Annotated in this window: 52 protein-coding genes and 2 pseudogenes (1 of these 54 running past the window's edge); 16 read left to right on the forward strand and 38 right to left on the reverse strand. The window is 34.9% G+C overall.

The features are described from left to right. From PLX19_RS20045 to PLX19_RS20105, 13 genes are all read right to left on the reverse strand, one after another. On the reverse strand, nt 1–884 hold the 5' portion of the coding sequence (locus PLX19_RS20045) for a NupC/NupG family nucleoside CNT transporter (RefSeq protein WP_272190554.1). The gene continues 298 nt to the left of window position 1, outside the view; the window shows 884 of its 1,182 coding nt (coding positions 1–884); it begins with the start codon at nt 882–884; its stop codon lies beyond the left edge, outside the window. Nucleotides 885–995: 111 nt separating this feature from the next. Beyond that, complete coding sequence (deoC, locus tag PLX19_RS20050) at nt 996–1,667, reverse strand: deoxyribose-phosphate aldolase (RefSeq protein ID WP_272190556.1); 672 nt, start codon at nt 1,665–1,667, stop codon at nt 996–998. A gap of 132 nt (nt 1,668–1,799) precedes the next feature. Continuing rightward, nucleotides 1,800–2,747, reverse strand: a complete 948-nt coding sequence (locus PLX19_RS20055) for a sugar-binding transcriptional regulator (RefSeq protein WP_272190558.1) — start codon at nt 2,745–2,747, stop codon at nt 1,800–1,802. Between the two features lie 212 nt (nt 2,748–2,959). Next, a complete protein-coding gene (locus tag PLX19_RS20060) occupies nt 2,960–3,868 on the reverse strand; it encodes a branched-chain amino acid ABC transporter permease (RefSeq protein WP_272190560.1) in 909 nt (302 codons plus the stop codon). 100 nt (nt 3,869–3,968) lie between these two features. After that, entirely contained in the window at nt 3,969–4,829 is an 861-nt protein-coding gene (locus tag PLX19_RS20065; protein ID WP_272190562.1) for a branched-chain amino acid ABC transporter permease, read from the reverse strand. A 25-nt stretch (nt 4,830–4,854) separates the two neighbouring features. Then, a complete protein-coding gene (locus tag PLX19_RS20070) occupies nt 4,855–5,559 on the reverse strand; it encodes a branched-chain amino acid ABC transporter ATP-binding protein (RefSeq protein ID WP_272190564.1) in 705 nt (234 codons plus the stop codon). After that, entirely contained in the window at nt 5,537–6,310 is a 774-nt protein-coding gene (locus PLX19_RS20075) for an ABC transporter ATP-binding protein (protein ID WP_272190567.1), read from the reverse strand. The genes PLX19_RS20070 and PLX19_RS20075 overlap by 23 nt, the downstream gene beginning before the upstream one ends. 245 nt (nt 6,311–6,555) lie before the next feature. Next, the gene (locus tag PLX19_RS20080; RefSeq protein ID WP_272190568.1) at nt 6,556–7,782 is read right to left on the reverse strand and encodes a substrate-binding domain-containing protein; all 1,227 of its coding nucleotides are present in this window, start codon (nt 7,780–7,782) and stop codon (nt 6,556–6,558) included. Between the two features lie 267 nt (nt 7,783–8,049). After that, complete coding sequence (locus PLX19_RS20085) at nt 8,050–8,973, reverse strand: CobW family GTP-binding protein (protein WP_272190570.1); 924 nt, start codon at nt 8,971–8,973, stop codon at nt 8,050–8,052. 192 nt (nt 8,974–9,165) lie between these two features. Next, a complete protein-coding gene (gene copZ, locus PLX19_RS20090) occupies nt 9,166–9,369 on the reverse strand; it encodes a copper chaperone CopZ (protein WP_272190571.1) in 204 nt (67 codons plus the stop codon). A gap of 17 nt (nt 9,370–9,386) precedes the next feature. Continuing rightward, nucleotides 9,387–11,783: a heavy metal translocating P-type ATPase gene (locus tag PLX19_RS20095; RefSeq protein WP_272190573.1), complete on the reverse strand. Its 2,397-nt coding sequence runs from the start codon at nt 11,781–11,783 to the stop codon at nt 9,387–9,389. Nucleotides 11,784–11,794: 11 nt separating this feature from the next. Then, nucleotides 11,795–12,106, reverse strand: a complete 312-nt coding sequence (locus PLX19_RS20100; protein WP_272190575.1) for a metal-sensing transcriptional repressor — start codon at nt 12,104–12,106, stop codon at nt 11,795–11,797. A 219-nt stretch (nt 12,107–12,325) separates the two neighbouring features. Further along, the gene (locus tag PLX19_RS20105; RefSeq protein ID WP_272190577.1) at nt 12,326–13,954 is read right to left on the reverse strand and encodes a multicopper oxidase family protein; all 1,629 of its coding nucleotides are present in this window, start codon (nt 13,952–13,954) and stop codon (nt 12,326–12,328) included. Nucleotides 13,955–14,410: 456 nt separating this feature from the next. On the opposite strand from PLX19_RS20105, the gene PLX19_RS20110 reads away from it, so the two are divergent. The 5 genes from PLX19_RS20110 (at nt 14,411) to PLX19_RS20130 (ending at nt 19,681) form a co-directional block, all read left to right on the forward strand. Further along, a complete protein-coding gene (locus PLX19_RS20110) occupies nt 14,411–15,094 on the forward strand; it encodes a response regulator transcription factor (RefSeq protein WP_272190579.1) in 684 nt (227 codons plus the stop codon). 27 nt (nt 15,095–15,121) lie between these two features. After that, nucleotides 15,122–16,489 (forward strand): sensor histidine kinase, encoded by a 1,368-nt coding sequence (locus PLX19_RS20115; protein ID WP_272190581.1) that lies wholly within the window; start codon nt 15,122–15,124, stop codon nt 16,487–16,489. Between the two features lie 250 nt (nt 16,490–16,739). Beyond that, nucleotides 16,740–17,303 (forward strand): hypothetical protein, encoded by a 564-nt coding sequence (locus PLX19_RS20120; protein ID WP_272190583.1) that lies wholly within the window; start codon nt 16,740–16,742, stop codon nt 17,301–17,303. A 3-nt stretch (nt 17,304–17,306) separates the two neighbouring features. Then, on the forward strand, nt 17,307–17,966 hold the full coding sequence (locus tag PLX19_RS20125; protein WP_272190585.1) for a PspA/IM30 family protein: 660 nt from the start codon (nt 17,307–17,309) through the stop codon (nt 17,964–17,966). A 419-nt stretch (nt 17,967–18,385) separates the two neighbouring features. After that, nucleotides 18,386–19,681, forward strand: a complete 1,296-nt coding sequence (locus tag PLX19_RS20130) for an Nramp family divalent metal transporter (protein ID WP_272190587.1) — start codon at nt 18,386–18,388, stop codon at nt 19,679–19,681. Nucleotides 19,682–19,770: 89 nt separating this feature from the next. On the opposite strand, the gene PLX19_RS20135 is transcribed toward PLX19_RS20130, so the two are convergent. From PLX19_RS20135 to PLX19_RS20175, 9 genes are all read right to left on the reverse strand, one after another. Continuing rightward, nucleotides 19,771–20,667 (reverse strand): M23 family metallopeptidase, encoded by an 897-nt coding sequence (locus PLX19_RS20135; protein ID WP_272190588.1) that lies wholly within the window; start codon nt 20,665–20,667, stop codon nt 19,771–19,773. An 84-nt stretch (nt 20,668–20,751) separates the two neighbouring features. Then, entirely contained in the window at nt 20,752–21,792 is a 1,041-nt protein-coding gene (locus PLX19_RS20140; RefSeq protein WP_272190629.1) for a sensor histidine kinase, read from the reverse strand. Between the two features lie 19 nt (nt 21,793–21,811). Then, on the reverse strand, nt 21,812–22,510 hold the full coding sequence (locus PLX19_RS20145; RefSeq protein ID WP_272190590.1) for a response regulator transcription factor: 699 nt from the start codon (nt 22,508–22,510) through the stop codon (nt 21,812–21,814). Nucleotides 22,511–22,746: 236 nt separating this feature from the next. Continuing rightward, nucleotides 22,747–24,381 carry a peptide ABC transporter substrate-binding protein gene (locus tag PLX19_RS20150; RefSeq protein WP_272190591.1) on the reverse strand — a complete coding sequence of 545 codons (1,635 nt, stop codon included), beginning with the start codon at nt 24,379–24,381 and terminating at the stop codon, nt 22,747–22,749. Between the two features lie 152 nt (nt 24,382–24,533). After that, complete coding sequence (locus tag PLX19_RS20155) at nt 24,534–25,841, reverse strand: bifunctional S-methyl-5'-thioadenosine deaminase/S-adenosylhomocysteine deaminase (protein WP_272190592.1); 1,308 nt, start codon at nt 25,839–25,841, stop codon at nt 24,534–24,536. Between the two features lie 99 nt (nt 25,842–25,940). Continuing rightward, complete coding sequence (locus PLX19_RS20160; protein ID WP_272190593.1) at nt 25,941–26,300, reverse strand: YunG family protein; 360 nt, start codon at nt 26,298–26,300, stop codon at nt 25,941–25,943. A gap of 46 nt (nt 26,301–26,346) precedes the next feature. Beyond that, a complete protein-coding gene (locus PLX19_RS20165; protein WP_272190594.1) occupies nt 26,347–26,793 on the reverse strand; it encodes a GNAT family N-acetyltransferase in 447 nt (148 codons plus the stop codon). Between the two features lie 291 nt (nt 26,794–27,084). After that, nucleotides 27,085–27,651 carry an AAA family ATPase gene (locus PLX19_RS20170; RefSeq protein ID WP_272190595.1) on the reverse strand — a complete coding sequence of 189 codons (567 nt, stop codon included), beginning with the start codon at nt 27,649–27,651 and terminating at the stop codon, nt 27,085–27,087. Between the two features lie 73 nt (nt 27,652–27,724). Further along, entirely contained in the window at nt 27,725–28,648 is a 924-nt protein-coding gene (locus tag PLX19_RS20175; protein ID WP_272190597.1) for an alpha/beta hydrolase, read from the reverse strand. A gap of 216 nt (nt 28,649–28,864) precedes the next feature. Here PLX19_RS20175 and PLX19_RS20180 point away from each other — a divergent pair, with 216 nt between their 5' ends. Together PLX19_RS20180 and PLX19_RS20185 are read left to right on the forward strand one after the other, a co-directional pair. Next, nucleotides 28,865–29,626 (forward strand): DODA-type extradiol aromatic ring-opening family dioxygenase, encoded by a 762-nt coding sequence (locus PLX19_RS20180; RefSeq protein ID WP_272190599.1) that lies wholly within the window; start codon nt 28,865–28,867, stop codon nt 29,624–29,626. Between the two features lie 159 nt (nt 29,627–29,785). Continuing rightward, nucleotides 29,786–30,055, forward strand: a complete 270-nt coding sequence (locus tag PLX19_RS20185; protein WP_272190600.1) for a hypothetical protein — start codon at nt 29,786–29,788, stop codon at nt 30,053–30,055. A 243-nt stretch (nt 30,056–30,298) separates the two neighbouring features. On the opposite strand, the gene PLX19_RS20190 is transcribed toward PLX19_RS20185, so the two are convergent. The 3 genes and pseudogenes from PLX19_RS20190 to PLX19_RS20200 all read right to left on the reverse strand — a co-directional run bounded on the left by PLX19_RS20190 (nt 30,299) and on the right by PLX19_RS20200 (nt 32,172). Continuing rightward, a complete protein-coding gene (locus tag PLX19_RS20190; RefSeq protein WP_272190601.1) occupies nt 30,299–30,805 on the reverse strand; it encodes a GNAT family N-acetyltransferase in 507 nt (168 codons plus the stop codon). Nucleotides 30,806–31,015: 210 nt separating this feature from the next. Next, a pseudogene (locus PLX19_RS20195) lies at nt 31,016–31,936 on the reverse strand (GNAT family N-acetyltransferase); the annotation flags it as partial. Nucleotides 31,937–32,028: 92 nt separating this feature from the next. After that, nucleotides 32,029–32,172 carry a hypothetical protein gene (locus tag PLX19_RS20200; protein ID WP_272190602.1) on the reverse strand — a complete coding sequence of 48 codons (144 nt, stop codon included), beginning with the start codon at nt 32,170–32,172 and terminating at the stop codon, nt 32,029–32,031. 400 nt (nt 32,173–32,572) lie between these two features. Between PLX19_RS20200 and PLX19_RS20205 the strand changes: the two genes are divergently transcribed. After that, nucleotides 32,573–33,700: a CapA family protein gene (locus PLX19_RS20205; RefSeq protein WP_272190604.1), complete on the forward strand. Its 1,128-nt coding sequence runs from the start codon at nt 32,573–32,575 to the stop codon at nt 33,698–33,700. Between the two features lie 93 nt (nt 33,701–33,793). Beyond that, nucleotides 33,794–34,336, forward strand: a complete 543-nt coding sequence (gene msrA / locus PLX19_RS20210) for a peptide-methionine (S)-S-oxide reductase MsrA (RefSeq protein ID WP_272190605.1) — start codon at nt 33,794–33,796, stop codon at nt 34,334–34,336. Nucleotides 34,337–34,444: 108 nt separating this feature from the next. On the opposite strand, the gene PLX19_RS20215 is transcribed toward msrA, so the two are convergent. Together PLX19_RS20215 and PLX19_RS20220 are read right to left on the reverse strand one after the other, a co-directional pair. Then, nucleotides 34,445–35,083 carry a FusB/FusC family EF-G-binding protein gene (locus PLX19_RS20215; RefSeq protein WP_272190606.1) on the reverse strand — a complete coding sequence of 213 codons (639 nt, stop codon included), beginning with the start codon at nt 35,081–35,083 and terminating at the stop codon, nt 34,445–34,447. A gap of 368 nt (nt 35,084–35,451) precedes the next feature. Then, the gene (locus PLX19_RS20220; protein ID WP_272190608.1) at nt 35,452–35,715 is read right to left on the reverse strand and encodes a CD3324 family protein; all 264 of its coding nucleotides are present in this window, start codon (nt 35,713–35,715) and stop codon (nt 35,452–35,454) included. 461 nt (nt 35,716–36,176) lie between these two features. On the opposite strand from PLX19_RS20220, the gene PLX19_RS20225 reads away from it, so the two are divergent. Beyond that, on the forward strand, nt 36,177–37,811 hold the full coding sequence (locus PLX19_RS20225) for a putative polysaccharide biosynthesis protein (protein ID WP_272190610.1): 1,635 nt from the start codon (nt 36,177–36,179) through the stop codon (nt 37,809–37,811). A gap of 71 nt (nt 37,812–37,882) precedes the next feature. Here PLX19_RS20225 and PLX19_RS20230 read toward each other — a convergent pair whose 3' ends face one another. Continuing rightward, nucleotides 37,883–39,091 carry an MFS transporter gene (locus PLX19_RS20230; protein ID WP_272190611.1) on the reverse strand — a complete coding sequence of 403 codons (1,209 nt, stop codon included), beginning with the start codon at nt 39,089–39,091 and terminating at the stop codon, nt 37,883–37,885. A 259-nt stretch (nt 39,092–39,350) separates the two neighbouring features. On the opposite strand from PLX19_RS20230, the gene PLX19_RS20235 reads away from it, so the two are divergent. After that, nucleotides 39,351–39,914, forward strand: a complete 564-nt coding sequence (locus PLX19_RS20235; RefSeq protein ID WP_272190612.1) for a GNAT family N-acetyltransferase — start codon at nt 39,351–39,353, stop codon at nt 39,912–39,914. A 52-nt stretch (nt 39,915–39,966) separates the two neighbouring features. Here PLX19_RS20235 and hflX read toward each other — a convergent pair whose 3' ends face one another. Further along, nucleotides 39,967–41,229 carry a GTPase HflX gene (hflX, locus tag PLX19_RS20240; RefSeq protein ID WP_272190613.1) on the reverse strand — a complete coding sequence of 421 codons (1,263 nt, stop codon included), beginning with the start codon at nt 41,227–41,229 and terminating at the stop codon, nt 39,967–39,969. An 858-nt stretch (nt 41,230–42,087) separates the two neighbouring features. On the opposite strand from hflX, the gene PLX19_RS20245 reads away from it, so the two are divergent. After that, the gene (locus tag PLX19_RS20245) at nt 42,088–42,243 is read left to right on the forward strand and encodes a hypothetical protein (protein ID WP_272190614.1); all 156 of its coding nucleotides are present in this window, start codon (nt 42,088–42,090) and stop codon (nt 42,241–42,243) included. 291 nt (nt 42,244–42,534) lie between these two features. Here the strand turns inward: PLX19_RS20245 and PLX19_RS20250 are convergent, their stop codons facing one another. The 3 genes from PLX19_RS20250 to PLX19_RS20260 all read right to left on the reverse strand — a co-directional run bounded on the left by PLX19_RS20250 (nt 42,535) and on the right by PLX19_RS20260 (nt 44,532). Next, nucleotides 42,535–43,335, reverse strand: a complete 801-nt coding sequence (locus tag PLX19_RS20250) for a polyphosphate kinase 2 family protein (protein ID WP_272190616.1) — start codon at nt 43,333–43,335, stop codon at nt 42,535–42,537. Between the two features lie 249 nt (nt 43,336–43,584). Continuing rightward, nucleotides 43,585–43,902 (reverse strand): DUF5643 domain-containing protein, encoded by a 318-nt coding sequence (locus PLX19_RS20255; RefSeq protein WP_272190617.1) that lies wholly within the window; start codon nt 43,900–43,902, stop codon nt 43,585–43,587. Between the two features lie 15 nt (nt 43,903–43,917). Continuing rightward, the gene (locus PLX19_RS20260) at nt 43,918–44,532 is read right to left on the reverse strand and encodes a DUF4179 domain-containing protein (protein WP_272190619.1); all 615 of its coding nucleotides are present in this window, start codon (nt 44,530–44,532) and stop codon (nt 43,918–43,920) included. On the opposite strand from PLX19_RS20260, the gene PLX19_RS20265 reads away from it, so the two are divergent. Together PLX19_RS20265 and PLX19_RS20270 are read left to right on the forward strand one after the other, a co-directional pair. Next, a complete protein-coding gene (locus PLX19_RS20265; protein WP_272190620.1) occupies nt 44,492–44,782 on the forward strand; it encodes a hypothetical protein in 291 nt (96 codons plus the stop codon). The genes PLX19_RS20260 and PLX19_RS20265 overlap by 41 nt on opposite strands. Nucleotides 44,783–45,117: 335 nt before the next feature. Then, a complete protein-coding gene (locus PLX19_RS20270) occupies nt 45,118–46,941 on the forward strand; it encodes an APC family permease (protein ID WP_272190630.1) in 1,824 nt (607 codons plus the stop codon). Between the two features lie 264 nt (nt 46,942–47,205). On the opposite strand, the gene PLX19_RS20275 is transcribed toward PLX19_RS20270, so the two are convergent. Then, nucleotides 47,206–47,718 carry a protein kinase gene (locus tag PLX19_RS20275; protein ID WP_272190621.1) on the reverse strand — a complete coding sequence of 171 codons (513 nt, stop codon included), beginning with the start codon at nt 47,716–47,718 and terminating at the stop codon, nt 47,206–47,208. A 320-nt stretch (nt 47,719–48,038) separates the two neighbouring features. On the opposite strand from PLX19_RS20275, the gene PLX19_RS20280 reads away from it, so the two are divergent. Next, on the forward strand, nt 48,039–48,440 hold the full coding sequence (locus PLX19_RS20280) for an SMI1/KNR4 family protein (protein ID WP_272190622.1): 402 nt from the start codon (nt 48,039–48,041) through the stop codon (nt 48,438–48,440). A 410-nt stretch (nt 48,441–48,850) separates the two neighbouring features. On the opposite strand, the gene PLX19_RS20285 is transcribed toward PLX19_RS20280, so the two are convergent. Together PLX19_RS20285 and PLX19_RS20290 are read right to left on the reverse strand one after the other, a co-directional pair. Next, nucleotides 48,851–50,125 carry an MFS transporter gene (locus PLX19_RS20285; protein WP_272190623.1) on the reverse strand — a complete coding sequence of 425 codons (1,275 nt, stop codon included), beginning with the start codon at nt 50,123–50,125 and terminating at the stop codon, nt 48,851–48,853. A 429-nt stretch (nt 50,126–50,554) separates the two neighbouring features. Next, the gene (locus PLX19_RS20290; protein WP_272190624.1) at nt 50,555–51,133 is read right to left on the reverse strand and encodes a GNAT family N-acetyltransferase; all 579 of its coding nucleotides are present in this window, start codon (nt 51,131–51,133) and stop codon (nt 50,555–50,557) included. Between the two features lie 498 nt (nt 51,134–51,631). Here PLX19_RS20290 and PLX19_RS20295 point away from each other — a divergent pair, with 498 nt between their 5' ends. Beyond that, nucleotides 51,632–52,105 (forward strand): hypothetical protein, encoded by a 474-nt coding sequence (locus tag PLX19_RS20295; RefSeq protein WP_272190625.1) that lies wholly within the window; start codon nt 51,632–51,634, stop codon nt 52,103–52,105. Between the two features lie 264 nt (nt 52,106–52,369). Here PLX19_RS20295 and PLX19_RS20300 read toward each other — a convergent pair whose 3' ends face one another. From PLX19_RS20300 to tnpB, 3 genes and pseudogenes are all read right to left on the reverse strand, one after another. Next, a complete protein-coding gene (locus PLX19_RS20300) occupies nt 52,370–52,882 on the reverse strand; it encodes a GNAT family N-acetyltransferase (RefSeq protein ID WP_334313771.1) in 513 nt (170 codons plus the stop codon). A gap of 334 nt (nt 52,883–53,216) precedes the next feature. After that, nucleotides 53,217–53,984, reverse strand: a pseudogene (locus PLX19_RS20305) (NAD-dependent epimerase/dehydratase family protein); the annotation flags it as partial. A gap of 77 nt (nt 53,985–54,061) precedes the next feature. Further along, nucleotides 54,062–54,856: IS200/IS605 family element RNA-guided endonuclease TnpB (gene tnpB / locus PLX19_RS20310; RefSeq protein ID WP_272190627.1), on the reverse strand; the 795-nt coding region annotated here is incomplete at its 5' end.

The following is a 54,856-nucleotide window of genomic DNA, read 5'->3' on the forward strand; positions in this document are numbered from 1 at the left end:
GGAATCCCTACAATAAAGGCAAATGGAGCAAATACATATCCAAGAATTTCTTGGAACGAGATTCCAATTACGCCTTTAAATATTGCGTTAACAAAAGCGATTAAAGCAACGAATCCAATCAGCATAGCAGCTACAGTCATCGCAACTTTAAAACCATCTATAATATATTCCCCTAGCACTTCAAAAAAGGTTTTCTTCTCTTCTTCTTGTACTTCTAAAATGTCTTCTTCTTCAGTAACCTCATACGGATTAACAATAGAGGCAATAATAAATCCACCGAACAGGTTTAAAACTAAAGCGGTTACAACATACTCTGGTTTTAAAAGAACCATATAGGATCCCACTATAGACATCGACACCGTTGACATTGCAGACGCGCATAATGTATATAATCTTCTTTCACTCAATAACCCTAACTGTTTCTTAACAGAGATGAATACTTCTGACTGCCCTAAAATCGCTGAAGCTACAGCGTTATAGGATTCAAGTTTCCCCATTCCATTCACTTTACTTAAAACGAGACCAATGTATTTCACAATGAATGGCAATACTTTAATATGTTGTAAAATACCTATTAAAGCTGAGATAAATACAATTGGCATTAATACCCCTAAAAAGAACGAAAACTCATTTTTATTTACCAAACCGCCGAATACAAAATTAACACCATCAGCAGCGTACTTTAATAATTGTCCAAATCCATCTGCGATCCCACTTATTAAGATGTTCCCTGCACCTGTATTTAAAAGCAAAAAACCTAAAATAAACTGCAGGATAATCATCGTTACAATAGGACGGTATTTTATCTTTCTTCTATTATTACTGGCAAGCCATGCGATACATAAAATAATAACGAGGCCTAAAATACCTATTAAGTACTTCATTACATTCTCCCTCCCTTTCGTATCCGCTTACATATTTTTTAAGTGTTAAAGTAATAGATACACTATGTCTTTCAACAATTTGTGTATCTATTACTTACACCTTTTTATAGATTAATAAGTACTTGAACCGCCAGTTGTGTCATTTAACACAATTGCAACACTAGCACTTGCTCCAATTCTAGAAGCGCCAGCTTTCACCATTTTCTCTGCATCTTCTCTTGTACGAACTCCACCAGATGCTTTCACGCCAACGTTTTCTCCAACTGTTTTACGCATTAATGCGATATCTTCAGCAGTCGCTCCACCAGTTGAGAATCCAGTTGAAGTTTTTACAAAATCAGCACCAGCTTTTACTGACAATTCACAAGCACGTACCTTTTCTTCATCTGTTAATAAGCATGTTTCAATAATAACTTTTACAAGTGCTTTTCCTTTTGCAGCTTGTACAACTTCGTAAATATCTTTTTCAACGAATTCATTATCGCCATCTTTTAAAGCGCCAACGTTGATTACCATATCAACTTCAGTTGCACCTTTTGCAATTACATCTTTTGTTTCAAATACTTTTGTTTCAGTTGTATTCGCACCTAAAGGGAAACCAATTACTGTGCAAACATCTACATCATGCCCTGCTAATTCTTCAGCAGCTAATTTTACCCACGTAGGATTAATACAAACCGAAGCGAAATTATATTTCTTTGCTTCTTCTAAAACTTTCATAACGTCTTCTTTTTTAGTATCTGGTTTCAAAACTGTATGATCAATTAATTTTGCAATGTTCATTTTCTTCACTCCTCATGTCTTTTAACAACTTCATTCTAACTCTATTTTGAACAAATGTAAACACAGTTTTGAAATTTTGTTCACAACGGTAGAAAAAAGATCTCTCAAATGAACTTTGAGAGATCTCCTGCTCTATCCTTTTTGATAATTTAGCAACTCTTTTGCGGTATGCTGATCGATAATCAATACATTCGCATACCCTCCGCTTAACGCACCATCAATTGCCTTTACTTTTCTAAAACCTCCAGCAACAAGAACAGAACGTTTCTTTAGACGTAGTTCATCTAAATCAATTCCAATTGTACGCTTATTAATTTCCTCGCTGCAAATTTTACCATCTGCATCAAAGAAACGTGAACAAATGTCCCCAACAGCTTGCTCTTTTAATAGGCTCATTTCTTGTTTATCTAAATAACCTAACCGAAACAATAAAGCTTCATCTCGAACAGTTCCAACAGTAAAAATCGCAATATTCGCTTGTTTTCCCATTTCAATAATATGGTGGATATGTCGATCCTGTTCTACTAATTCCTTTGTCACTGCATTATCAAATATAACTGGGAGTGGTAAATTTCGCGGTGTCGTTTGAAAAGCATCTGCAAATAAGGCGATTGTCTCATTTGCATATGTATTTACACTTGAATGACTGATGCCCCCTTTTAATTGGACAACCTCCACTCCTTTTACATGCTGTGGTATAATTTTTCTGGCGATTTCATACATTGTCGTTCCCCAACTCACACCGACAATATCACCATTACCAACATTATTTTCCATATATTCAGCAGCATACTTACTAATATACTCCGTAATGGCCGTGTACTCTGGTACAGGGGAAAATACGACATGCGCTTCTAATAAATTATATTTTTCTTTAAGTAGGTTACCCACATTATCTAAATCAGCAAATGGATCGGCTATATGAATTTGAACAAACCCTTTTTCTTTTGCATATTTTAACAACCTTGAAATAGTCGGCCTTGAAATATTCAATTTATTTGCAATTTCTTGTTGACTATAATCGGATTGGTAATATAACCTTGCAACTTCAACGCTCAATTGTTGTTTTTCTTTATCCATATTCGTTATTTCTAGACCCCTTCCAAACTTATTCTATCTTAATGGCATCATAACATTTCATGTTGTAAAATTCGACTATCTAAATTGGAGATAAAAGTATTTCATTTAATAAATTAATTTTTAGTTATTTAATTTTCAAAATAAAAAACATACAATTGTACCATTTTATACAAAAACGGACTCTCCAATCAAAGAGTCCGTTTTCTATTGCATTAAACACTATGCTCAATTTGTTCCTTCTTCTCTTTTTTCTTATGGCGTTTCCAGTTCACCAACTTCCTAACTGTTCCAATCATACCTGTTGGAAGACCTAATAAGACGATGATATACAATAAACCAAGAAAAATTGTCCATCGTTCAAAGATTGGATACTGTGCAGCAAGCTCTGACAAATAGTATTTCATAGATTCAATTATTCCTGCCCCTATTCCCCCTCCTACTAATGTCCCAATCCCACCGATTGTTGTCATTAATAAAGCATTCAGCGTCATATCAATTGAGAACACGGTCGTATTTACAAAGCGGAGTGTAATAACAAATAACGCACCGCTCACAGATGCTATAATTCCAGCCACAACACTCGCAATTACTTTATAGTGAAGGATTTTATAACCAAGTGCCTCCACACGTTGTTCATTTTGCGAAATCGCTTTCAATACTTTTCCGATTGAAGATTTTGTAAACAATTGTAGTAATAAATAAAAAAGCAAAAGACTTATTAATGTAATATAGTAAAATGTGAAGCGATCTCGAAATATATCAGGTACACGGAATGTAAACCCATCTCCCCCATGCGTGACCGTTCTCCACTTTTCAGCGAGCACAAAGAATAGTTGAGAAATCGCCAGTGTTAGCATCGCATAAAAGTGACTTTTTAATCGTAAGGAAAGCATACCAATCATATAACTAACAACAGCTGATAAAGCGACTGCTACTATAATCCCTATTAAAAAACTTGATATCGATGCCTCTTGTCGATCGAATAAGAGTGCGACACAATAAGCACCGATTCCAAAGAACATACAATGTCCAAACGAAACAATTCCTGTGTAACCTAATAGAATATCAAAACTCATCGCGAAGATTGCGAAGATGAAAATTTGTGTAAACAAGATTAACATGCTCCTCGAATCGTTTATAAAAGGAAATATGATAAAAAAGAAAAAAACTGCACCTCCAAAATACAAACTAACCCGATTAGATAATGTGTTCATAACAGTCTCACCCCTTTTCACCAACAATTCCTGTTGGCTTAACTAATAAGACGAATAACAGCATTAACATGTTTATCGCAAGTGATAGATCCGGCATATAATACGCTGTAAAAGCCCCTGCCAAGCCAACAATTAAGGATGCAATTACAGAACCTTGCACACTACCTAATCCACCAATAATTACAACGATAAAAGCTAAAATAGCATACTGCATTCCCATTTCGGCAAAAATAACACCCGAATAAGGCGCAAGAAGGAACCCACCTAACGCCGCCATTCCAGCTCCTAATAAAAACACGAAAGAAAAGATGGCCTTCACATTAATTCCAAGTGCTTGAACCATCTCTTTATCCATTACACCAGCACGAATCATGAGCCCAATTTTCGTTTTCCGAAGTAACAATATAAATCCGATGTAAACCAATACACCGATCAAAATAACAAATAAACGATACTTGATTAATATGATCCCATCAAATGTAAAACTTCCTTGTAACCAATTCGGTAATTTAGCTCCTATCGGATTTGGTCCCCAAAATACTTTTATACATTCACTAAGTACAAGCATGCCACCAAGTGTAACTAACAACTGACGAACGTGATTTCCATAAACAGGACGAATAAGAAATCTTTCTAATATCAAGCCAAGAAACATACCGATCACAATCGCACCAATTAATGCAAACATGTAACTGCCTGTTACATGAAACAACCACACTCCAGTAAAAGCGCCCCACGCAAATAGCCCGCCATGAGCGAAATTAAGAACGTCCATCAAACCGAAAATGAGCGTTAAGCCAGATGCTAATAAGAAAATAAGTACCCCTGTCGAAACACCATTTACAAATAAATTAACTAACACATCCACATTTTTCACCTCACCTATATAAAGGTTAAGAAATCCCTAAATATTTATGGCACGTTTCCTTATTTTCCTTCAGCTCACTCATCGGACCATTATGCACAATTTTCCCATTATCCATAATGTAAAAATAATCACCAATTTGACTGGCCATCATAAAGTTTTGTTCGACAAGTAAAACAGTTGTTTTTTCCTTCATTTTTAAAATTGAGATCATCAACTTCTCAATCATGATTGGTGACAAGCCTTTACTAGGCTCATCAATAAGCAGCAAGCCTTCACTATTAATGTAAGCCCTTGCGATAGCGAGCATTTGCTTTTGTCCTCCACTTAATAACCCACTCTTTTTCTGCCAAAATTGTTTTAAGTCTGGAAAAAGATCCAGCATCCATTCCACTTTTTCATCGGTTTCTTCATTTTTTTTCGTTTGAGCAAGAGCAAATGTTTCTTCAACCGTTAAGTCGTAAAATATCCCTTGATTTTCCGGTACATACCCCATACCTTTTCGAGAAATCATATGTGTTGATAGCCCATTTACTTTCTCATCACCGAAATAAACCGCTCCGTTAGAAATTGTGTGAAATCCCATAATAGAGCGCAGCGTTGTCGTTTTCCCTGCTCCGTTTCTTCCAAATAAGACTGTTATTGTCCCTTTCTCTACTTCAAAAGAAACACCTTGTAAAATATGAAACTGATCTAAATACGTTTCGATATTATCCACTTTTAATAGTGTCACTATATAATCCCCCTAAATAGGCAGTCTGAACACGCTCATCCTTCATAATCTCTCCTGGTAACCCTTCAGCTAATAATTCCCCCTGAAATAACACAACGAGATGATCAGATAAGTGAAGAACCATATCCATTTTGTGCTCAATTAACACAATCGTTTTTTCATGATCAGCTTTTATATTTTCAATCACTTGTAGAATAGCGGGGACTTCTTCAATAGAAATACCGGCTGTTGGTTCATCTAACAACAGCATGTCTGTTTTAAGTGCTAAAAGCATTGCAAGTTCTAATTTCCGCTTTTCTCCATGAGCTAAATCTTTTGCCGGTACTTCTTCCTTTCCATTCAGCAACACAGCCTCGAGTAAATGGCGCGCTTCTTCTTGTTGCTGTTTATATAGAGATGACCGCGGGAAAAAACGATAATAATCTTTCGCAAAAGACTGTACACCAAGCCGAACATTTTCAAGAACCGTTAATTCTGGAAAAATGTTTGTAAGCTGAAAAGAACGTCCCATACCAAGACGTGTTCGATCTGGAATCGATAGTTTTGTAATGTCACGTTCCTTAAAATAAATCTCTCCTTTCGTCGGAGAAAGTTGGCCACTTAACAAATTAAAAAGGGTGGTTTTCCCTGCTCCGTTTGGTCCAATAACGGAAATAAATTTTCCTTTTGGTATCATTAAATTTACGTCTTTAATAACATGATGTTCTCCAAACGAAACCGAAAGGTTCCGAGTCTCTAACAATTTCTTCACACTATGTCCTCCTCACAAAGGATTCCTTTATATATAAATACAAATTGAAAAAGCGACATAAAGTGAAACTTCCATCAGTGGATGTTTCCTTCACCACTCAGTCATGTTCTAGCCGTTATTTCCCATGTATCTTCTTTTTCTTTAAATCAGTTATCCATTCCTTTTATAGAATGGATAACTTTCATCAATAGTCTTTATAAAAAGCTGCCTACAATAGATAATTTGTATACCTTTGTTTTTTCTGATTATTCTGATTTTTTATTGCGAATTGGTGGTTCTGTTTCTGTCATTTTTAATTCACGCTCTAAAACTGGAATCGGATAATCAATCCCATCTTGTTTTTTCAATGTAATTGAATAAAGCGTTTGCAAAGCTTGATGATCTTTCGCCCGGAATTTCATTGTCCCTTTTGGTGTTTCAAATTCCATTCCTTCCATTTTCTTAATGAGCGTATCAGTATCCGTATCACCTTTTGTTTTCTTTAAGGCCTCAACGACTGAAATAGCAGCTGACATCCCACCAGCTGTAAACAAGTCTGGAACAGCACCGTTAAATCGTTTTTTATGTTCTTCTACTAACCAACCATTCACTTTATTTTTTGGAAGCGTATTATAATACACTGAAAATCCTTGCATGCCAACTAGCGCATCCATCGTTTTTAATGCTGAAATATCAGGTGCACCCGTCGAAATTTTAATCCCTTGCTGTTCCACATTCATATCTTTTAATTGCTTCCACGGCGAATTTGCACCTGCCCAAACAATAAATAAATACTCAGGTTTTGAGCTTATAATATTTTGGATATTTGCCGTAAAATCAGTAGAATTCGTATCAGCATATTGTTCGTTTACAATGTTTGCACCTAACTTCTTTGCTGCATCTTTAAACGCGGCAATCCCTTCTCTTCCGAATGCATTGTCTTGAGCTAGCGTCGCAATCTTCACATCTTTCTTAGCAATTGATGCTGCACCAGCAATTGCATCTTGAGATGAATTTCGTCCTGTTCTAAAAATATATTTATTCCAGTTCTTCCCTGTAATACTATCTGCTACAGCCGGCTCAACAACCATTATTTTTTTATATTCTTCAGCCAATGGTAAAACTGCTAACGTATCACTTGAACTAGATGAACCAACTAAAAAATCTACTTTATCTTCTTCTAATAGTTTTGTAGCCTTCTTAACAGCTACATCTGCTTTTGTTTCTGTATCTTCTACAACAAACTTAATCTTTTTCCCTTCTACTTTTCCTGTTCCACCTGTTGCATAATCCAGACCGAGCTCAAATCCATTTACCGTTTGTTTTCCATACGATTCAAGCGGTCCAGTTAACGAAGCAAGAACACCTACCTTAACTGTTTCCTCATTACTTGTACTTGCTTTCTTTCCAGAACATCCAGCTGATACAAGCAGTGAGCCAAGTATACAACCTGTACACACTATCTTTAGCCACTTACGTTTTTTCACTGACATCACAATTCCTCCCCTATCATTTACCTTCCTAGAGAATTGAATACACTGAAACGAAACACCCGTAATCATGACATTTATCAACCGCTACGATGAAACAAAATTTCTTGAAGTACCTCTAACTTCTCCAACCATTCCTAAATCCCTTCCAGTTCACTTATAAATATTCACTAGGTAAAGTTTATATCCTAAATTAAAAAGGGAATGACTAAAAAATAGCCCTTCCCTCATTATTAATATATTCATCTAAAAACAACCGTACACAAACCCTTACAATTCAATTTGCTCCAAAATTTCTAGTTCTTTCTTCAGTTTCGCTTTATCTAAATTCTCTCCAATCATTACAAGGTTCGTAGGGAAACCAAAATCCTGTTCCAATAAAGATGGCACACCAAATGAGTATTGCAGTAAAGTTGGGTATTTATCACCATGAAATTTCACAAATCCTTTTACACGATAAATTCCCTCAGGTAAATTAGAAAGCCACTCGTATAATTTGCCCTGATCAATTGATTTTGTAAATGGATAGGTCATAGTTTGAATATGTAAATGCTGTTTCACATGTAACTTTTCATGATTTTGATCACTTGCTAGCTTTATATCTTCGAAATCCTCGAAAGATATATTACAATACTGCGTTTCATATATTTTTGCATGGTTATTTATTAATGCTACTTCCTCAAAAATCCGTTTTTTATCTTCGTCTCTAAGTAAATCTGATTTATTGATAAGAATATGACTTCCAAACTTTATTTGTTCGTTTAAAAGTTGTTGTATGCTTTTACTTAATGTTTCCCGATTTAACCACCTGTTTGCATCTAATACAACAATAATGGACTTTACTTCAATATACGGAGCTAAAATAGGTGAGAGACAAGCGTCTAATACTTCAATCGGATGCGCAACGCCAGTTGTTTCTATATAAACCACATCCGGTCGCTCCTCTTGATATAAGGAATGTAGCTGAATTTCTAATTCATCTTTCATCGTACAGCAAATACAGCCTTTTAAAAGTTCTCTTAAAATATTTTCTCGTCCTACAATATCTGTATCTACGGAGTATTCACCTATTTCATTCATTAGTACTGCAACTTTTCGATTTTTCTTCTTTTCCGCTAATAAAAGATTTTGAAGTAGCGTTGATTTCCCGCTCCCTAAAAAACCACCTAAAATATGAATTTCTACTTTGTTCATATGTTTGACTCCCCATTTCTTTGTTACTACTTATACTTGCAACTACATTTAAAATACCGTTAAAAAGCGTAATTATTAAAACTTAAAAAGATTACATAATGCCGGTAACAGACACAATAACTATACTTTAACATACTAAAAGGCCACTTTTCATAAAGCGACCTTTTTGCTAAAAATTATTGAATCTATTTTTTATAGTACGTCATACCCTTGATCTTCAATAGCTTCTTTTATTTTTTCTACATCTACTTTTGCTTCATCATATTCTACATTTACAGTTCCCTCTTGTAACTGTACTTCTACATTTTGTACTCCTTCTAACTCTGTAAGTGCGTTTGTTACTGCCATTTTGCAATGATTACATGTCATTCCTTGTACGTTTAATGTGATAGTCATATTAAATTCCTCCATATTTATATTTTAACGCGTTTCAAGCGAAGTGCGTTCGTCACAACCGATACAGAGCTAAATGCCATCGCTGCTCCGGCTACCCAAGGTTCTAATAATCCAAATGCCGCAACAGGAATACCCACTGCGTTATAGAATAAAGCCCAAAACAAGTTTTGACGAATATTTTTCATCGTCTTACGACTTAACTCAATTGCTTTTGGTATATGTGATAAGTCACCGCCAACTAACGTAACATCTGCAGTTTCAATCGCTACATCTGCACCTGTTCCAATTGCCATACCAATATCAGATTTTGCAAGAGCTGGTGCATCATTAATACCATCACCTACCATCGCTACTCTCTTCCCTTGTTTTTGTAAATCCTCTACAATTTTAGCCTTATCCTCTGGCAATACTTCCGCAAATACATGGTCAATATGAACTTGCTTTGCAATCGCTTCAGCTGTACGTTGATTATCACCTGTTACCATGTATACTTCAATTCCCATGTGTTTGAGTGTTTGAATTGCATCCCTCGAACTTCCCTTTACAGTATCAGCAACAGCGATTATTCCAGCCATTTTCCCATCAATGGAGACAAGCATTGCTGTTTTACCTTGATACTCTAATTCTTTCAAGATTTCTTCCTGCTGTGAAATTTCTACAGATTGCTCATTCATTAATTTACGCGTTCCAACAAGAACCTTTTTACTTTCAATGTCCGCTTCGATACCATGACCTGGAATTGCTGAAAAGTGCTGTAACTCTTTCACTTGTATCTCATTTTGTTTTCCATACTCAACAATCGCATTGGCTAACGGATGTTCAGAAGCACTTTCCGCTGAAATCGCATAATCCAGCATACCTTCTTGAAATTCTAGTACATCGGTCACTTCTGGTTTTCCTTTTGTTACTGTTCCTGTTTTATCCAGCAACACTGCATTGATCTTATGCGTTCCTTCTAGATATTCACCTCCTTTAAAGAGAATACCCTTCTCTGCTCCTTTTCCCGTACCAACCATAATCGAAGTTGGTGTAGCCAAACCTAGTGCACATGGACATGCAATGACAAGAATCGCAATTCCTACTTCCAATGCTTTTGGTAAATCTCCTGGTGTTATAAAGAAATACCATACAATGAAGGCAACTACAGCGATCGCTACAACAATAGGAACAAAAATACCCGAAATGATATCTGCTAATCTTTGAATAGGTGCTTTAGATCCTTGCGCTTCTTCAACAATTTTAATAATGCCTGCTAATGCTGTGTCTTTTCCAACTTTCTCAGCTTGAATGGTCAGCATTCCATTTGCATTAATCGTCGCTCCAATAACAGAATCTCCTTCTTTTTTGTCCACTGGAATAGATTCTCCAGTAATCATAGATTCATCAACAGAAGATACCCCCGAAATCACGATACCATCTACCGGTATTTTTTCGCCGGGTTTTACAATCATGATATCTCCAATCACAACTTCTTCTAACGGCACTCGCACCTCTTGACCATTACAAACAACAAGTGCATCTTTCGCCTGTAAACTTAGCAATTTAGAAATCGCTTCAGTTGTACGTCCTTTTGCCAATGTTTCAAAGTACTTTCCAACTAAGATTAATGTAATCAAAACAGCACTTGTTTCAAAATAAAGATCTGGACTGTAGTTTGCATTTCCTAATGTTTTCAATGCCTCATATAGACTGTAAAAGTAGGCTGCTGCTGTTCCTAAGGCAACTAAAACGTCCATATTTGCACTTTTATTTCGAAGCGCGCGATAAGCACCTAAATAGAAATGCCCTCCAATATAAAACTGCACTGGCGTTGCTAATAAAAGTTGAAACCACGAATTCATAAGAATATGCGGCATTGGTAATCCGGTATCGAATGGCAAATGTCCAAGCATTGTATAAAGTAAAGGTAAGGACAAAAGAATTGAAATAATCAGTTGACGCTTTTTCGCCTTAATTATTTCTTCTTTTCTATCTGAACGCTTTTCATTCTCGTTGCGTATTTGCCCCTTATATCCAATTTTCTTTATCTTTTCGACAATACTTTCTGTTGAAACTAAACCTTCATTGTATTCGACAACGGCGCTATTGGTAGCTAAATTAACAGTGGCCTGTGAAACGCCTTCCATTTTATTTAATACTTTTTCAACTCGAGTGGCACAAGCTGCACATGTCATCCCTTCAATATCAAGAGTAACTTTTTCTGCCGATACACCATACCCTAATTTTTCAATTTTCTCTTTTATATCAGAAATTTCTTGCTGCGATGAATCATATTGAATACTCGCCTTTTCCATCGCTAAGTTTACGCTAGCTTCTACCCCGTCCATTTTATTCAGTACTTTTTCAATCCGAGTAGCACATGCTGCACATGTCATTCCTGTTATTCCAAGCGTAACATGTTTTTGACTTTCCATCTTATACCCTCCTATTTTGAAAATTGCTTAATTACGTTCATCAATTCTTGGATTGATTCATCTCCATTTCCCTCATGAATTGCCTTTGCAACGCAATGCTTTGTATGACGCTCCAATAAAGAAAAACCTACTTTATTTAATGCCGCATTTATCGCCGAAATTTGAATTAAAATATCAACGCAGTAACGGTTATCCTCAACCATCTTTTGTACACCACGCACTTGCCCTTCTATACGCTTTAAACGTTTCATCACACTTTGGATTTCCTCTTCTGTTCGAGGAACCATTTTTTGATCTATATGATTTCCTTCGCAATGATCCATTCCTATCACCTCATGTATTGTAATACCAATCTTTATATACATTATACGGGTAGGGGGTATATAACGCAACTGTTTAAGTGCCTATTTTTTGTATTTTTTTCAAGGGAATTAGATATCATGACCAAATAAAAAGCATTTTTCATACAACTAATCAATAAAGCAGCTATCAATGTAATAGCTGCTTTACGTTATTTTGCTACAAGTTATTTGAATTTAATATCACTCTGGCATATTAGGAATATTAGGATTCGGAACATAATCAGATTTATAACCTTTATATTTCACTTCTGTTACCATTCCCGCAGATGCATGATGCAAATCATGACAATGAAGCATCCATTCACCTGGATTATTTGCCACGAACGCTACTTCATACTCTTCTCCCGGTTTCAAATTTAATGTGTCTTTCACAACCGGAGAGCCTTCTATCGGTTTTCCATCTTTACTTAATATTTGGAAGAAATGTCCATGCAAATGCATTGGATGGTCATCTGTTTTAGAACGGTTTACTAATTTCACCTTTACTAAATCACCTTTTTTTACTTGAATTGGATCAATATTAGGGAATGTTTTTCCGTTAATTGTATAAACCATTCCATTTCCGTTCATTTCTGTATTTAAATCCATTTGATACGTTGCATTATATTGCTGATCTAATGTGAAACTCCCTAGTTTTTTATCACCATATTTCGTCATATCTAACTTAGGAAGTTTTTTATTTTCATCTGCCTTATCTTTCATTTCTTTGTTGCCATCATACTCAATTACAACTTTCATTCCTTTTACACTTTTTCCTTCTCCATGATCCTCAACATACCATTTCCCAGGGTTGTTCGCTGTAAATTCAATATCATAACGTTCACCGGGTGCAATCGATATCACTTCATCTTTCACAACCTTTGGATCATTAATTGGCTGTCCATCCGTTGCAATGACTTTAATATCATGACCATGAACATGGATGTTGTGCGATAAATAGCCCGCATTGATAAAGCGGAGCCGAACCTTATCTCCTTTTTTCACTTTCAGCGATTCAATTAAATCACCGCTTTTACCATTGATTGTGAATAAATCATACATACTCATATTATGACCTGTCATATTCATATTTCCATGATCCATTCCCGCCATGTTACTTGATTCTTTTTTATTACTTCCCATATCCATGCTTGAATGGTCCATGTTCCCATGATCCATACTAGACTTATCACCATTCGATTTTTTCGTTTTCTCTTTTGTCATTCCTTTTAACTGTTTATCAATTTCTTGTTTATCGGTTACCCATTCGTCTAACATTAACGTGTAATCTTTATCATATTTTTCATTCGTATCTTCTACAACAAGGGCACCATATAACCCTCGATCTAATTGATTAACAGAGTCTTGATGTGAATGATACCAATACGTCCCTGGTACATTTGCTTCAAATTCATACGTAAAACTTTTCCCAGGTTCAATTGCATCTTGCGTGACTCCAGGAATGCCATCCATATTGTTCGGAACAGGATACCCATGCCAGTGAATCGATACCGGTGCTAAGAATTCATTTTTCAAGGTAACTTTAACCTTCTCACCTTTTTTCACACGAATCTCCGGTCCAGGCGATGAACCATTAAATGTCCATACAGGGACAACAACACCATTACTTAATTTTTGTTTCTCTTCTTTCGCCACTAAAGTAATTTCAGGCCCCTTTATTACTTGTAATGGCTTTGTTGCTGTTTCAGTCTGCGTTGTCTTTTTATCACTCATATTTTTATGATCACTTGTTGTATTTGTGCCAGCAGAACATGCAGCGATGAAAGTAATGGCTACGATTGAAGCCAAAGTTAGTACTGTTCTCTTCATGAAAAACCCCTCCCTTAATTGTTCACGAGTAGTATATAGAACAATTGTCAAGAAATTATGGAGAGGAAAAATGAACCTAGCCATCAGCGGGGACTTTAACAGGCAGTTACCCTCCACCCATCTTCTTCGTATTCTTTATAATCCTAAAATTAAGGATTACCACTCGTTAATATAGAATAAAAATTAAAAACGCGTATCCATCTGCACAATTTATTCAATTTTTTTTAGTAAAATATATAATATTCTTATAAAGCCATTTTACTTTTTCAACATATAGGTCACTGCTATGTAGAATAAAACATAATCTACATTCGCTATCTTCCTTTATTTTAATCCTTGTATGTAGCAGAAAAAGGAACTGACCGCTTCTATGCGCGGTCAGATGCTCTCATCCTCTCCTAAAAAAGGAGTTTTTATGTCGGTTTTTCAATTTGCATTTACTTGAGGAGGACTTTAATGATTAATATTTTATTAATAGATGATGAACCACGTATGCTAGATTTACTATCATTATATTTAACCCACCGGGGGTATAACTGTACAAAAGCAACTTCTGGAAAAGAAGCAATTTCTTTATTAGAAGAAAAAGAATTTCGTTTAATTTTACTAGACATTATGATGCCAGGCATGAGCGGATGGGAAACCTGTAAAAGAATTCGCGAGCTTAATAGTGTACCAATTATCATGTTAACAGCCCGTGATGATACACAAGATGTTATACAAGGTTTAAAAAAAGGCGCTGACGATTATATCACAAAGCCATTTCACGAAGAAGAATTATTAGCTCGTATCGAAGCTGTTCTTCGCAGAACAAAACAACATTCTAGAATAGAGTTTAGAGGATTAATTTGGGACGAAGCAACACATACTGCTTCTATGTATAATAATGAACTACCATTAACACCCATTGAATTCTCACTACTCGGTTTATTTTTAAATAATGTAAATTACGTATTGAGTCGCGAACAACTTATTGAACGTATTTGGGGACATGCATCAGATACAGAGGATCGAACTGTAGATTCTCATATTCGTAACTTGCGCGAAAAATTACGAAAAGCTTCTTTTCCAATTCACCATCATCTCAAGACTATATATGGAATCGGGTACCGCTGGGTAAACGAAAAGAAAAATGGATGATTAAATCAAGGAGGCTCGTTATTTCTTATGAAGCGCATCTCAGTAAAATTTGGATTTTACTTTTTTATTTGTACCTTTTTAATTGAAAGCATTTTGTTTCTTTTATTATTTTACAGCTTAGTCAATTCACGAGTTCACGAAGAAGTAAAGTCCCTCCTTACTCGTGGAAATAATCACCGTGATGTATTAGAGAAATATTTTGATAATCAAACGATTTCTCATGTAGCACTCATGGAATCTGAAGCAGAAACAAAGGTTGTCATTACTTCGAAAAATGGCGAAATTTTAGCTAAATCAAGTAATGTAGATCATTCCATGGAAAAACATTTACATACAAAAATGTCCCCTGTTAGTAACAGTGGCACAGTTGTAGAAGATCATTGGAAAACATCTCCTTATATTTGTACAATTAGTCCCATTCAAGTTGGTAATGATACAAAAGGATATGTATACATGTTTTTAGGTACTGAATCTATTAAGCAAATGATTCAGCACTTAACATACCAATTCATAGTTGTTGGAGCCATTACTTTTATCCTTACTATTATAACTATGTTCTTATTGTCAAAACTTCTTACGAATCCTTTAATTAAAATGAAAAAAGCAACAGAAAAAATGAGTGAGGGAGATTTATCCGTATCTTTAAATATTCATAGAAATGATGAGGTAGGGGAACTAGCGCAGTCAATCCAAAAACTTGCAGATGACCTAAATTATATGAAAACAGAGCGAAGTGAATTTTTAGCTAGCGTTGCCCACGAACTGCGAACACCTTTAACATATATTAGAGGATACGCTGATATTATTATAAAAACTCCGGTATCTGCACAAGATCAAAGTCTTTATTTATCTATTATTAAAGAAGAAGCTGATCACGTAACAGGGCTTGTTCAAGATTTATTTGAATTAGCTAAAATAGAAAAACACACCTTTTCCATTTATGCAAAGGATACAAATTTATACGACTTATTAAAAAAAACAATTACAAAAATCCAACATTCCTATAATGATAAGAGTATGCGTATTATTTTCTCATGTCCAGAAAGCGTTGTTATTCCGCTTGATGAACAACGCTTTGAGCAGGTCATGCAAAATCTTTTAAATAATGCCTCTGCTCACTCTCCTATTCATTCTAAAGTATTCGTTACCGTTACGGAAAACAAAGAAAATATTACGATTACAATAGAAGATGAAGGCGAAGGCATTCCCGAACAACATCTACCTCATATTTTTGAACGATTTTATCGAGTTGATAAATCTCGAACTCGTGCAACAGGAGGGACTGGTTTAGGCCTTGCAATTGTAAAAGAAATTGTTGAATTACACGGCGGTAGTATTTCGGTAACAAGTGAATTAGGCCATGGGACTATTTTTACTATCCATCTAAAAAAGTAAAATCCACATAAAAAACTCGTCCACTATGTGACGAGTTTTTTCATTATTATGAGAATTTTTTTAGATATTCCTCATATTTTCATCATTTCCCTTTCATGCCCCTCTCACATCTACGTTTTACACTAATACTTATCAAAGATACAGCGAGGTGATAGCTTCAGACACAAGCTTTCAGATTTTGACTCTATTAACAGTAGTTCTAGATTCATTTTTTCTTGAAGCATCATGAATTATAGATGGAGGTGAACCTATGAAAAAGAAAAAGAACAAACGCAAAAAATGGTGTTGGCTAAAATGGATGTTGATCCTTCCTCTACTTCTTACTTTACTATTCTTTGGATTACATAGTTTGGAGTCAGAAAGATGGGATCATGAAAAGCACAAGAAAGCTGAATATGCGATTTCTCACGATAAAGAGAGACAAGCTTTCATGACAAAGAAAGAAGATTTTTCTGGATTCGAAAGACACACTCATCATGAAAGACATCATGAAAAGAGATTTGATGATCTATTCTTTGTACCATTCCTGCTAGAACTTGGCCTTATTCTTTTCGGTTGGTTAATTCTTTGCAAGTCTGAAGGAAATATGGCTAAAAAGTGGACAGGTATACTGCTCCTTATTATCGGTTTATTACCGCTCCTTCTAATTATTGTGCTTGTTGCAATGATTGCCTGGGCGTATAAAAAGGTTAAAGAAAAAAGAACGATAACGAGCGAGCATATAAATATTGACATGTATCATGTTTTGACAATGCAAAAACAGATAGATATTTTAGACCAATGGGAACGTACTATTCGTAAGGAGGAGAACTAAACGATGGGTATTCTAAAACGCATTAAAAATATTGTAATGGCAGATGTACACCAAACATTAGACAAACTTGAAAGCCCTGCTAGCATGTTAAAGCAATATTTAAGAGAAACGGAAGAACAAATTACAAAAGCACAAAAAGCGCTATCTCATCAATTTTATTTAGAAAAGAAATATGAAGCATTAATTTTAGAAACTGATGCTCTTGTCGCAAAAAGAACTCGTCAAGCTGGGCTTGCGGTATCACGTGAAGAAGATCATATGGCACAGCTAGCTTTACAAGATAAAATCATAAATGAGAAGAAAACTGCACTATATCGTGAACAGTATGAAGTAACAAAACAACAAACAGCTGCACTTTATGAACAAATTGACAAATTACAAGGGAAATATCAAGAATTACAATATAAAGAACTCGTTCTTGTTTCTCGATTAAATGCGGCACAAGCGATAAAAGAAAGTAATACGGCACTTGCTTCTTTCCATACGGAAAATGCAGCGAAAGGCTTCGCACGCGTTGAATCTTACGTAAAAAAGTTAGAAGCAGAAACTGCTGCTAGCAACTATTTTTATCAGTTAAAATCTCCTAATCAAACAGAGGTTTTAGACAAAGGTTTACAAGAAGAAGTTAAGCAAGAATTAGAGAAATTAAAAGAGAATAAGTAGATTCTTTTAACTATTAAGTATACAAAAGCCAATTACGCTCGAACTATACCCTATAAAATAGATAAAAAAGATGGTTTCGGTTTGACCCGAGCCATCTTTTTTCATTGCTAGCAATGAACATTGTAAACAGAAAGCATACTCCACACAGCAATCAAAACCTCTTTGCAAAAACTTTGTTGCTACTATTTTTAATACATTTAAATAGTTATGCCAAAACACTCTATTTCTTCAATACTTCCTAAATACTCGTTTTATCATTATATACATGAATAACCTAGCACTATTTTTCCTAATGTAATATAATTTGCACAAAGGCAAAATTTATGTTCAAATAAAAGAAATATAGTTTACGTATTTGCATTTACTAAAATAAATAAAACAAATTGCATCAAGTTAACAAGCAAAAGGGGAAACAAAATATGACAGAAAACACAAAAGAACGTGAACATCTTCCGCCTAATAATAGGACAATGCAATCGGCACAGTTAGCTTTAAGCGGTGAAACAAAAGGGTTGAAACGATTATTACCTTTTTTAGGCCCCGCTTTTATCGCGTCTGTTGCTTATATTGATCCAGGGAATTTTGCCACGAATATTGCAGCAGGGTCCCAATACGGTTATTTACTACTTTGGGTTATCCTTGTTTCAAATTTAATGGTAGTGCTAATTCAATCCTTATCAGCCAAATTAGGAATCGCCACTGGGAAAAATCTTCCTGAAGTTGCTCAGGAGCATTTTCCAAAACCTGTTTCCATTGGTTTATGGATACAAGGTGAATTAGTAATTATGGCAACTGATCTTGCTGAGTTTATCGGTGCTGCTTTAGGATTAAATTTATTATTTAATATTCCACTGCTACCCGCTGCACTCATTACAGCAGTAGGTTCATTCATTATTCTAGAGTTTCAACGCAGAGGATTTCGTCCACTAGAAGCAGTCATTACTGGCATGGTCTTTATCGTTGTTATTGCTTTTGGCGTCCAAGTGTTTTACGCAAAGCCAGAACTAAGTCCTCTTCTATCAGGGCTTTTCGTTCCTCACTTTCAAGGTGTAAATAGCATTTTACTGGCAGCAGGAATTTTAGGCGCAACCGTTATGCCACATGCAATTTATTTGCATTCTGCTTTAACACAGAGACGTGTAGTAGGAACAACAGATGCAGAGCGAAAACAAATTTTCCGCTTTGAATTTATCGATATTGTAATCGCAATGGTCATTGCTGGAGCAATTAATGCGAGTATGTTAATTGTAGCAGCTTCCTTATTCTTCAAAAATGGACTACATGTCGAAGATTTAGATGTCGCTTTTCATGAATTTGGCCATCTAGTCGGACCTGCATCAGCAGCTCTTTTTGGAATTGGTTTACTAGCTGCCGGTTTATCCAGTTCTTCCGTTGGTACGATGTCCGGTGATATTATTATGCAAGGATTTATCCGTATGCAAATTCCTTTATATGTGCGACGATTTATTACAATGGTTCCACCGCTTGTTATTATTGCATTAGGTGTGAATCCAACTCATGCCCTCGTAATGAGTCAAGTCGTTTTATCATTTGGAATTGCATTTGCATTAATTCCACTTATTGTCTTTACAAGTAAAAAAAGTATTATGGGTGGTCTTGTCAATCATCGTGTTACAACAGCACTTGCATGGATAATTGCCGTATTAATTATCGCTTTAAATATATTTTTGTTGTATCAAACATTTGTTGGTTAAGAAAAAAGAGAATGTCTACAACTCTAAATGATTAGAGTTGTATGGCATTCTCTTTTTTTGTTTTAGTATGTATAAGGAAAATAATGATTTCAAATTGGTGAAATGACATCGCCCATCGGTACATCCCTTCCACCTTCTATGCGGATCCCACCTTTGGGCATAGATTGTCCGTCTATATCGCGAAAATATAATGGTAATCCTTCAGTAAGAAACATACTCGTCTTAGATGGATCTTGCCGTTGATGATGAATGTGTAAATGCGGCTCACTAGAACTTCCAGAGTTACCAACACGAGCAATTACTGCTCCTTCTTCTATGTGTTGTCCTGCCCTCACTTTGACAGATCCCTGTTTTAAGTGAGCAAGAACAAGATATGTTCCTGTCTCATCTAACCGTATATAAATATGATTACCTACCATAGACTTAAAATTCTCATTTCCTGGTGTTAAATCAGCTTCTGAATCTTTTACAGATATCACCACTCCTGAAGCAGGCGCTATTACCTCCACTCCGTATATGCCATAATCCTTTAATTGTGAACTTGTTACTCCTTTTTGTTGAGCAATAAAATCATACGCCCAACGTTGATTTGGCTCGATAGCATGGTAATTTGTTTGAAGTCGATCTCCTCCCCACCCTATCCGAACAGTTTCATTAAACGGAAGTCGAATTGTTACTTTCGGTGTAGCCAAATCAACATTTATTGGATAAGCGATTTGTCCAATTCCAACAAACCAGCATGCCGGCCAAGCAGCTGCTGTGGATAGAATAAAAATCGTAACGGTTGTTTTATGTATTTTACTTCTAGAAAACCATTTACCCACTATTACACATAATGTAATTATTACAATAACGAAACCTACTATACTAAAAGCTTGCATTCCCCACCAAGCAAAAACAGAAACAATACCAGTAGCTAAATAAACAGAACACCACCCTACCACTAATACTGTAATAAAAATCATTATTATCCATTTCTTCCACATCGTATTCCCTCCATTTGTCATGTCTCATATTAAAATCGTACAAAATAATAATTACGACATTTGAAAGAAATACTTACAAATCTCTTACAGTTTTATTGAATATTGCGGCAAAATGAGTGTAAATACTGTTTCCTTGTCATCGCTACATGCGGTAATATCACCTTTATGTATATTGGCAATGCTTTTAGCAATAGCAAGTCCCATTCCTTTTCCACCAGTATGAGCACTTCGTGACTTTTCTCCCCGATAAAATTTTTCAAATATATAAGGGATATCTTCTTGTGAAATTTTCTTCCCATAATTTTTAAAGCTTATCCTAACATCCCTATCCTCCTGAAAAATTAGCACATCAATTTTCTTTCCAGATTTCCCATAAAAAATGCTGTTGCTAATTACATTTTGCATTAATCTTACTAGTAAACTGATATCAGCTTCTATTTGTAAATCTTGATTACACTCTATATGAAAGGTCATTCTTACCACTTCTAATTGGGGAATAAAATCAATCATAACTTGTTCTACTAATTGTTTAGCTCCTACTATTTCTTTATGTAACTGAATTTCTCTATAATTAATATGACAATATTCAAGTAAATCATCTACTTGATTTTTCAATTCATGGCTTTTACGTTTTACAACTTCTACATATTGCTGACAGTTCTCTTTGTTCATATCAAGATCACGTTCTATTAAATCAACATAACCAATTAACGATGTTACTGGTGTCCGCAAATCATGAGAAATATTACTAATCATCTCATTTTTCATCTTTTGTGCGGATTTCTCCTTTTCAATTGAACCTTTCAAACTGTTTGTCATTTTATTAATATTTGTTGCAAGTTGTCCTATTTCATCATTCTTCATTGTCTGTATCTGTACATCTAAATTCCCCATGCTAATTTCTTTCACATTTTGATTAATTTCTTCTAATCTCGTTATCATATTCTTTGATAATAGATAGAAAAAGAATGAAATGAAAATAAGAAAAACAACAAAATATAGAAAAGAATACTTCTCCTCTAATTCCGCTGTATTTTCATATACATGATTAATAGCATTTTGAAAGAACACAATACATAAAGTCGCTAATACAATACTCCATATAAAAATGAAAAAAAGCTTCATTCTTAACCCTTGAAATAATTTAGCTTTCAATTTTATATCCTACTCCCCATACATTTTGGATAAATTTTGATTCTTTCGGATTCACTTCTATCTTCCCTCTTAATCTTGCTAGATGGACCATCACAGTATTATTGCTTTCATACGCTGTTTCTCGCCAAACACTTTCATAAATTTCTTCTAGTGTAAATACGCGGTTTGGATGTGTTACCATTAGATGCAAAATCTCATACTCTGTCTTTGTAAGATTAATATATTCTCCATATAACAGTACCTTTCTAGAAGCTTCATCTATTTCTAATCCCCTTATTTGAATCTTCCTTTCAAGCATCTGTACCGGAGTTTTGTTTAAGTATGTATATCTTCTTAACTGCGCTTTTACTCGTGCTACCAGCTCAATCACACTAAATGGCTTCCCAATATAATCGTCTGCCCCTGTACTTAATCCAATAACTTTATCTACATCCGTTGATTTCGCACTTAAGAACATAACAGGTATATTATAATTTTCTCGTATTCTCCTGCACACTTCAATTCCATCCATCGTTGACATCATAATATCAAGGATTGCCAAATCAATATCATGTTCCAAAAATAACTGTAATGCTCGTTCTCCGTTATAAGCTTTTACAACTTTGTAGCCTTCTTGCTGTAAATACACTTCAATCATTTGAACAATATCCTTATCATCATCCACGACTAATATAGATTGTTGTTTCATACTTCATCCTCTTTTTCGTTTGAAATATTTTCCATAACTTCATAGTATCATGTTCATAACATAAAAACTTCTAAATATTCTAAACTCCAAACAATCTATATCCATTTTGATCAACATATAAGTCACTTCTATGCATGACCAAATGCTCATGCCCACTTAAAAAGGTTTATTTGCTTAAATGCTATAAAAAAATAGCTAAGGCTTATCTAAAGCGCTTAGCTATTTAATCTCTTAATCTATTTCTCTTTTCCACTTATATAAGCATGTTTATACGTATAAACACCGCCAAATTGATGCTTTTCAATACCTTTTACATATTCCTTTTGAAGGTATGCTGAGCCAGTATGGTAAAGCGGTGCAATAGCAGTGTCTTGTAATAAGATTTTTTCTGCTTCTTGCATGGCTTTCCAGCGTTTTTTCTCTTCTAATACAAGATCATTTTTCGCATTATTTATAAGTTCATCATATTGCTTATTAGAATAATTCATTTTATTATTTGGATTATCTGTCGTAAATAATTCTAAATAACTAATCGGATCTTTGTAATCCGGTCCCCATATAAACATCGATATATCATACTGTCCTGTTTGTTCAAGTTGTAATTTTTGTTTAAATAGTTGCGGTTTTATTTTTATTGTTAATCCTTTTAAATTCTTTTCAAGTTCTCCTTTTATATATTCCGCTATCTGCTTCGCTTGGTCCTGTTCAAATGTTAAAAATTCAAGTGTTATCTGTTCTACACCGAGCTCTTTTTTCGCATCTTCCCAAAGTGTCTTTGCCTTTTCAATATTATATACGGCAAGATTACCGTTTTCTTTTCTAAAATCTTTTCCATCTTTTTCATTTTTATAACCTTCTGGTACAAGTCCTTGAGCTGCTGTTGAACCGTTGTTGAGAAAATGATCTACTACTGCTTCTTTATTTAAAGCCATAGAAATCGATTGTCGTAATTTTGTGTTTGCTAGTGCAGAATTCTTTTGATTAAATCGCAGCATAGCTATAGCAGGGTCTTCCGTTGTATGAAAGTCACTTTTCCCTTTATATTTATCAACAAACGAAGAGTTAATTGGTGTACGATCGACACCACCAGTTTCATACAAATTAACAGATGTCGCTGTATCTTTTACAATGTGAAAATTAATTTCTTCTAATTTCACGTTATTTTTATCCCAATATGTATCATTTTTCTTCAACTTAAATTCTTGTTCATGTTTCCATTCCGATAATACAAATGGACCATTGTAAATCATATCTTCTGATTCTAACCCATACTTATTTCCTTTTCCCTCAACAAACGATTTGTGCTGTGGTAAATAAATAGGAAGTGTCAATAAATTAAGGAAGTATGGAGCTGGCTTCTCTAACTGTACCTCTAATGTAACATCGTCAATCGCTTTTACACCAAGTTGATCTACAGCTAAGGCTCCTTTATTTATTGCTTCTGCATTTTTTATGTAAAATAATATGTATGCATATTGTGATGCTGTTTTCGGGCTCACTGAACGCTGCCATGAATAAACAAAATCATTTGCCTTTACAGCATCCCCATTCGACCATTTCGCACCTTTACGCAAATGAAAGATATATGTTTTTCCATCTGTACTTTTTTCAAAAGATTTTGCAACACCAGGAACTGGATTATCTTTCTCATCAAGTACATATAGTCCTTCAAAAATATTTTGCATGACATGCGATGATGTACCGTTCATAGATTTCGCAGTATCTAAAGACGGAATTTCTTCTGATATCGTTACGTTTAATACTTGTTTTTCACTTACTTCCTTCTGTTTACTCGAATTATTACTACAAGCTGAAATCAATAAGGTGGTGGCAAGTATAATTCCCATCAGTAGTCGTTCATGTTGTTTCATAAATCGGCTCCTTTAATTTAATTATAAAGCGCTTTATATTATAACAGAATAATTATCTTAAAAGTGTTACATTTCACCGAATTTTTATTCTTCCAAATATAAACAAGAAGTCTATTCTTTCATTTAATGAAAGGATAGACTTCTCTTATTACTTACATATTCAATCCTTGTTTATAGCGGCTTGCTTCAAAAATAATACGCTCTTCATCTAACGTTTTACATTCACCGTTCCAGACAATATGTTTTCCATTAATAACAACATCTGAAACGTCTTTTCCACTTGCTGCGTATACAAGATGTGACAAGACTTCTTCTGCAGGTTGTAAATGCGGCTTTTTAGATGGATCAATTGTAATAAAATCGGCACACTTGCCTACTTCTAATGACCCTGTTTGCCCCATCCCGATTACCTCTGCTCCTACTTTTGTTGCTAATGTGAGAAGTGTTTCAACAGGTAATGTTGTCGCGTCTTTATGAACACCTTTTTGCAATAAAGTCGCAATGCGCATTTCTTCAAACATATCTAAATTGTTATTAGAAGCAACACTATCTGTTGCAATTCCGACTTTTATACCGTTCTCTAACATTGCGCTAACGTCCGCGATACCTGATCCTAATTTTAAATTACTAATCGGATTATGAGCAACGCGCACATCATGTTCCGCTAAGAAAATGCGCTCATTATCATTCAGCACAACACCGTGGGCAATTACTGTCGGTCTTTGGAACAATCCACAATCTGCTACATACTCTACTGGCCGTTTTCCATATTGTGCTTCAATATCTTGAACTTCACGATCTGTTTCAGAAAGATGAATATGGACCATCGTCTTATTTTCCACTGCAATTCGTGCGCACTCTTCTAACATTTCCGTAGAACATGCATACGGACTATGAGGAGCAACCATCGTTGTTAACATACCATCTTTATTGGCATAACGCTTCACATACTTCTCCGCTTCTTGAATTGCCTTCTTTTCATCTTCTTTCGTTCCGAAGCTAAATAATGTTCGAGAAACAGCAGCGCGCATGCCACTTTTACGAACAGCTTCCATAATAGAATCCTGATCTACTCCAATTGGATTAAACATGTCAGAAAATGTTGTTGTACCACTTTTCACCATTTCTAATAAGCCAAGCTCTGTGCTCGCAACAGCAAGTTCTGGTGTAAATTGACTTTCGAGCGGCCAAATTCTCGTTTCAAGCCATGGCTTTAAAAGCATGTCATCACCTATGCCACGCAAAATGCTCATCAAGACATGTGTATGCGTATTCACCAAACCTGGCAATACCCACTTTCCATGAAGGTTAATGACTTGATCCACTTCTATTCCGCTAGGTAATTCTCCTGATTGTACCTCTATAATTTGATCATCTTCTACAATGATATATCCATTTTTCAACACTTCATTTTTTTCATTCAAAGTTACGATTGTAGCGCTTACATATGCTGTTTTCAAAAGAATTTCCCCTCTCGACTCTTTTAGAAATAAATATCCTCTTCAAATTAAGTTACTACCGTTATAGTAACTTATTTATCAATAAGAGTCAAAAGATAATTAATACAAGATACATTCCTTTATATGGATACGAACCTTTTGTTTTAAAGCATCATATTGTATTTCATTTGTATCTGCAAATGCTTCTTTTCTATTAGAAAGAACGTCCATATATGTAATCTCTTCAAAAAATTGTGATGCTGTAAAATCATACCTTTTACCGTTGATTCTGTTATAAAAATGCCATCCTTCAGAAACTTTCGTTTTCATGATCTCTCCTCCAAAGAAATCATTGATTAGTAATGCTGTTACACCACATTGCCCTTTCGCTGGATTGTCTAGTGTCCATTTTGTGCTTGTCTCTTTTGACCAAGATTGAAACAAAACCTCTCTCATCTGTTCTATTACCATATACATCATACTTAGCATCTCCTAACTGAATTCAAAATATCTAATGAAAATTAATTTACACATCATACCGCAAAAGTGGCAATACACGATTTTTAAAAACAGTAGAAGGGGTTTCTCCTATTAATTTCGCTCCCATTTTTACATAATACCCTTTCGCATTTGGATCACTATCAATCGTAAAACTCTTTATATTTAACTCAACTGCTTTTTGAACAACGCTTTCCCAAAGAATTCTTCCATAGCCTTTTCCTTTGTATGTTGGGTGCAGATATAGAAAATCAAGACTGTCTACTTCTTTTCTCAGAAAGGAAAAAAAGCCGATTATTTCTTGGTTTTCTTCTAAAATGTACACATAATTATTCTTCATATATTGTTCTGTAATTGTTAAGTCTTCCTTACACGCCAATATAAATTCTTCACTATAATCCCAAGTTGCTTTTGAGGATAGTGCGACGTTACTTAGCTTATTTGCTTCTTTTAAAAATGCTTCCCTAACAATCATTGATTTCTCCCCTTTTGTTCTCGTATAGATACAGAAGATAAATTTCTTTTATTTCTGAATATTCATTGTAACATCATTTTATATTCTCAAAAAACAACCTATGCAATAATCACTTTACTTGTGAGGTACAAAATGTAAAATAACACACTATTTTTTAGTACAAATTTTAAATAATCCACGAGTAAATTCACACAAAAAAAGAACTTGGAAACTCTTCCAAGCTCTTTATAAATTCAACTGTGTTCTTCTTTATCTAACGCCACTTAATAATTATCAACGAACTGAGAGTAATCATAAACATTCAGCAATATGAATAACCTCTTTAATAACAAAATCAATTTCTTTATTGTCTTTAATGATAAATAAATGATCTGCCTCACCTTCTGTTGGATCTGTTACATCTTCTTTTAGGGATTCAGACTGTTGCCGAACAAGCACTTCCTCAAAATTAGAGTACGCACCCCTAAATATATTAGTACTTCGCCCACTTTGAGTAACTCGTTTTTGAAGAATATCATCTGGAATATCAAAATGAACCAAGATACGGACAAACTCATCTTTATGAAACAATCCTTCAAGCAAATATAATCGTCCATTTCGACTTCGATTTGAGTTGCAAATAATAAGATTTAAATCAGTGTGCTCTTTGGCATAATCGACAATTAGCTTCGAGAGAGCATGTTTAAGAATATTAGGTCCTCGTTTTGGTTGTAAACTCTTATAATAAGTGTTTATAAATTCAGCGCGGTTATCTTGGTCCATAACAAATGAGTTATTTAACTTTTTTTCTAGAGCTCTTGCAAATGTAGTTTTCCCACTATGCGTTTTACCTACTGTAATAATTACTAACCTTTTCATAACTTCAACCTCCATTGTCCAACACACAGCTAATACTACTCATAATTGTTGAACCTTTTTCTGTTACAAACCGCTACTGTATATGCTTGTCTAACCAAGAAATCACATCTTGGAACACTTCCTGTCTGTTTACCTCATGGAGCATTTCATGCCTTCCATTCTCATACAAACGAATTGTTACATCTATGACACCGCATTTTTTATACATGTCATACACTTCTTGTACACCTTTTCCCATGTTTCCAACTGGATCACGGTCTCCCGAAAAAATATAAATAGGTAAATCTTTTGGTGTTTTCTTATATGCTTCAAGCTTGTTCACAGTTAGCACACCGTTAAATAATTCACGGTAAAAACTCGTTGTACAAATAAACCCACATAATGAGTCTTCTATGTATCTATCAACTTGATTCGTATCAGATGACAACCAATCAAACTTCGTACGGTTTGGCTTAAAATGTGAATTAAAATTACCAAATGATAAAAAGTTCAGCATCGGACTTTTCGCTTTTACGCCCCGAAGTTTCATTTCCACGGTTGCTACTTTATGACCAATGACTCCTAAAAGTCCCGGATTCCCTCCCGTTGCTGAAATAAGAAATCCATTATATAATTCACCGCGAATCTGCACAGCACGCCTTGATAAAAAAGAACCCATACTATGTCCTAATAAGAAAAGTGGACAGCTATATTTCTTACGAATTAACTCTGAAACATAAATCACGTCAGAAACAGCTTGATTCCAGCCCACATTCGGCTCAAAATGGCCGTAATCTTCTTCCTGCTTTACTGTTTTTCCATGTCCCCGATGATCATGAGCATATACCCCATATCCAGCATCTAACAATGATTCAATACATTCTATATATGCACCAGCATGTTCCGCCATACCATGTGCAATTTGGACAATCCCACGAGGTTTATTTTCTGGTAACCATTGACGCAAATAAATTTCCGTTCCATCCGACGTCATTACGAATCCTTCTTGTCTATTCATTTTGACTCCCCCAAGCCTATAATCTATTTCACAACAATATGAATCTATCCCCCACAAAATGAACCATGATTCATTTTTCTTCCTATAAATTATATGTAAAAGCTTTCCTTATTACAAATCATAGATTTTCATTTCTGCCACTTCATTCTTGACGAAACAATTTTAAAGTTATATAGTTACTTACATAAAGTAATTAAATTATCGGAGGTAATAATTATGATGCCATCATTATTTTTAGCACATGGTTCTCCTATGCTAGCCATTCAAGATACAGACTATACAAGTTTTTTACAAACACTTGGTGAAACATACAAACCAAAAGCAATTGTCATTTTTACAGCTCATTGGGAAAGTGAGATTTTAACGATTTCTTCTTCAAACAATGCATATGAAACAATTTATGATTTTGGCGGCTTTCCTTCTGAATTATATGAAATCAAATATTCTGCAAGAGGTTCATCAACCATTGCAACAATGTTAGAAGAGAAATTTAAAAACCGAGGGATTGCCGTTCAAAAAAATATAACACGCGGATTAGATCATGGTTCTTGGACACTCCTACACCGTATGTATCCAAACGCTAATATACCTGTCGTTCAAATCTCAGTAAATCCATTCCTCCCTGCAAGAGAGCAATATGAAATTGGAAAAGCCATTCAGGGACTTGGAAAAGAAGATATTTTAGTCATCGGCAGCGGTGTTACGGTGCACAATTTACGGATGCTAAAATGGGAACAAACTATACCTGAACCATGGGCTGTTGCATTTGACGAATGGCTCATTGATCAAATTCAGAATAACAATACAGAGGCCCTATTCAACTGGGAAGATGAAGCTCCCCATGCACGTTTAGCTGTTCCAAGAGCAGAACATTTTGTTCCTCTATTCATTGCAATGGGAAGTGGCAATGAAAAGCCAAAAATAATTCATCGCAGCTATGAGTTTGGAACTTTAAGTTATCTTTGTTTACAATTTTAATTACTATGTATACAAGTAAAAAATGACATACCCCTTTTCTTTTGAGAGGGGCGAGAGCATCTAGCCTCGCATAGAAACGGTCATGGTCTTTTCTTACCACATGTCATATTAAAACAAAAGGAGTAAGCAAGTAGCGGTCATATTGCATTCTGCGTAGCAGTGACTTATATGGATATTGGCAAAGTGTTTATGAAAGATGTCGATAAAGACGAAAATGTAATTAAAACTTACTCTAAAGCCGAAATAAAACAGATACAACAACCAACGCAACAGCAGAAGCAAAACGGTCTTCGCCAAAACATGAACGGGTACAGTTTAAACGCGTACCCGTTCGGCGCAATGTCCTTTAGTAGTTACAAATGGATTTGGGGAGGTACTATGTTTTATCGCTCTAATACTATATATATATACAAGAAACAGAACGAGTGAGCTGGCTACCAATAATTCATATATGAGAGAAGCACGCATTTGGGGTGCGTTTGACGGCGGTATGTCAATCGTTGTTAATCCAACATTTAATCGGATATGCAAATTATTATAACCCTAAATTCCTCAACTACGACGGCGGGACTATCTATCTCAACGAGGGAATAGTTTATTATGGGTAGCCCCGTATTTCACTAAATCGCTAGGTAACGTGCCAAAATGGACTAAATATGTATAACGGATTTATTATTTAAAAAGTAAAGCTGGTCCTGTAAAGGTTTGTGTTAAGCACAAATCATCTTCATCCATTTTCTCAATTTCTTGATACTCAATCTCATTTCTTTGATAGAATTTTTTCCAGAAAGCCACTGCTCTCGAATTGCTTTTTAATTGGGCCACATAATATGTTCCCATGTGTTGTTTGAAAATCTCTAAAATGGCTTGATCCGCTATTTGTTTTCCTCTATACGACTTTAATAAGAAAAAATCGTTAATACAAAAGTCTGTTTCTGGGGCCGTAAATGGTACTTTCGCTAATAGGATAAAGCCAACATATCTTTCCTCATATTTAATGAAATACGGGATAAGCTCCTCACGAGTACAAATAAGTTCAAAAGCATCAAATTCAAAAAATCCATTTTCATTTGGATGAAGGGTAGGGGAGAATTCAGATAAATCATGTAAGTATAGGGCATAGAAATTCTTTAATTTTTCTAGCTGTTCTGTGGATACAGCTTCTAATGTAACGTTCATTTTAATCCCATCCTTTTTAAAAATAATTTTTTTGCAATGTAAAAATAAAGCATTCCTCCATATTCTTTAAGTGTTTCCACTAAGTTTTGTACGTTCTCTTTAAATTGAAACCCAAGCTTTTCTAATATTTTTCGGTACTCTGCATCTAGACGGTAAATCCGTTGATCAAAGCAAAAAACTTTATCAATTTCTTTTTTATTTTCTAACGGAAACTTCCTTATCAAAGCGAGCAAATTTACTCTGCACTTTCATTCCAGCTGTTTCGTATACGCGAGGTGCGCCTGTCATATTCTCAGAATCTACATGTAGATGAACTTTTGTAATCCCTTCTTGGTGTAATTGACCAAATGCATGATGTAATAGTGCTAATCCCAATCCTTGTTTACGCCTAGAACGACTTACACCTAAGTGAGTAATTTCAGCTTTATTGTCAGTACCCTTTTTACTAAAGATAAAACCAACTACTTCATCTCCATGCATCGCTAGTGACCATAATGTAGGATGGAAGCCCTCTCTTTCGGTACGTTCCAAAAACTCTTCTAGCGTAGAAGGATGCGAATTCCAGTGGTCTGCAAAGGCTTCATTAAAAGCTTGATGCAACCTTTCATCGTCCACACCTGATATGTAATGTCATACAGTAATATCTTTTGGCCATAATGGTGATGAAACATTTGATTTTAATTCAATTCCCATCCCCGACCAAATACGAGTTGGAATAAAACCAGCTTCTTCTAATATTTTTTCCTCATAGTTATTATTTGCTTGTGTTACAATCATACCGTCCAAGCTAGGTGAATACTCTACGAGCTCCGTAGCACGCTCTTCAAGCTTCGACCATAATGAATATTCAATGTCTTGATTAATATAATCAGGATTTATGAATACAGCAGAAGGAAATTGTCTTTCATTTCCAGTAAGAATTCCGTATCCGATTACATTTTCATCTTCATTTATAACTACATAAGAGCTCTTACTCACATCAATACCTTTCCATGAGTTGATAATATCCTCTTCTGTTGTATCAATTTCACCGTAAATAGCTTGATCATAAGTGATACATAATTGTAAAACTTGTTGTAAGTCTTCTTGTGTAGTTGCTCTAACAAATAGACCATTCACTAAGTTCCTCATAAACTCCATCTTCCTTCCTGAAAAGACGAATAAATCTGAATATTACCATTATAAAACAAGATACTATTGTCCTTAAAGAGAAATTTCTATTTTCATTTTAATTTTAATAAAATCCCCTTCAAATCTAGCGTTCCACAAATTTGTAACATCATCGAATGATAATAATTCATACCTTTTCCTCCAATCCCCCTCTTGTTCTGAGCGAGCCGCTTCCGCTTTTCTTTATAAGTCGACATGACCTGCTCTCGCTTTTTCCTTTTGTTTTAAACCTCGCATGTGGCAGGAGAAAGCCCCTACCGCTTCTATGCATGGCCAGATGCTCTCGTTCTCCCCTATAAGGAAAGGGGTTTTTATGTCGGTTTTTCAATTTGTATTTATATAGGACATTGCATCTCTCTTCATATTTTGACATTTTACTAAAAAATTCAATATTGCTACTTTTCTTAATATACATTGTCATTTAAAATTATAAGTAGAATTATAGATTTATAAAAAATCAGTATATGAAACTCCCCCATTGTTCTAATGAAACCTCTCGTGTTACCTTAATATCAAAATCACTAATAATTAATATTTAAATATACTTCAAAATTAATGTTGCTAAATATTATTAACTTTATAAGGAAAGGACTACTTATGAAAATTCGCAAAAGAACATTACTAAAACGCACGATAGTATTAGCCGTACTTTTTACCCCGATAGTCTTATTGATCAACTATGCGCTAAGTTCAGAAACGAAAAATGAGCAAAATACAGGGATAAAAAATAAGCAAACAGCACAAGGAAAAGAGCAAACAAAAAAACCGAAAGAAGATCCTGAGATTACTCTTACATTCTCCGGTGATACAATGTTTGATTGGCAATTGCGCCCTGTTATTCAAAGTAAAGGTGCTGATTATCCATTTCAGCATGTAAAACCGGAAATAGAAAAAGCGGACTACTCATTTGTAAATTTAGAATCTGCGTTTACAACTCGCGAGAAAAAATATCCCGGCCAACTGTTTTGGATTAAAAGCGATCCTTCTACACTAAAAGCGATTAAAAATACAGGCTATGATATTGTTAATATTGGAAATAACCATACACTCGATTATTTTCAAGACGGCTTATTGGATACCATTTCACATGTTGAAAAAATGGGATTTCCGTATATCGGTGCAGGAAAAAATGCAAAAGATGCATATACAGCGAAAGAAGTTACAATTAAAGGTAAAAAATTTAAATTCCTCTCTTTCGTTCGTTTTATGCCCGATACTACATGGGTAGCTACAGATAACAAACCTGGTATTGCAAATGGTTACGATTTAAACCTTGTCACAAAAACAATTAAAGAACAAAAGAAAGATGCCGATTATATGATCGTGTATATGCATTGGGGCGTCGAAAAAACAAATCGTCCTGCTGCTTATCAAAAAGAATATGTACAAAAAATAGTAGAAGCAGGTGCAAATGCGATTGTAGGAAGCCATCCTCACTGGTTACAGGGCTTTGAATATTACGACAAAGTTCCTGTTGCATACTCACTTGGAAACTTTCTCTTCCCTGATTATGTAAAAGAACATAGTGCAGAAACTGGAGTTCTAACGATTAAATTTAAAGGAAACGACGTTCGCATGTCATTTAATCCTTATATGATTCGTAATAACCAAATCACGCCGCTTCAAGGTACAGAAAAACAAAATATGTTGCAATATTTACAGTCTATTTCCAACGATGTACAAATTAATCAAAATGGAGATATTATGAATAAACGTGCACAATAATTTTTTTACTAACCTTCCTGACTTTTCTCTTGCGGTGATTCAAAACATATACGATACTATATGAAACATATCAATTTAAGGGGATTAGATACGATGGAAGAAAAACAATATGAACTTGCAACTTTTGCAGGCGGTTGCTTTTGGTGTATGGTCAAACCATTTGATGAATTGCCTGGTATACATAAAGTCCTTTCAGGTTATGCAGGAGGACATGTTGAAAACCCAACATATGAAGAGGTAAAATCAGGGGAGTCTGGACATTTAGAAGTCGTTCAAATTACATTTGATCCTACTATATTCCCTTTTCAAAAGTTATTAGATTTATATTGGCCACAAATCGATCCAACAGATGATGGTGGCCAATTTTTCGACCGAGGTCCATCATACCGTACAGCAATTTTTTATCATAATGAAGGACAAAAAGAACTTGCTGAAAAATCGAAGTTAGCATTAGCAGAAAGCGGTATGTTTAAAGACCCAATTGTAACAGAAATTCGCCCAGCTGCTCCATTCTATGTGGCTGAAAAATATCATCAACATTTTTATAAAAAGAATCCAGAGAAATATGCACAAGAACGGAAAGAATCTGGTCGCGAAGAATTTATTAAGGAAAATTGGCAAAAGAATAATAAATAAACATTTTTTAAGACTGATGAAAAGTTGTTTCATCAGTCTTTTTAGACATTAATAATATATAATTCATGCCATATAAAAAGGATGATAAAAGATCACCCTTTTCTGTACTTATTTTCTCAATCTCTCAATAAAATCATCTAATTTATCCAGTGAAGTCATATTCTGATTACACACTATACTATCTTTACAAATATAGTTTCCCTTTTTAACAAAGGTACCAGGTACATCACCTTTTATTTCAACAAGAAACATTCCCACTTCTTCATGTTTATGGCACAATGAACAAATGCTTTTTTTGTTTATACTTTGAAATGTACCTTGCACACCTACAAGCTTATTATCTTTACGAGCTATTATGAACTTTCTGTTTGATCCTTTATCAATCCAACTTAGATAAGATGTCTCTTTCATATTGATTTCTTCCATTTCAGGCAGTTTAAGCTTTTTAGCCTTAGGAAATAATTTTTTTAATGTTTGCTCGGACATTTCTTGAAACGGTATGACATACGGCGATAACTTGAGCAAAAATGATTCTGCATCCTCTCTATTTTGAATCGTCAAAATCATATCCATTAATTCTTTTTGTTCATCTGTCAGATTTTCAAACAGATGTAGTACTTTTTCTATCGCCAGAGATTTCAGTGCTGCAATAACTCCCTTATCATTCGCAGTTGCATGTCCATTCACTAGAATATAAGCTTGTGATTTTATAAAATTGTATTGATCACTTCTAATAAAGGCTTTCATTTCTATCACTCCATACAAAATTGTTTATCTATTTTATATTTTATACAATGAATTTGCTTTATAAAATGCAGAAAATCATTTAGAAACAAACTTTACATAAAAAAGCACTACGTATTTATATAAAATACACAGTGCCAATGATTGATCTTTATTTATCCCGCTATTCGCGGACAGTGATACTCCCACCTCAAAATTCGACGAAAGCATTGTCCAGCTCCAGTGGCTAGAATGTTCGGTGGCTTCGCTTCACATTCTGAACGAGCCACTTCCGCTTGTTAGGCGGGAGATAAACTGGTGGCATGCGCCCAATTGGTGAGGGCTAATAATCAGTGGGGGATGAAGAAAACCCCACTGATTAAAGTTTCACTTTATTTCGAGTACACTATTTTTTTTATAGTTTCAATGGAGAGAAAATACTCTTCAGCTAGTTGATGAATTGAAGTTCCGTTTTGAAAAGCATGTTTAATTGCTCGATTTCGATCATCAAGTTGCTTTCTTCCTCCAGAGCGCGTGCCCCACTTATGATAAGAACTTTCTTGTTTTGGAATATAAATCGTTTCACCTTGTACATACTTTTGAATTTCTATAATTAACTGTTCCGGTAAAACAGTCGCTGCTTTTACATATTTCATTTCCGCTCGCCCCTTATTTTTTATGTTTCATCTAAATAAGGTGCAAAGCCAAATATAAGAGAAATGATACAAGTCCATTGAGGCGATTGTATGTTTAGATCTCTACCTCATGCAAAGTATCGCCGTTTCCATACCTGGCTTTGCATGAGACGCTGCAGTATCTAGCAATTTCATTGTAATTGCCATATCAACACCCCCTAATATATCTTTTGAATCAACCTTATTATATGATAAATTTTTCCTAATTGCACCTTCATTTCTTTTTAACGATCGTGGTATTAAGAATCACTTTATTTATCTGATTTTTCACAAAATTAAAACTTCATACTAAAAATTCGCAAACAAACACACTTTGTAGAAATTCTGTAATAATAAATTTAGTATTTTACTTTATAAAATACTAAGACAAGTTTATAGTAGAAAAAGATGATTCTTAAGCAACCAGAGTAGGAGGAAGTATTTTGTCTACTTCAAAAGTATTAAAAGGCACCGCCCTGCTAAGCGGTGCAACAATGATTTCACGTATTTTAGGTTTTATTTATTTCTTCCCATTCCAAGCTTTAGTCGGGAGTCAAGGAGTTGCTTTATATTCTTATGCGTACTCCTGGTATGGGATTTTACTAAGCTTTTCAACGGCAGGTATTCCAATCGCCGTTTCTAAATTCGTTGCCAAATATAACGCTTTAGGAGATTACAGTACAAGTAAAAAGTTATACAACTCAAGTTTAAAAGTAATGATGTTTATGGGATTCCTTGGTTTCTTAATTTTATTTTTCGGCGCACCTTACGTATCGGAATTAATTATCCGTTCTAAAACACCTGAACCTGGATTTGTCGAAGATGTAACATTAACAATGCGCGCGCTAAGCTTTGCACTTATTATCGTGCCAGCAATGAGCGTTACCCGCGGTTATTTCCAAGGTTTTCAATATATGAAACCAAGTGCTGTTTCACAAGTTGTGGAACAAATTGCACGTGTTATTTTTATTTTAGTTGGAAGCTTTATCGTTTCTAAACTATTAGGCGGATCAGTCGCATCTTCTGTAGCAGTTGCAACATTTGGCGCGGTTATTGGAGCAATTGCCAGTGTTTCCATGCTCATTATGTACTGGAAAAAATACAATGGACTTCGCCCACCAGAAGGAGAAAGAAAAACACGCTCTTCTTCATTATCCTTAACAAAGATTTATATGGAACTGCTTCGATATGCGATTCCAATTGTCTTTGTAGGTATTGCCATTCCACTTTATACATTAGTGGATCAATATACAGTTGCTGATGCACTGCGAGCAATAGGCACACCGCTTGATAAAGCAAACGCTGTGTTCGCTTACATTACAAACTATGCTCAGAAGTTGATTATGATACCAGCATCACTAGCAACAGGGTTTTCACTTTCAATCATCCCGGCAATTACACAGTCATTTACGGGTGGCAAATTAGATGAGCTGCAAAACCAAATTGAAAAGATTTTCACAGTCTTATTATTTTTCACGATTCCAGCATCATTTGGACTTGCGAGCATCGCGTACGATGCATTTCGCATGGTATATTTCGATCACAATACAGCATTAGATGGGTCACAATATTTAATCTCATATGCACCATCTGCTGTTATGAGTGCGATTTTCACCGTATCAGCTGCTATTTTACAAGGCATTGATTATCAGCGTAAAACAATGATTGCTTTCACTGCTGGTATTCTTGTAAAAGTTGTTGTCAACACACCACTTCTATACCTACTCGGTGGACACGGCGCTGTATTAGGAACTATACTTGGTTACCTCGTTTCTGATGTAATCATGTTATACTGCATTGTAAAATATACAAAGTTTAACATCGTAAAAACTGGTAAAACGATATTACTTATTACTATTTACTCGGCTGCAATGTCTGCTGTAGTAGTTGGCGCAAAAGTGTTATTAAAATGGTTAATTCCTGGACAATCATATATAGAGTCGTTATTAATTGTGGTCGTGTGCGGTGCTCTTGGCGGAATTGTTTACTTCGCTTTTGTATTTACAAGTGGACTCGCTTCTGACATTCTCGGTGATCGTATCAATCGACTGCCACTGTTGAAGAAATTAAAACGATAAAAATTAAAGAGGTGTAACTGGAAATATAAGTTACACCTCTTTGTATTAATATGAAATAAATCTTTTCATGTTTACATCTTCTTACGGTCATTTGGCAATAACCATGATGATAACCCAATTAACGGTAACATGCTGCATAGTATCATAATAAAGTTAAGACTGTATATATCTGCTAATTTTCCGAGTATAACTGCTCCTAACGCACCTAGTCCAAATGCAAGCCCAACAATTAATCCAGATACCATACCAACCTTTCCTGGAACAAGCTCCTGTGCATACACAACAATCACACTAAAGCTACTAGAACTAATAAACCCTATGCAAAGAAACAATGGAACAACCCAAACTAGTGAAACGTGCGGCAATAACAGCGCTAAAGGTGCTGAACCAAGCATGGAAAAAACAATAATATTTCGCTTTCCAAACCGATCTGCTAACGGCCCACCAAAGAACGTTCCAAGTACGCCAGCAATCATGAAAGCAAATACGTAAAACTGTGCATTTTTAATAGATAATCCATAATGCTCGATTAAATAAAATTGATAAAAATTTCCAATCCCTGCTCCATACCATGAGCGAACAAACGTTAAAAATACAAGTAAAACAATAACAAACTTAATTCGGCTACTTATTACTAAACTGTCAGCTTCTAGCGCAGCACGCTTCTTCCTTCTTACAGCCCCGCTCACTAACTCTCCTTTATACCACGTTGAAACAAAGTATAGTAAAATAACTCCAACCATCGCAAAGCCTGTAAACCATACTGCACCAATTTGTCCAAGTGGAACAAATACAAGTGCCGTAAAAATTGGCGCAAGCGAGTTCCCTGTATTTCCCCCTACTTGATAAATGGATTGTGCTAAACCACGCTTTGCTCCTGCTGCCATATAAGCAACACGTGCGCCTTCTGGATGAAAGACTGCGGATCCAAGTCCAATAAATAAAACAGATAAGATAACAATAAAAAAGTTCGGTGCAAACGCAAGTCCAATCATCCCAAGCATGCTTGAAAACATTCCTAGCGGCAGCAAAAACGGGGAAGGCTTCTTATCTGAATACATCCCAAACACCGGTTGCATAATAGATGATGTCATATTGAGAGCAAAGGCAATCCATCCCACCTGCATATAGGATAAATTCATCGACTTTTCTAAAATAGGAAACAACGCCGGTACAACCGCCTGCATCGAATCGTTAAGAAAGTGCCCTAAACTAATCGCAAATAAAATACGGTAAAGCGTTGGTGTATTCATCGCATTCGGCTTTGCTATTGTCTGCATGCTACACGCTCCTCTCCTCTTGTGCTGAAAACAACCTCTGCATATGTTTCACACACTTTTATTTTTCTGACTTTTTAAACAAAACCTATTCTATACCTCTTCTTCCTTTTTTTCCACTTCTGTGCTTACTACATTGCGAAATGAACGTAACTCCTAAAACCTAGTAAAACTTCATTTTCATTAAAATTCAGAAAAAACATTTACCATATACATCCATTCGTGTATCATAATATAAAATAACAAATAAGGAGCGTTTCTTATGAATCCACTGCTATTAGATTTCCCCTCTGAGTTCTATACGGAAAGACTTCTCATAAGGATTCCAAGACCCGGAGATGGAAAAGAAGTATATAACGCTATCAATGAATCTATAGAAGAATTAAAACCTTGGATGCCTTTTGCTCAAAAAGAACAAACAGAACAAGAAGTAGAAACAAATATTAGAGATTCTCACGTAAAATTTTTGGCACGTGAAGATTTACGATTACTCATTTTCCTTAAAGACACAGGAGAGTTTGTTGCCTCTTCAGGGTTACACCGCATTAACTGGGATATTCCGAAATTTGAAATTGGTTATTGGATTCACTCCCGTTTTAGCGGAAAAGGCTACATGACAGAAGCTGTTACCGGAATTGTAGATTTTGCTTTTCATGAATTACGAGCAAATCGAATAGAAATTCGCTGTGACTCAAGAAATGTCAAAAGCCGTGCCATACCAGAAAGGTTAGGTTTTAAATTAGAAGGTATCTTAGAGAATAATAGTGTATCAATAGATGGGACTGAATTAAGAGATACATGTATATATGCAACGAAAAGATCATGAAAAGAAGAGCTACTTTCCAGCAGCTCCTCTTTTCCTATTTCATGTGAATTTTTTAGCGTATTGCATACCTTTTATACTTTTCGAAATCACTCATTTTACATTCCACGGTAATCTTCGTACCTTCATTTTCATAGTCTGTCGATAAAACGTTAGCATGCTCGTTAAAATAAGAAATTAGGTGTCCTTGATCATAAGGAATTAACATTTCACACTTTGTATAATCTTTATAAATTTGTGTGCGAATCATATGCACAAGCTCATCAATACCTACTTTTTGTTTCGCAGACAAATATACCCGATCATCTTGTACTTTTGGAATTTCAATATCAATAACGTCTGCTTTATTATAAGCATAAATTGCCTGGATATTTTCCACACCGATTTGTTTTAACGTTTGATTTGTAATATCAATAAGATGCTCGTAGTTTGGATTTGCATAATCAACAACGTGAACCAATAAATCAGCCTCCGCTACTTCTTCTAACGTCGAACGGAACGCTTTTACAAGATGATGCGGCAATTTACTAACGAATCCAACGGTATCTGTTAATAAAAATGATTTGTTATCTGGCAATTGAATATTTCGCACAGCTGTTTCAAGCGTCGCAAACAACATATCTTTTTCAAATACTTGCTTCTCTGCAGATCCGTTAAATATTTCAAGCATTGCATTCATCGTTGTTGATTTCCCGGCATTTGTATACCCTACTAATGCAACAACAGGCACTTCATTTTTCTTACGCTGTTTACGCTGCGTTTGACGCTGTGCAACGAGTGCTTCTAACTCTTTATTTAACGCGGCAATTTGCTCTTCAATCTTACGGCGATCAAGCTCTAATTTCTTTTCTCCTACACCTTTGTTTTTCGTACCAACGCCACCGCTTTGTCTTCCTAACGATTCACGAAGGCCAATTAAACGAGGCATCATATATTGCAAATGCGCTACCTCAACCTGTAATTGTGCTTCTTTCGTTTTAGCACGCTGCGCAAAAATATCTAAAATTAAAATCGTACGATCAATCACTTTACAATCTAAATCTGCTTCTAAATTTCGAATTTGTGAAGGCGATAACTCATCATTGAAAATAACCAAATTCGCTTCTGCTTCTTTCACAAACGCTGACACTTCTTCAATCTTACCCGTTCCAATATAATGGGATGGATTTACACGATGTAAATTTTGTGTTACTTTTCCTACTACCTCTACATCGCACGCTTCTGCTAAGTTCGCTAACTCCTCCATTGAATATTCGAAATCACTTTCACTATTTAAATTCACTCCGACTAATATCGCTTTTTGTACTAATTGTTCCATATATTTATTCCTCCATTTCGATTACGCGCAAACTAAAAAACACAAGCTGCTGCCTGTGTTTTTCATAAACGGATGAGAGCACAACAAATAAACATAAAAAGCATCGCTTCTCACTTGTTCAATGGTCGTCAAATCCAGCATCATACAACATAAAAATGTTTGTATACATGCATCGCATCATTCTGTTTTAAAGGTAAAACAAAAAAGAGGGTGTATTCGTCCTCCCCTCTTTTCACATATAAGTTCAATAGGGTTCCTTTAAAGAGACAGACCAATCCCGTTTACTCTGTACACAGACAGAGCCTTTGAGCGCTATTCAATTATTGGCACAAAGTATTGAGACGTAATCTGATTAAGATCAAAGGAGACCCCTCCGTTCATTAAAAGTTACATAAATTTTAGCATAGTTATGTAGCTGACACAAGATTGAATTCCATTTCCTAACATAAAGAAAATCGCCCTTTTTCTAGTTTATTCATCATTTTTGCAACTTCCCCTCATTTGTCCTATCCAATTTTTACAGCAATAATATGAACGACCATTTGAATTCATACACTTTAAATAAATTAAAAAACTAAAGTTATTAATAATCTGATAAAATTTGTATAAAATAGCAATCTCTCTTAATACAAGAAAATATGGTTTTCTCAAAAGAACATACTAATTATCAATGGTCCACAAAAATCAAACACAATTACTAATGATTCCAAAAATAATCAGTAATTTCGAAAGTATATCATGTTTTTCTTGGAAGCATTAGAGTAACATTGTTTCTTTCACTCACAATCATAAAAAACAAAATGATATCTACTACGCTCTACCTTGATAAATCCCAAATTATGTTACAGAGGAATTTGTTTGAAATATAACAGACTAGGAAAATCAGGTTTAAAGATTAGTGAAATTAGTTTAGGTAGTTACTTAACATTTGCAAAAAATGGGACAGAAAAAGATGCTTATAAACAAATCCCTAAAGAAGCTCTAATAGAAATTGAGCATGTACTATTAAAATGAGAAAGCTTGCAGATTGTTTAGGTTCTACTTTTAAAATTTACGTTTACTAAAGTGCACACCTTAAAGAATTATCTAGTGTTATATTCATTGATTATTTTTTCAGCAATACCGCTAAACTAAGTGTACAAAAGAATGAACTTACTTCATATCTACTAAAGATTAAGCCATAATTATTTCACAACAACCATTCCTAAAATATAAAGGACGGTCCCATAAAAGTAAGACCGCCCTTTATATTACTATATTTTTTCTTCCACTATTCCCTACATACATATTCTTATCTTTAACAACTTACATTTTCATTTGTTCATCTTCCTCTTGCTTTTCTTCTTTCATTTCATGATAGTATGATGGTAGTTCTATATCGTGTTCTAAGAAATAATCTTCAATTAATGAAATGATCACTTTCAATGTTTTCACACGTGCATACAACTTATCATTACCAGGTATAATATGCCACTTTGCATTTGGTTTGTCTGTTTTTTCAAACATATCTTCCATAGCCTCGACATATTCATTCCACTTTTCACGATTGCGCCAATCTTCATCTGTGATTTTCCATTTCTTAAGAGGATTTTGTTCTCGTTCTTTAAATCGAGCTAACTGTTCATCCTTACTAATATGATAGAAGAACTTTGCTACTATGTAACGATCATCTGTTAATAGTTTTTCAAAATCATTGATTTCACCGTATGCCCTAGTCCACTCTTCCTTTGTAGCAAAACCCTCTACACGTTCAACCAATACACGACCGTACCATGAGCGATCGAAAATTGTGATTTGACCATATTGCGGGATTTTTCGCCAAAATCGCTGCATATAATGATAGCGTTTTTCATGGGGAGCAGGTGCACCAATAGGATTTACTTGCAGGCCGCGCGGATCAAGATGCTCGGTAATTCGTTTAATTGCACCGCCTTTTCCAGCAGCATCCCAGCCTTCCATAGCCAAAATAACAGCTATTTTTTCATTACGTAAAATCTGCTGCAATGCCAGTAAACGCATTTGATATTTTTCCAGCTTCTTATTATATATTTTTTTTGATTCTATTCTTTCCGTTAAATCTATTTTTGCAAGACGATCTTTTTTCACAATAAAATCCTCCTTTTCAAACAATTAACACTATTTTAACATAATTTTCAGTATTTTGCGTATACATATATCGAATAACAACACGCATTACATATGCTTTAATTATTTACAGCATCTATAAAGAACTTTATTATGTAAAGCATTGTTTTCCTTATGGCTTCAGGTATTCCACCATCACTCTTAATAATTTTGTTACTAGCATACAAAGGATTGTCCTACTTCAAGAAAACAGTCCTTTCGTTTACTATGTTATTTTTCCAATTCCACAACGATATCTTTTAATACAATATTTTCTTCTTGGCTACCGATTTTCTTTAGTATATTAAATTTACTTTCTCCAGTCCCTCCTACTTCTCCATAATTATCAGCATTGTGATTACTTAACATAATATAAGGAGTTATAATAAGTTTTGTTGCATTCTGATTGATTTTTTGAAATGTTTTACTCCCATTCAAAGTATAAGAACTTTCATCACGTATACTCCCGTTTCCTTCCCCGGCATAACGATTCCCTAAATCATCTTTAATTCTCAAATCAACATATACTTCATCCCATCTATTTTTCATATACTCGGAAACTTCTTATTTATACGAAACGATAAATGACATCGGTGATATGGATAGCTTCTCAATAGATACCTTTACTCCATCTTGTTCTACACTACTATGAATTAGTTTTTCTTTACTTTTCATTGCACTTAAAGTGAAGTCAAAGTTCCAATTCCCTTTTATTTCTTTTTGTGTATTTGAATTTGTAATACTATCTATTGTCCATTGCATATTTACACTATCTTCTGTAGTACCTTCCAAATTACTAGCAGTTATTAAACCTACATACTTATGTTCATCTACTTTTTTAATCCCATTACTTCCCGATATGCCTCCAGCCCCTTTTATTTTTAGAAAATCCAAAGTAAATGGATTGTCACCTAAATCTTGATCACTTTCAATAGAGTACGTTAAAGATACTTTCTGTCCATCATAAATCGCATTATGTATAGTGAATTTAATTCCGTTACTCTCCTGAGTAAGATTAAGTTCATTCGAGTACTTCTTATACTCATGATAAAGTCCTGGTCCTTCCTCTTTCGTTATTTTAACTTCGTTATGAAGTACAACTCTTTCGTTATCAAAAAATCTAAAAATATCTCTTATAATGGGAATACTTACCGCAGAAGCAGGAAACGTTAATCCCAATGGCAAAGTAATTGATGACCATATTTACGAGTTTGATATGGGAAGCGGCTTTATTGCTTTTCGTAGAAATATCAAATTTTATCCATGTAAAGAAATAGACATTCATCCTCTTATTGATCAACTATCTTTTATTCAAGATAAGAAAAAGTGGGGATATCCATTTAGATATGGACATCTCAAAATAAACAAAGAAGATTTTACGTTAATAGCACGAGAAATGGGTATCGAAACCTTTGAATTCCCTACTTGATAAGAATTTAAAAGAAACAAGTCTTCAACATATCGAAGGCTTGTTCCTTAATCAAACAGATATTCATTTTCACATATAGCAAGTATTACGTAAGAAATTGAATATAAGTTGCAGCCTCATACTTTATTTTACAATTTTAAACCCCAGATTTAGTCAATCCCTTTCATTTTCTCTCTTCTCTATATCCATTTTTTTATAGAGTAAAAAGGTTATTCTGTCACTATTTTGTCAATTTACTATTAAAAAAGAATGAATTCATAATAAAAATATCTATTCACCCACTGCCAATTGTGATATTCTGTTCATTGGAAAATTTACAAATTGGTGGTGCATCCATGTTTTCAGCGTTCAAAAGGTTTTTAATTGGTAGACCTCTTAAATCAAATGCATTAGGTGAACAAAAATTAAATAAGTTAAAGGCATTAGCCATTCTTTCATCTGATGCTCTTTCTTCTGTTGCTTATGGAACAGAACAAATTTTAATTGTTCTTGCAACAATTGGATCGGTCGCTTTTTGGTATTCTATTCCAATCGCAATCGGCGTTCTCGTTTTGTTAACGGCACTTATTTTATCGTACAGACAGATCATTTATGCCTATCCACACGGCGGAGGAGCTTACGTTGTTTCCAAAACAAATATAGGTATAAATGCGGGTCTTATTGCCGGGGGATCCTTACTGGTAGATTATATTCTTACCGTAGCTGTAAGTGTATCCGCAGGGACAGATGCAATTACATCCGCATTTCCAGCTTTACATCAGTACACTGTAATAATCGCTGTAATACTTGTTATTTTTATTACCATTCTGAATCTTAGAGGTGTAACAGAATCAGCTTCTGTTCTAGCTTATCCTGTCTATCTCTTCGTATTAGCACTTATCGTATTAATTACTGTTGGAGTCTTTAAAATTGCCACTGGACAAGCGCCGGCATCTTTACATACCCCAATTGGTACGGTAGCACCAGGAATTACATTATTCTTTTTATTAAAAGCATTCTCATCTGGATGTTCTGCATTAACAGGGGTAGAAGCGATTTCAAATGCAATTCCTAACTTTAAGGCACCAGCTGCTAAAAATGCAGCGACTACTTTAGTGATGATGGGAGCAATTCTTGCAGTCTTATTTACTGGTATCACCGTTTTGGCATATTGGTACGGTATTGCTCCAAAACACAATGAAACTGTTGTCTCCCAAATTGCTTCGGATATATTCGGAAGAAATTATGTGTATTATTTTATCCAAGGAACAACTGCACTTATTTTAGTATTAGCTGCTAATACGGGATTCTCCGCATTCCCATTGTTAGCTTTCAACCTAGCATCAGATAAATATATGCCTCGTATGTTTTTAATGCGCGGTGATCGATTAGGCTATTCAAATGGAATTATGACTTTGGGAATCGCTTCTATCATTTTAATTATTGCGTTTCAAGGAAAAACAGAACAATTAATCCCGCTGTACGCAGTTGGTGTGTTCCTTCCTTTCACCTTGTCACAAACGGGAATGATTATAAAATGGTTGCGTGAAAAACCAGCAGGTTGGTTGCCTAAATTACTAACAAATTTAGTAGGTGCACTTATTTCATTATCGGTTTTACTTATTTTCTTTATCACAAAGTTTACACAAGTATGGTCTGTTGTTATATTCCTACCAATTATTGTGTATATCTTTCATTGTATCCATAAACATTACGATTCAGTTGGAGAACAATTACGTATCGATCCAAATGAAATTCCTCACAAAATCGAAGAAAACATTGTCATCGTACCTGTTGCAGGAATTACAAAGGTAGTTGAACAATCCATTAATTACGCTGAGGCCATTGGTGATACTGTCATCGCTGTATACGTAGCCTTCGATAAAGAAAGTGAAATAAAAATGCAGCAAAAATGGAAAGAATGGAAGCCGAATGTTCGTCTTATTACAGTCGTTTCTTCTTATAGAAGCATAATGAGACCTATTACAAAATTAATAGCTATCATCCAAGATAAAGCAGTAGAAAATCATCATTCAGTTACTGTTCTCATTCCACAGTTTATAACAAAGAAAAGTTGGCATAACTTTTTACACAACCAATCAAGTGTTTTATTAAGGATATACCTTTTATATAAAAAGAATGTTATTGTTTCAACTGTTCCGTATCGATTTAAAAAATAGAACAATAGAAACTATTAAAAGTTTCTATTGTTCTATAAAGAAGCGACCCCTAACTATAAATAAGTTAGGGGTCGTGTTTTTGTTTATTTAATTCTTCTATTTCTCCGCCCGTGTTTACACCTTATATGGAGCAGGAGTAGTGTTCTAAGTAAAATCAATGAGTAAGCGTTGTGAGTTTTTCTTATTTCTTAGTTTTCACATCACATTGTTAACATGATTACGGACAAACCTTCTTGTTACCAAATAATTTTTCTTCAATTCTTTCTATCTAACCCACTTATTTTTCATTACTTTGAAATACAGCTTTTCAAATTCCCTAAAATACTTACTGTAAACGCCTAACGTCTCAATATATGTATTAATAACTTCGCTTAAATCAAAATGAACACCATCTTTAGCTAAGTCATAGCTATCATCCAGACTATATAAATCAAAATATTCATCTTCCCAATGCAATCCCCTGTTAACTAAAAGTCTGGTGGTGCATTTAGTTGATTCTTCAATCGTCAGTTCATTTTCTTTTAGTTTTTCATGAATGACGGAAAGAGTTAATTTAACAGTGTATTCTTCAGCAACTGTGCTACTAAACTCAAATAACTTCCCTTCAATATCATCTATCTTTGCTTTAGACATTAAGGATATCTCAATTATTTCATATGGCGGACTATCACTTGCCTCAATCAATTTATCACACCATTGAATTACTTCAGCTTTACTCCACAATCCACAGCAAAGCCCTAAGCCATAAATACGGGTTAATTTTCGAACTAACTCCAAAGCTTCTCACCTTCAATTCTTCATACGCATCTTTATTTAATTTTAACTCTAAAATATGATAAGTTCATTAAGAATTACAGATTTTAGAGAATCAGAACAACACGTCAATGTTGCTATAAGAAAAAATGAAGTATATAGTAAATTTAAATAGTCCTATTGTATGTGCCAATAATAGTAAGCCTGTATTTCTAGAATTAATATATATAGGTAACTACAAAAATCACATAATATTTGTGGTTTATAAGAAAAAAATTAAAGTCAGCGAATGCATGTAGAAATATAATATGGGATTTTCAAAAAATTATTTGGAGTGTTGAGATGTGGTATACAAAGAGATCCTAAAAAAAATCCATGATACACCTACTGATTATAAATTTGATAAATTAATTGATTCCGTTATTGATGAAGACTCAATGTTGGATGGTATTCCCCAAGATTATATTGACTTCTTAAAAGAAGTTGGATATGGATCTGTTTCTGATGGATATTTTATGTTTTATGGAGGACTAATCGAAGCTGATGAAATATATGATGCAGATGACAACCCAGAAATAAAAGACATTTTATTATTTGGTGATAACTTTTCTGGTGATGCAATAGGCTTTCAAACTACAAATAACTGGTCAATTGTTGAAATCTGGCATGAGGACTTATCAATTGTACCAAGAGACGAAAAAAGTTTTAGAGAATTAGCTGAAAAAATATTTTTGAGAGAATTATAGATCCGTTTAATGATCACTTTATTTAAAACAGAAAAAGCATTCCACTAATAACTTTGTGAGATGCTTTTTTAATTAACCCAATTTATTCTCTGCCTCTTCTCTCTTTTTATGTCCAACTACAAAGCAAAGACAATTCTTCTATTTAATGCGAAAGAATAACTTTATAATTTTTATATTTTAATCACATGAAATTATAGTGATAGCGGAGATGTATCTACACAAGAAAGCCACACTGATTTATCATTATCAAAAATAAATAAAGGCAATGTGATATCACCGTTTCAGAATCCAAACATGAAACTAGATGGTATCAAAAGGATCTCCTTTTTAATTTCTTTAGTAAATATCTATCCATCTTTTTCTCTATTAGTGCAATTCCATCTACAAAACTTTCTGGCCCTCTACTCTATTTAATGCTCTCTATCATTTCTAGACCATATCACAACAGGAATAAGCAATAAAGCTAAAGCTCCTCCAGCTAATGATAATGCTGCATAACTTGAATTAGCTACCACCATGCCGGACATCGCTCCACCAGAAGCCCCTGCCAATGCAATAAAAACGTCCACTTTTCCTTGCGTCTTTGCACGTGTTACAGGTTCTGTTGAATCAACAATTTGAGCCGTTCCACTTATTAAACCGAGATTCCATCCTAATCCTAGTAAAGAAAGGGCAACAACCAGAAGTATTAAAGAATCGCTCGGGGCAATAGCAGCTAACACCCCAGCACTAAGTAGTATAACTCCGGAAGCAATGCTCATTGCCATTCGACCAATCTTATCAACAAGGATTCCTGTAACGAGTGATGGAAGGTACATTGCGCCTACATGAAACCCAATGACAAGACCCACTTCACTTAAGCCATGACCGTGGTGTTTCATATGTAAAGGAGTCATCGTCATAATAGCAACCATGACAACTTGCGTAAGTATCATAACGATTGCCCCAACTGTAATGCCTCTTTTATTTGTTATTAATTTTTTAGCTATCGAATGCTCTTTATATATATGCTTCTGTTTATATGTTTCTATCATGTTTGCTACAAGTAATGGATCTGGACGAAGCATAACGAAAAGTACGAGACCCGCTAAAAGAAATGCAGCTGCTGATAATATGAAAGGACCAGCAAGTTCAGGAATACCAATAGAACGAGCAAAACTCCCCATTACACCTACTAAGTTTGGTCCCGCTACCGCACCAAAGGTCGTCATAACCATTGTAATACTAATAGCAGTTGCCCTTTGCTTCTCATTTGCTAAGTCTGTACCGGCATAACGAGCTTGTAAATTTGTGGCTGTACCTGCACCATAAATCAGCAGGGAAGCAAGTAAGAGAATAATACTATTTGTTAAAGCGGAAATTACCACTCCAATAGCCCCAAGCCCTCCTACCATAAATCCTGTCGCGAGCCCTATTCGACGCCCATAACGTTGCGAAAGCCTTCCTACTATGAAAGCGGCTCCTGCCGATCCCATTGTAAATATAGCAGCTGGCAACCCTGCGAATGCATCTGTCCCAAGCATTTGCTGTGCGAGAAGTGCGCCTACCGTAATTCCAGCAGCTAACCCCGCACCACCAAACATTTGTGAAATACTCACGATTACTAACGTCCGTTTATATAACTTTTGTTGTTCTTCTACTGTATACATATGATTCATTATTGAATCATCAGCTTTATCTAGCATTCCCTCACCTTCCCTATAAAAAATCTCCCCTTTTTTAAATGTACTATGATTACTGTTTCATATTCAATAGCATTTCCATTCGTTCTTTTTGTTCTAAAAGAGAAAAACAAAAAACTGCCCAAATCATACGTATAATATATTATAATTTCAATATAATAATATTTAATTTTAATAATAATTTTATTATTTATTTTCATCTTAATTTTCTGTACTATTTCAATCATTTCATCAGGACTTATTCTTGTCCCTTAATATCAATACGGACTGTTTGTTTTATTCCTTCAATTAGAAAAGGCGCAAATCGCAACTCTTTTCATTATGTTTCTTCTTATTTCATTACATAACATATACCAAACAGAACTCCTACTAAAAATAATATGTCGTTTCCACAACTTAAAACCGTAACTTTCACGATTCTATCTAAATTATTTAGTAATTTTTCTGAAGTAAGAGCTGCAAATTCTCTTTAATAGTAAGCCATTCCTTAGAAATAACACTATAAACACAGGCATCTCTTGTTTGTCCTGTATATAAAGTTCTTTCATTTCGTAAGACGCCCTCCTTTATAGCTCCTAAACGCTCAATGGCTTTCTGTGCCCACTTATTTTGAAGGTCTGTCTTAATTTGAACTCGAACCATCTGTAATGTTTCAAAGGCATGCCTTAATAATAAATATTTACACTCTGTATTAATACTTGTTCTTTGAACACTAGGAGCATAGAATGTATAGCCTAACTCCAATGTTTTATAATCAGCAGATATATCGTATAGGCGAGTGCTACCAACGATACTGTTAGTAAACTGGTCTACAACAACAAACGGAAGTACAGTGCCTTCTTTATAACTTTCTAAAGCTTCTTTCACCATCTCTTCCATATCATGTTGGCTTCTCATTTGTCTTGGCATATACGACCAAAGAGAAGGTGTCTCCTCAATAATTTTATATAATTGTTCGGCATGTTCTAATTGCATGAGCTGAAGTTTTACCCGATTTAGAGTAAGTTCCATACTAGACTCCCCTTTTCTTACATGTTTAGTCTATATCCTTATTCATTATGTACTCTGTTTGTACTTCATTGACAGCTTGCTTAAATGTAGTCTTGTTTTTTAAACTTCTAACAATCTAATTAAATATTCATCTGCTACAACCTACTCTATCAACTGGATATACAACGGTTGTTTACCATTTGGTTGAAAGTCTTTAAATATTTGAATGAGCACCCTTTAAATATTGCCTTAAAAAAGAAAAGAGAAAAAGAGCCACGCGGCGGGCTTTTATACCTGCCTGTGGTTCCATATTATGTTATGAGATGAAAATTCCACTTTTATAGTGTATGTCTATCTTATACAAGAAAACATTACAGACTCCTCTCTTTTCACATAATCAGTGCTATCGGGAGCAGATATTGTCTAATCCGTATTTTAACAATAATCATTTGATACATATTACCTTTTATTTAAAGAAATAGTAAATAAGATAAAATCCTATATTTTGGAGGTTGGAATATGCGAAAGATAACAGTTGTTCTTTTTTATATGGTATGTTTTATATTCAGTAGCAATATATTAACGGAAGCTTCCTCGTTTAGTAATCTTCCTATATCAAAGTCCTCTAAACATTGGCATTTGAAAATTGATAAAGCTGACGATGATCCAAGGCTTTCAAAACCAAAACCAGGCGTAGTAAATACATATAGTCTAGATGTGAAGAACCTAGGAAAAGATGTTTATAATTTAGATGTGGATATATACAGTAACTTTAACGATTCCAAGACTTTGCGGGGAAATATGGACGCGCTTGAGACTGAGAAAGCAGTCACCACTAATGAGTGTCATTTCCCTAATTTTCCTTTGTCAGTAACAGCCAAAGGTATTACGGTTATTGTTACATGGCAAGAGGAGCTACCAAAGACGTTAGAGAATGGTCAAAAAATACATGCAAGAAAATATAAAGAAATATTTGTGTTCGATCAAAAATAAATGATAAAAAGCTCTCTTTAAAATTAGAGAGCTTTTATCATTTATTCAAATATGAATATCATATATGTAAAATTGATATAACGAGTGTTATCGTAAGTTAAAAAACGAATCATTTCTTATCCACCTAATGACAATAAGAAATGCAATTTGTACTAAGCACCAAAAGTTAAACCTTTTTCGAAATGATTCCTCACTCTGGTTTTTCCTTTCGTTATTATCCAGTTTCAATACGACTTCAAATATAATTTTTGAAAACTTACTCAATCATAGTTCTATCCAGTAACGCTGAACAATTTCGCCAGTATCAGGGGAAATTACTTCATTTTCTAAGATACCTCCAACTTTTTGAATGGTTTTGGCAGAGCCGATATTTGCTTTGTCACAAGTTATCAACACTTTCTCCAATCCTAATTTTTTTGCTTCAAATAAAGAAAGCCGAAGTTGCTCAGCGGCGTAACCCTTTCGACGTTCGTTAGGGTGCACGCTATAACCGATATGTCCGCTCTCCATCAGTAATTCTGGCGTTAATCGATGGCGGATATTGATTAATCCGAGTAATTTCCCCTTTTCAATACTCAAAAACTGAGTGGATGGAACTCGATTTGATGGTAAATTTTCTCCTTTTTCTTGAATTTTGACCTTTTCAAGCCATTCATCAATGGAATCAAAGCGTTGTAAGGAACAACTGCCATATGGTTGCTCCCTTGAATTTAGGAATGCCTGCCGATAAGCCATGATTTGTTTGCTATGCTGATGTGTTGGTTTCACTAATTTCATTGTCATCATCTTTCTCCTATATCATTTTTTATTCCAGTTTATAACATTCAGAATAAATTGAATAGAATAAGAGAAGTTTTTTCTTTTTAGTTCCTCAGCACCAAACTTTTTATACAGGTTAATCCATTATATAGCTCGTTCAAGATATTCTTCAATAATACGCAATTTAAATTCAAAATCAAAATAAACACCCCGTCTAAATTTAAAACGGGGCAAGAATATTTTTTGAAATCTAAATTTCATTACACAATCATATCAGATCTTTGGGAATCTTAATTTAGAAGAATCTATTTCCTTGCAAAATCTTTCTCTACTTGATGGGTATATACTCTCATCAAAATTTCTCCTTCTGAAACCAACCCTCTAGTAATTCGGTCTCTCTTTCTCTTGATATACCTGCCTTTCGTTCTGTATCCTGCCTCGATTTCTCCCATAGATACACATCACCAATAGTATCTTCTATAGGTCTAAAAGATAGACCCGCGTTAACAGCTTTTTCTATACTGATGAAAAAACTACCTTTCCACGGTTCTATCTCTCCTTCTAATGGGAAATTTTCAGGAATCCATAAAGGCAACTCCGTCCATGGCTTTACTTTATTCTCAATTATAAATTGTTCTTCTATCCATACAAATTCAGCATCGCTATTTGTTACTGCTTTACAACTATTTAATAATCCTTCTATTGTCAATTCATTATTCGGCCCTGTTACATTAAACTTGCCTACTTTTCTGCTTTCTGCCATATTAAATGCCCAGGTTGCCACATCTTTCACGTCAATCAGTTGAACAGGACGCTTTGAACGCCCTGGCACCATTATTTTTCCACCTTGCGCTACACGCTGAACCCAGTACGGGAGTCGATCTGAATAGTCAAATGGCCCAACAAGAAGCCCTGCTCTTATATGCAAAACACGCCCCGGCCAATGTTTTTCTACTTCTTCTTCACATAAAACTTTAAGTGCTCCATAATACTCGTAAGAAGAGATTTTCCCATCCTCAACCGCTTTCAACTTATCGCTAGGCGGCATATGCTGTAAATGATAACCTTCCTTAATATGAAGTGGAATCCAATCTTTGTAAGTGGAGATACTTGATTTGAACTACCCGCCACTTAACGTCCTTACGGACTGTTTGAAGTGTGGGATTCCTACGAACACCAAAGTATCCTTTGATTATCTTAGTAGGCTAACCCCGTAGTTCCTACGGTTAGAAGTCTTACGGCTTCGTTTTTAAGGTTTTGTCCTGCGTTAATATCTCTGTCATGATGCGTGCCACAAGAAGGGCAAGCCCATTCACGAAGATTTAGATTCTTAACGTCTTTGTTGTGGTAACCACAACAAGAACAAAGCTGACTGGAAGCGAATGTTTTAGACACAGCAATGACTTGTTTGCCGTACCATTTGGCTTTGTATTCGAGCATAGTTCTAAATTGCGACCAAGATACTTCACTTATTGCTTTCGCCAATTTATGATTTTTCAGCATATTTGACACCTGCAAATCTTCAATACCAATGATGTCGTGGTTTTTGACAATTTCGGTAGAAATTTTTTGCAAGTAGTCTGCTCTTGCGTTGGTGATTCGTTCGTGAATGCGAGCGACTTTGACACGCTGTTTATTCCAATTTGAAGAGCCTTTTACACGTTTGGAAAGAATCCGCTGCGCATCAGCCAAACTCTTTTCCAATGTACGAAACCACTTAGGATTTCCAAATACTTCACCAGTCGAAAGACTAGCAAAGTCTTTTAATCCAACATCAACACCAACAGCCGAACCTGTTTTTTCTAATCGTTGCACTTCCGTTTCAACAAGAATTGAAACAAAGTATTTCCCGCTTGGATTACGTCTCACGGTAGCGTTTAAAATACGCCCTTCTACTTCTCTTGATTTTGCAAAGCGAACAAAGCCAAGTTTCGGTAATTTTATTTTATTTCCTGCAATCGCAATATTTCCGTTTGTTTGTTTTGTTGTATA

Origin of the sequence: Bacillus sp. BP-3 (assembly GCF_028401955.1) — a bacterium.
Classification (GTDB): domain Bacteria; phylum Bacillota; class Bacilli; order Bacillales; family Bacillaceae_G; genus Bacillus_A.

Bases quoted from the DNA above. Each gene is read 5' to 3' on its own strand.
- PLX19_RS20100 (WP_272190575.1), bottom strand. From the start codon at position 12,106: ATGGATCATTGCGAAGGAAATCATATAGATCAAAAAATGGTTCCTCGA.
- PLX19_RS20055 (WP_272190558.1), bottom strand. From the start codon at position 2,747: ATGGATAAAGAAAAACAACAATTGAGCGTTGAAGTTGCAAGGTTATAT.
- PLX19_RS20110 (WP_272190579.1), top strand. From the start codon at position 14,411: ATGATTAATATTTTATTAATAGATGATGAACCACGTATGCTAGATTTA.
- PLX19_RS20170 (WP_272190595.1), bottom strand. From the start codon at position 27,651: ATGAAAAGGTTAGTAATTATTACAGTAGGTAAAACGCATAGTGGGAAA.
- PLX19_RS20115 (WP_272190581.1), top strand. From the start codon at position 15,122: ATGAAGCGCATCTCAGTAAAATTTGGATTTTACTTTTTTATTTGTACC.
- copZ (WP_272190571.1), bottom strand. From the start codon at position 9,369: ATGACTATCACATTAAACGTACAAGGAATGACATGTAATCATTGCAAA.
- PLX19_RS20135 (WP_272190588.1), bottom strand. From the start codon at position 20,667: ATGTGGAAGAAATGGATAATAATGATTTTTATTACAGTATTAGTGGTA.
- PLX19_RS20295 (WP_272190625.1), top strand. From the start codon at position 51,632: ATGCGAAAGATAACAGTTGTTCTTTTTTATATGGTATGTTTTATATTC.
- PLX19_RS20160 (WP_272190593.1), bottom strand. From the start codon at position 26,300: ATGATGTATATGGTAATAGAACAGATGAGAGAGGTTTTGTTTCAATCT.
- PLX19_RS20235 (WP_272190612.1), top strand. From the start codon at position 39,351: ATGAATCCACTGCTATTAGATTTCCCCTCTGAGTTCTATACGGAAAGA.
- PLX19_RS20085 (WP_272190570.1), bottom strand. From the start codon at position 8,973: ATGAACAAAGTAGAAATTCATATTTTAGGTGGTTTTTTAGGGAGCGGG.
- PLX19_RS20220 (WP_272190608.1), bottom strand. From the start codon at position 35,715: ATGAAATATGTAAAAGCAGCGACTGTTTTACCGGAACAGTTAATTATA.
- PLX19_RS20165 (WP_272190594.1), bottom strand. From the start codon at position 26,793: ATGATTGTTAGGGAAGCATTTTTAAAAGAAGCAAATAAGCTAAGTAAC.
- PLX19_RS20120 (WP_272190583.1), top strand. From the start codon at position 16,740: ATGAAAAAGAAAAAGAACAAACGCAAAAAATGGTGTTGGCTAAAATGG.
- PLX19_RS20140 (WP_272190629.1), bottom strand. From the start codon at position 21,792: ATGAAGCTTTTTTTCATTTTTATATGGAGTATTGTATTAGCGACTTTA.
- PLX19_RS20180 (WP_272190599.1), top strand. From the start codon at position 28,865: ATGATGCCATCATTATTTTTAGCACATGGTTCTCCTATGCTAGCCATT.
- PLX19_RS20080 (WP_272190568.1), bottom strand. From the start codon at position 7,782: ATGTCAGTGAAAAAACGTAAGTGGCTAAAGATAGTGTGTACAGGTTGT.
- PLX19_RS20265 (WP_272190620.1), top strand. From the start codon at position 44,492: ATGGGAATACTTACCGCAGAAGCAGGAAACGTTAATCCCAATGGCAAA.
- PLX19_RS20285 (WP_272190623.1), bottom strand. From the start codon at position 50,125: ATGCTAGATAAAGCTGATGATTCAATAATGAATCATATGTATACAGTA.
- PLX19_RS20130 (WP_272190587.1), top strand. From the start codon at position 18,386: ATGACAGAAAACACAAAAGAACGTGAACATCTTCCGCCTAATAATAGG.
- PLX19_RS20095 (WP_272190573.1), bottom strand. From the start codon at position 11,783: ATGGAAAGTCAAAAACATGTTACGCTTGGAATAACAGGAATGACATGT.
- PLX19_RS20145 (WP_272190590.1), bottom strand. From the start codon at position 22,510: ATGAAACAACAATCTATATTAGTCGTGGATGATGATAAGGATATTGTT.
- hflX (WP_272190613.1), bottom strand. From the start codon at position 41,229: ATGGAACAATTAGTACAAAAAGCGATATTAGTCGGAGTGAATTTAAAT.
- PLX19_RS20270 (WP_272190630.1), top strand. From the start codon at position 45,118: ATGTTTTCAGCGTTCAAAAGGTTTTTAATTGGTAGACCTCTTAAATCA.
- PLX19_RS20150 (WP_272190591.1), bottom strand. From the start codon at position 24,381: ATGAAACAACATGAACGACTACTGATGGGAATTATACTTGCCACCACC.
- PLX19_RS20190 (WP_272190601.1), bottom strand. From the start codon at position 30,805: ATGAACGTTACATTAGAAGCTGTATCCACAGAACAGCTAGAAAAATTA.
- PLX19_RS20125 (WP_272190585.1), top strand. From the start codon at position 17,307: ATGGGTATTCTAAAACGCATTAAAAATATTGTAATGGCAGATGTACAC.
- PLX19_RS20105 (WP_272190577.1), bottom strand. From the start codon at position 13,954: ATGAAGAGAACAGTACTAACTTTGGCTTCAATCGTAGCCATTACTTTC.
- PLX19_RS20300 (WP_334313771.1), bottom strand. From the start codon at position 52,882: ATGAAATTAGTGAAACCAACACATCAGCATAGCAAACAAATCATGGCT.
- PLX19_RS20255 (WP_272190617.1), bottom strand. From the start codon at position 43,902: ATGAAAAATAGATGGGATGAAGTATATGTTGATTTGAGAATTAAAGAT.
- PLX19_RS20060 (WP_272190560.1), bottom strand. From the start codon at position 3,868: ATGTTAATCTTGTTTACACAAATTTTCATCTTCGCAATCTTCGCGATG.
- PLX19_RS20200 (WP_272190602.1), bottom strand. From the start codon at position 32,172: ATGTCGACTTATAAAGAAAAGCGGAAGCGGCTCGCTCAGAACAAGAGG.
- PLX19_RS20215 (WP_272190606.1), bottom strand. From the start codon at position 35,083: ATGAAAGCCTTTATTAGAAGTGATCAATACAATTTTATAAAATCACAA.
- PLX19_RS20230 (WP_272190611.1), bottom strand. From the start codon at position 39,091: ATGCAGACAATAGCAAAGCCGAATGCGATGAATACACCAACGCTTTAC.
- deoC (WP_272190556.1), bottom strand. From the start codon at position 1,667: ATGAACATTGCAAAATTAATTGATCATACAGTTTTGAAACCAGATACT.
- PLX19_RS20205 (WP_272190604.1), top strand. From the start codon at position 32,573: ATGAAAATTCGCAAAAGAACATTACTAAAACGCACGATAGTATTAGCC.
- PLX19_RS20175 (WP_272190597.1), bottom strand. From the start codon at position 28,648: ATGAATAGACAAGAAGGATTCGTAATGACGTCGGATGGAACGGAAATT.
- PLX19_RS20290 (WP_272190624.1), bottom strand. From the start codon at position 51,133: ATGGAACTTACTCTAAATCGGGTAAAACTTCAGCTCATGCAATTAGAA.
- msrA (WP_272190605.1), top strand. From the start codon at position 33,794: ATGGAAGAAAAACAATATGAACTTGCAACTTTTGCAGGCGGTTGCTTT.